Origin of the sequence: Acinetobacter sp. YH12100, assembly GCF_013419135.1 — a bacterium.
Lineage (GTDB): Bacteria > Pseudomonadota > Gammaproteobacteria > Pseudomonadales > Moraxellaceae > Acinetobacter > Acinetobacter pseudolwoffii.
The window spans coordinates 1-57671 of record NZ_VPAQ01000016.1; the positions used below are offsets into that span (position 1 = coordinate 1).

60 protein-coding genes and 3 pseudogenes are annotated in these 57671 nt (G+C 43.8%); 15 read left to right on the forward strand and 48 right to left on the reverse strand.

Annotated elements, in window-relative coordinates:
* The 31 genes and pseudogenes from FTU40_RS11670 to FTU40_RS11820 form a co-directional block, all read right to left on the reverse strand.
* Positions 1 to 154, reverse strand: a pseudogene (locus tag FTU40_RS11670) (IS5/IS1182 family transposase); the annotation flags it as partial.
* A gap of 7 nt (positions 155 to 161) precedes the next feature.
* Positions 162 to 365: a hypothetical protein gene (locus FTU40_RS11675; RefSeq protein WP_180040953.1), complete on the reverse strand. Its 204-nt coding sequence runs from the start codon at positions 363 to 365 to the stop codon at positions 162 to 164.
* A gap of 75 nt (positions 366 to 440) precedes the next feature.
* Positions 441 to 1750: pseudogene (locus FTU40_RS11680) on the reverse strand (IS4 family transposase).
* A 106-nt stretch (positions 1751 to 1856) separates the two neighbouring features.
* Complete coding sequence (pyrF, locus tag FTU40_RS11685; protein WP_005097309.1) at positions 1857 to 2537, reverse strand: orotidine-5'-phosphate decarboxylase; 681 nt, start codon at positions 2535 to 2537, stop codon at positions 1857 to 1859.
* A gap of 36 nt (positions 2538 to 2573) precedes the next feature.
* Complete coding sequence (locus FTU40_RS11690) at positions 2574 to 2933, reverse strand: lipopolysaccharide assembly protein LapA domain-containing protein (protein WP_074383247.1); 360 nt, start codon at positions 2931 to 2933, stop codon at positions 2574 to 2576.
* A 23-nt stretch (positions 2934 to 2956) separates the two neighbouring features.
* On the reverse strand, positions 2957 to 3262 hold the full coding sequence (locus FTU40_RS11695; RefSeq protein ID WP_005097312.1) for an integration host factor subunit beta: 306 nt from the start codon (positions 3260 to 3262) through the stop codon (positions 2957 to 2959).
* A gap of 163 nt (positions 3263 to 3425) precedes the next feature.
* Positions 3426 to 5105: a 30S ribosomal protein S1 gene (gene rpsA, locus FTU40_RS11700; protein WP_005097313.1), complete on the reverse strand. Its 1680-nt coding sequence runs from the start codon at positions 5103 to 5105 to the stop codon at positions 3426 to 3428.
* A gap of 110 nt (positions 5106 to 5215) precedes the next feature.
* Complete coding sequence (cmk, locus tag FTU40_RS11705) at positions 5216 to 5899, reverse strand: (d)CMP kinase (protein ID WP_180040955.1); 684 nt, start codon at positions 5897 to 5899, stop codon at positions 5216 to 5218.
* A gap of 17 nt (positions 5900 to 5916) precedes the next feature.
* Positions 5917 to 6348, reverse strand: a complete 432-nt coding sequence (locus FTU40_RS11710) for an SRPBCC family protein (protein ID WP_180040957.1) — start codon at positions 6346 to 6348, stop codon at positions 5917 to 5919.
* 55 nt (positions 6349 to 6403) lie between these two features.
* Positions 6404 to 6919 carry a tRNA adenosine(34) deaminase TadA gene (tadA, locus tag FTU40_RS11715; RefSeq protein WP_180040959.1) on the reverse strand — a complete coding sequence of 172 codons (516 nt, stop codon included), beginning with the start codon at positions 6917 to 6919 and terminating at the stop codon, positions 6404 to 6406.
* A gap of 7 nt (positions 6920 to 6926) precedes the next feature.
* A complete protein-coding gene (locus FTU40_RS11720) occupies positions 6927 to 8048 on the reverse strand; it encodes an enoyl-CoA hydratase/isomerase family protein (RefSeq protein ID WP_074383249.1) in 1122 nt (373 codons plus the stop codon).
* The gene (gene ung, locus FTU40_RS11725) at positions 8045 to 8758 is read right to left on the reverse strand and encodes a uracil-DNA glycosylase (protein WP_180040961.1); all 714 of its coding nucleotides are present in this window, start codon (positions 8756 to 8758) and stop codon (positions 8045 to 8047) included. The genes FTU40_RS11720 and ung overlap by 4 nt, the downstream gene beginning before the upstream one ends.
* 46 nt (positions 8759 to 8804) lie before the next feature.
* On the reverse strand, positions 8805 to 9401 hold the full coding sequence (locus FTU40_RS11730) for a 6-carboxytetrahydropterin synthase (protein ID WP_005097321.1): 597 nt from the start codon (positions 9399 to 9401) through the stop codon (positions 8805 to 8807).
* 153 nt (positions 9402 to 9554) lie between these two features.
* Positions 9555 to 10523, reverse strand: coding sequence for a type II secretion system minor pseudopilin GspK (gspK, locus tag FTU40_RS11735; protein WP_005097322.1), 969 nt, complete (start codon positions 10521 to 10523; stop codon positions 9555 to 9557).
* Between the two features lie 12 nt (positions 10524 to 10535).
* The gene (gene gspJ / locus FTU40_RS11740; RefSeq protein ID WP_005170411.1) at positions 10536 to 11171 is read right to left on the reverse strand and encodes a type II secretion system minor pseudopilin GspJ; all 636 of its coding nucleotides are present in this window, start codon (positions 11169 to 11171) and stop codon (positions 10536 to 10538) included.
* Positions 11168 to 11569 (reverse strand): type II secretion system minor pseudopilin GspI, encoded by a 402-nt coding sequence (gene gspI / locus FTU40_RS11745; protein ID WP_252721253.1) that lies wholly within the window; start codon positions 11567 to 11569, stop codon positions 11168 to 11170. Before gspI ends, gspJ begins: the two co-directional genes overlap by 4 nt.
* A gap of 106 nt (positions 11570 to 11675) precedes the next feature.
* Positions 11676 to 12227: a type II secretion system protein gene (locus FTU40_RS11750; protein WP_180040963.1), complete on the reverse strand. Its 552-nt coding sequence runs from the start codon at positions 12225 to 12227 to the stop codon at positions 11676 to 11678.
* Positions 12228 to 12241: 14 nt separating this feature from the next.
* Positions 12242 to 12856, reverse strand: coding sequence for a TetR/AcrR family transcriptional regulator (locus FTU40_RS11755; RefSeq protein WP_004645466.1), 615 nt, complete (start codon positions 12854 to 12856; stop codon positions 12242 to 12244).
* 40 nt (positions 12857 to 12896) lie between these two features.
* On the reverse strand, positions 12897 to 13670 hold the full coding sequence (locus FTU40_RS11760) for a TatD family hydrolase (RefSeq protein WP_100535277.1): 774 nt from the start codon (positions 13668 to 13670) through the stop codon (positions 12897 to 12899).
* A 27-nt stretch (positions 13671 to 13697) separates the two neighbouring features.
* Positions 13698 to 14039 (reverse strand): PilZ domain-containing protein, encoded by a 342-nt coding sequence (locus tag FTU40_RS11765; protein WP_005170399.1) that lies wholly within the window; start codon positions 14037 to 14039, stop codon positions 13698 to 13700.
* A 15-nt stretch (positions 14040 to 14054) separates the two neighbouring features.
* A complete protein-coding gene (locus tag FTU40_RS11770; protein ID WP_180040965.1) occupies positions 14055 to 15035 on the reverse strand; it encodes a DNA polymerase III subunit delta' C-terminal domain-containing protein in 981 nt (326 codons plus the stop codon).
* Positions 15036 to 15049: 14 nt separating this feature from the next.
* A complete protein-coding gene (gene kdsB / locus FTU40_RS11775) occupies positions 15050 to 15811 on the reverse strand; it encodes a 3-deoxy-manno-octulosonate cytidylyltransferase (RefSeq protein WP_180040967.1) in 762 nt (253 codons plus the stop codon).
* A gap of 12 nt (positions 15812 to 15823) precedes the next feature.
* On the reverse strand, positions 15824 to 16828 hold the full coding sequence (lpxK, locus tag FTU40_RS11780) for a tetraacyldisaccharide 4'-kinase (protein WP_180040969.1): 1005 nt from the start codon (positions 16826 to 16828) through the stop codon (positions 15824 to 15826).
* A 3-nt stretch (positions 16829 to 16831) separates the two neighbouring features.
* Positions 16832 to 18559: a lipid A export permease/ATP-binding protein MsbA gene (gene msbA / locus FTU40_RS11785; protein WP_180040971.1), complete on the reverse strand. Its 1728-nt coding sequence runs from the start codon at positions 18557 to 18559 to the stop codon at positions 16832 to 16834.
* A complete protein-coding gene (locus FTU40_RS11790; protein ID WP_004278885.1) occupies positions 18559 to 18981 on the reverse strand; it encodes a biopolymer transporter ExbD in 423 nt (140 codons plus the stop codon). The genes msbA and FTU40_RS11790 overlap by 1 nt, the downstream gene beginning before the upstream one ends.
* A 10-nt stretch (positions 18982 to 18991) precedes the next feature.
* Positions 18992 to 19630, reverse strand: a complete 639-nt coding sequence (locus FTU40_RS11795; protein WP_005097334.1) for a MotA/TolQ/ExbB proton channel family protein — start codon at positions 19628 to 19630, stop codon at positions 18992 to 18994.
* Positions 19631 to 19663: 33 nt separating this feature from the next.
* Positions 19664 to 20551, reverse strand: coding sequence for a ParB/RepB/Spo0J family partition protein (locus tag FTU40_RS11800; protein ID WP_005097335.1), 888 nt, complete (start codon positions 20549 to 20551; stop codon positions 19664 to 19666).
* On the reverse strand, positions 20548 to 21330 hold the full coding sequence (locus FTU40_RS11805) for a ParA family protein (protein WP_005170377.1): 783 nt from the start codon (positions 21328 to 21330) through the stop codon (positions 20548 to 20550). The genes FTU40_RS11800 and FTU40_RS11805 overlap by 4 nt, the downstream gene beginning before the upstream one ends.
* 25 nt (positions 21331 to 21355) lie before the next feature.
* Positions 21356 to 21988, reverse strand: coding sequence for a 16S rRNA (guanine(527)-N(7))-methyltransferase RsmG (rsmG, locus tag FTU40_RS11810; RefSeq protein WP_005097338.1), 633 nt, complete (start codon positions 21986 to 21988; stop codon positions 21356 to 21358).
* An 85-nt stretch (positions 21989 to 22073) separates the two neighbouring features.
* Positions 22074 to 22763, reverse strand: a complete 690-nt coding sequence (gene murU, locus FTU40_RS11815; protein WP_180040973.1) for an N-acetylmuramate alpha-1-phosphate uridylyltransferase MurU — start codon at positions 22761 to 22763, stop codon at positions 22074 to 22076.
* Positions 22764 to 23777 (reverse strand): aminoglycoside phosphotransferase family protein, encoded by a 1014-nt coding sequence (locus tag FTU40_RS11820; protein ID WP_100329626.1) that lies wholly within the window; start codon positions 23775 to 23777, stop codon positions 22764 to 22766.
* A gap of 121 nt (positions 23778 to 23898) precedes the next feature.
* Here FTU40_RS11820 and FTU40_RS11825 point away from each other — a divergent pair, with 121 nt between their 5' ends.
* Both FTU40_RS11825 and FTU40_RS11830 read left to right on the forward strand, forming a co-directional pair.
* Positions 23899 to 26352: an LPS-assembly protein LptD gene (locus FTU40_RS11825; protein ID WP_180040976.1), complete on the forward strand. Its 2454-nt coding sequence runs from the start codon at positions 23899 to 23901 to the stop codon at positions 26350 to 26352.
* The gene (locus FTU40_RS11830) at positions 26352 to 27659 is read left to right on the forward strand and encodes a peptidylprolyl isomerase (RefSeq protein ID WP_005170365.1); all 1308 of its coding nucleotides are present in this window, start codon (positions 26352 to 26354) and stop codon (positions 27657 to 27659) included. The genes FTU40_RS11825 and FTU40_RS11830 overlap by 1 nt, the downstream gene beginning before the upstream one ends.
* A 119-nt stretch (positions 27660 to 27778) precedes the next feature.
* Here FTU40_RS11830 and hfq read toward each other — a convergent pair whose 3' ends face one another.
* The 4 genes from hfq to tsaE all read right to left on the reverse strand — a co-directional run bounded on the left by hfq (position 27779) and on the right by tsaE (position 31802).
* Entirely contained in the window at positions 27779 to 28312 is a 534-nt protein-coding gene (gene hfq / locus FTU40_RS11835) for an RNA chaperone Hfq (protein WP_180040978.1), read from the reverse strand.
* A gap of 93 nt (positions 28313 to 28405) precedes the next feature.
* A complete protein-coding gene (gene miaA / locus FTU40_RS11840) occupies positions 28406 to 29350 on the reverse strand; it encodes a tRNA (adenosine(37)-N6)-dimethylallyltransferase MiaA (protein WP_005097348.1) in 945 nt (314 codons plus the stop codon).
* 6 nt (positions 29351 to 29356) lie between these two features.
* Positions 29357 to 31333 carry a DNA mismatch repair endonuclease MutL gene (gene mutL, locus FTU40_RS11845; RefSeq protein WP_180040980.1) on the reverse strand — a complete coding sequence of 659 codons (1977 nt, stop codon included), beginning with the start codon at positions 31331 to 31333 and terminating at the stop codon, positions 29357 to 29359.
* Positions 31323 to 31802 carry a tRNA (adenosine(37)-N6)-threonylcarbamoyltransferase complex ATPase subunit type 1 TsaE gene (gene tsaE / locus FTU40_RS11850; protein ID WP_005097351.1) on the reverse strand — a complete coding sequence of 160 codons (480 nt, stop codon included), beginning with the start codon at positions 31800 to 31802 and terminating at the stop codon, positions 31323 to 31325. Before tsaE ends, mutL begins: the two co-directional genes overlap by 11 nt.
* A gap of 125 nt (positions 31803 to 31927) precedes the next feature.
* Here tsaE and FTU40_RS11855 point away from each other — a divergent pair, with 125 nt between their 5' ends.
* The 3 genes from FTU40_RS11855 to FTU40_RS11865 all read left to right on the forward strand — a co-directional run bounded on the left by FTU40_RS11855 (position 31928) and on the right by FTU40_RS11865 (position 33839).
* Entirely contained in the window at positions 31928 to 32836 is a 909-nt protein-coding gene (locus tag FTU40_RS11855; RefSeq protein ID WP_180040982.1) for a pseudouridine synthase, read from the forward strand.
* 114 nt (positions 32837 to 32950) lie between these two features.
* Positions 32951 to 33298, forward strand: coding sequence for a type II toxin-antitoxin system RelB/DinJ family antitoxin (locus FTU40_RS11860; RefSeq protein ID WP_005097354.1), 348 nt, complete (start codon positions 32951 to 32953; stop codon positions 33296 to 33298).
* Between the two features lie 97 nt (positions 33299 to 33395).
* Positions 33396 to 33839 carry an N-acetyltransferase gene (locus FTU40_RS11865; RefSeq protein WP_005097355.1) on the forward strand — a complete coding sequence of 148 codons (444 nt, stop codon included), beginning with the start codon at positions 33396 to 33398 and terminating at the stop codon, positions 33837 to 33839.
* 39 nt (positions 33840 to 33878) lie between these two features.
* On the opposite strand, the gene FTU40_RS11870 is transcribed toward FTU40_RS11865, so the two are convergent.
* Entirely contained in the window at positions 33879 to 34589 is a 711-nt protein-coding gene (locus FTU40_RS11870; protein ID WP_005097357.1) for a pseudouridine synthase, read from the reverse strand.
* Between the two features lie 139 nt (positions 34590 to 34728).
* Between FTU40_RS11870 and FTU40_RS11875 the strand changes: the two genes are divergently transcribed.
* Positions 34729 to 35181 carry a DUF441 domain-containing protein gene (locus FTU40_RS11875; protein ID WP_005097358.1) on the forward strand — a complete coding sequence of 151 codons (453 nt, stop codon included), beginning with the start codon at positions 34729 to 34731 and terminating at the stop codon, positions 35179 to 35181.
* 272 nt (positions 35182 to 35453) lie between these two features.
* Here FTU40_RS11875 and FTU40_RS11880 read toward each other — a convergent pair whose 3' ends face one another.
* The 6 genes from FTU40_RS11880 to hrpA form a co-directional block, all read right to left on the reverse strand.
* Complete coding sequence (locus FTU40_RS11880) at positions 35454 to 35780, reverse strand: gamma-glutamylcyclotransferase family protein (protein WP_180040984.1); 327 nt, start codon at positions 35778 to 35780, stop codon at positions 35454 to 35456.
* 30 nt (positions 35781 to 35810) lie between these two features.
* Complete coding sequence (locus FTU40_RS11885) at positions 35811 to 37526, reverse strand: AAA family ATPase (protein ID WP_180040986.1); 1716 nt, start codon at positions 37524 to 37526, stop codon at positions 35811 to 35813.
* Between the two features lie 89 nt (positions 37527 to 37615).
* Positions 37616 to 39622 carry a hypothetical protein gene (locus FTU40_RS11890; protein ID WP_180040988.1) on the reverse strand — a complete coding sequence of 669 codons (2007 nt, stop codon included), beginning with the start codon at positions 39620 to 39622 and terminating at the stop codon, positions 37616 to 37618.
* 160 nt (positions 39623 to 39782) lie between these two features.
* A complete protein-coding gene (locus FTU40_RS11895) occupies positions 39783 to 40559 on the reverse strand; it encodes a 1-acyl-sn-glycerol-3-phosphate acyltransferase (protein WP_180040990.1) in 777 nt (258 codons plus the stop codon).
* Between the two features lie 14 nt (positions 40560 to 40573).
* Positions 40574 to 41683 (reverse strand): beta-ketoacyl-ACP synthase III, encoded by a 1110-nt coding sequence (locus tag FTU40_RS11900; RefSeq protein ID WP_180040992.1) that lies wholly within the window; start codon positions 41681 to 41683, stop codon positions 40574 to 40576.
* 30 nt (positions 41684 to 41713) lie between these two features.
* Positions 41714 to 45637: an ATP-dependent RNA helicase HrpA gene (gene hrpA, locus FTU40_RS11905; RefSeq protein WP_180040994.1), complete on the reverse strand. Its 3924-nt coding sequence runs from the start codon at positions 45635 to 45637 to the stop codon at positions 41714 to 41716.
* Positions 45638 to 46126: 489 nt separating this feature from the next.
* On the opposite strand from hrpA, the gene ahpC reads away from it, so the two are divergent.
* Both ahpC and FTU40_RS11915 read left to right on the forward strand, forming a co-directional pair.
* Positions 46127 to 46690 (forward strand): alkyl hydroperoxide reductase subunit C, encoded by a 564-nt coding sequence (gene ahpC, locus FTU40_RS11910; protein WP_005097370.1) that lies wholly within the window; start codon positions 46127 to 46129, stop codon positions 46688 to 46690.
* A gap of 305 nt (positions 46691 to 46995) precedes the next feature.
* A complete protein-coding gene (locus FTU40_RS11915; protein WP_100329913.1) occupies positions 46996 to 47202 on the forward strand; it encodes a KTSC domain-containing protein in 207 nt (68 codons plus the stop codon).
* On the opposite strand, the pseudogene FTU40_RS11920 reads toward FTU40_RS11915, so the two are convergent.
* A pseudogene (locus FTU40_RS11920) lies at positions 47199 to 47804 on the reverse strand (O-methyltransferase). The gene FTU40_RS11915 and the pseudogene FTU40_RS11920 sit on opposite strands and share 4 nt — an antisense overlap.
* 24 nt (positions 47805 to 47828) lie before the next feature.
* Positions 47829 to 48047 (reverse strand): DUF1653 domain-containing protein, encoded by a 219-nt coding sequence (locus tag FTU40_RS11925; RefSeq protein ID WP_005097373.1) that lies wholly within the window; start codon positions 48045 to 48047, stop codon positions 47829 to 47831.
* A 235-nt stretch (positions 48048 to 48282) separates the two neighbouring features.
* Between FTU40_RS11925 and ahpF the strand changes: the two genes are divergently transcribed.
* The 3 genes from ahpF to FTU40_RS11940 all read left to right on the forward strand — a co-directional run bounded on the left by ahpF (position 48283) and on the right by FTU40_RS11940 (position 50715).
* Positions 48283 to 49848 (forward strand): alkyl hydroperoxide reductase subunit F, encoded by a 1566-nt coding sequence (gene ahpF / locus FTU40_RS11930; protein WP_180040996.1) that lies wholly within the window; start codon positions 48283 to 48285, stop codon positions 49846 to 49848.
* A 271-nt stretch (positions 49849 to 50119) separates the two neighbouring features.
* On the forward strand, positions 50120 to 50368 hold the full coding sequence (locus FTU40_RS11935; RefSeq protein ID WP_005097376.1) for a hypothetical protein: 249 nt from the start codon (positions 50120 to 50122) through the stop codon (positions 50366 to 50368).
* 146 nt (positions 50369 to 50514) lie between these two features.
* Positions 50515 to 50715, forward strand: a complete 201-nt coding sequence (locus tag FTU40_RS11940) for a hypothetical protein (RefSeq protein ID WP_005170312.1) — start codon at positions 50515 to 50517, stop codon at positions 50713 to 50715.
* On the opposite strand, the gene FTU40_RS11945 is transcribed toward FTU40_RS11940, so the two are convergent.
* A complete protein-coding gene (locus FTU40_RS11945) occupies positions 50699 to 51337 on the reverse strand; it encodes a LysE family transporter (RefSeq protein WP_159138587.1) in 639 nt (212 codons plus the stop codon). The two genes, FTU40_RS11940 and FTU40_RS11945, sit on opposite strands and share 17 nt — an antisense overlap.
* Before the next feature lie 126 nt (positions 51338 to 51463).
* Positions 51464 to 52030 carry an FxsA family protein gene (locus FTU40_RS11950; RefSeq protein ID WP_005170309.1) on the reverse strand — a complete coding sequence of 189 codons (567 nt, stop codon included), beginning with the start codon at positions 52028 to 52030 and terminating at the stop codon, positions 51464 to 51466.
* Between the two features lie 125 nt (positions 52031 to 52155).
* Between FTU40_RS11950 and ruvC the strand changes: the two genes are divergently transcribed.
* Complete coding sequence (ruvC, locus tag FTU40_RS11955; protein ID WP_004278925.1) at positions 52156 to 52701, forward strand: crossover junction endodeoxyribonuclease RuvC; 546 nt, start codon at positions 52156 to 52158, stop codon at positions 52699 to 52701.
* A gap of 277 nt (positions 52702 to 52978) precedes the next feature.
* On the opposite strand, the gene FTU40_RS11960 is transcribed toward ruvC, so the two are convergent.
* The gene (locus tag FTU40_RS11960; protein WP_180040998.1) at positions 52979 to 54460 is read right to left on the reverse strand and encodes an NAD(P)H-hydrate dehydratase; all 1482 of its coding nucleotides are present in this window, start codon (positions 54458 to 54460) and stop codon (positions 52979 to 52981) included.
* 23 nt (positions 54461 to 54483) lie between these two features.
* Between FTU40_RS11960 and queG the strand changes: the two genes are divergently transcribed.
* From queG to bioB, 3 genes are all read left to right on the forward strand, one after another.
* Positions 54484 to 55578, forward strand: coding sequence for a tRNA epoxyqueuosine(34) reductase QueG (gene queG, locus FTU40_RS11965; protein ID WP_005170301.1), 1095 nt, complete (start codon positions 54484 to 54486; stop codon positions 55576 to 55578).
* A gap of 109 nt (positions 55579 to 55687) precedes the next feature.
* Positions 55688 to 55888, forward strand: coding sequence for a hypothetical protein (locus tag FTU40_RS11970; protein ID WP_100355385.1), 201 nt, complete (start codon positions 55688 to 55690; stop codon positions 55886 to 55888).
* A gap of 144 nt (positions 55889 to 56032) precedes the next feature.
* Positions 56033 to 57034: a biotin synthase BioB gene (gene bioB, locus FTU40_RS11975; protein ID WP_074383276.1), complete on the forward strand. Its 1002-nt coding sequence runs from the start codon at positions 56033 to 56035 to the stop codon at positions 57032 to 57034.
* A 16-nt stretch (positions 57035 to 57050) separates the two neighbouring features.
* Here the strand turns inward: bioB and FTU40_RS11980 are convergent, their stop codons facing one another.
* Entirely contained in the window at positions 57051 to 57278 is a 228-nt protein-coding gene (locus tag FTU40_RS11980; protein WP_074383544.1) for a hypothetical protein, read from the reverse strand.
* Positions 57279 to 57671 lie beyond the last annotated feature (393 nt).

Consider the following 57671-nt stretch of genomic DNA (forward strand, 5'->3'; position numbering starts at 1 on the left):
AGTAGGTTTGATTTCGACCTTGCTTGCCTTGTGATTGTGCATACCACTGAGTCTTTGGATCAAACCAAATGGAAATATTACCTCGGTTAATTAAGGCTCGGTTATAGGATGACCAATTGGTTGTACGATAGATTTTAGAGGCAGACTTATTCATTTTGAAATTATATTGCTGAATAAGCTTTTGATGCTAGGTTTGTGCAACAAAGCCCATCAGATGCCAAACTGACCACATCGATCCCCGCTGTCCAATCTGCTGAGCTTGCCTGCTGTTGTTGCTGTTCTTGTTGCTTAAGCTGTTCCGCCTGTTGAACATTTTGAATCACGTCATTCTGTTCTTTTTCTAATTGTGGTTCAGATGAAGTCATCATTTTTCCTTTTTATTTTATAACCATTTTTTCAATATATAAAAAAAGCCTTTCGACTGAAATAATGCCAGTCAGTTAAGAAATTGACTGGCATTTTCTTGGATATTTTTGTGCTTTAATTTTCACTACTCGCGGACATTGCCTTTGCCTTTGCCTTTTTTCAGGTAATACAAATATTTTAGATTGTTCAAATAATTGTGCTAAATGTTTGGGTAGGTTTCCTGCTGATTCCAAAGGTGTGTGCCTTAAGATATTGATAATACTCATGGATGCAATATGGAAACTGATCCTTAAAGGACTCACCTTTGCATGTTCAGCGATAAACCTCATCTGTCTTCTTAAGATATTATAAGCAATAAATACCCCCACAATTCTTGATAGACTAAATCAGGTTGTTTGCTTCTTAAAATCCTTGCATCCTGTAAATCACTTTTAATTTCCCGATAACACATTTCTATTTCCCAACGCTGGATATAAAGCATTGCAAGGTCTTTGAATGGATAAACTTTAGAATCTGTTAATGATGTAATGTAACGTCTTATTTTTCCTGCGTATTCAACTTCAATTAAACGTGCTTCCCAATAGTCACCCAATGACGGATTTATCTTTTTTGCTCTTGCTGAAACAGGCATTTTGATCTGAAAGTCATTGGCCGCATTATGATGAATCACTTCATAACGCAGATTGTCCTTTGCTCGCATCAACCAATGACTCTCTTCTGCCTGAGATTGCCAGCTCACTAAAAAATCAGCAGAGAAGTAAGCACGATCAAATAGGGTAATACTGCGAACTGGTGCTTTTAATTAACTGGCTAAGGTTAATTCACATTGATCCATACTGCCCATTTTGGCATCAATCATTTCATGCGTATTGGTATTCACCAGGCAAGTCGCTCTGACTTGTGGGTAAGGTGCAGCTGCTGTTTTGCCTTTGGATGAACCAAAGTACTTAAAGTTTTCTTCTGTATGAGGCATAGACCAAACCACACCATCTACAGCACAAACGCATAGACCGTGAAAGTTGCTATATTGTTGTTGTGAGTCTTTAAACCATGCTTGACTTAATGTCGAAAATAAAGCACTCATGGGTTCTAATCCTAAGCGCTGTCTTGCTTGTACGGATGCACTCGGTACACAGTATTCTGCCGTACCGAAAACAAGTTGCAATTGTTGAACCACATACCAAATCGGCTGATTTCGAAATAGAGCAAGTCCGATTACCAGCCAAACAACATGTTCAGCAGGCAGTTTTCTTTTTCAAATTGATGCTTTACCTGTTTGGTTTAAGCAATCTTCAATCCAGTTTAAATCAATCAATTCACTGAATTGTGAAAGGGAAGGTAGGGTTTGTTTTAATGTTAAATCTAGATTCTGAGATAAATTCATAAAAAAAGAGCGTATTTACATACGCTCTTTTTACAGCATTTTAACTTTTTTTGCTTAACTGACTGGCATTATTTCGACTGAAAGGCTTTTTGTCATTCAAACCATATTAAAGCGTTGCCAAAATATCTTTTAAAGTCTGACGCATATTCTTAGACTGGGTAATAGGACGGCCAATCACCAAATGAGTCGAGCCGTCCAGCATCGCCTGTTTCGGTGTCACAATACGCTTCTGATCATCGGCATTTGAGCCTTCAGGACGAATACCGGGTGTTACCAAAGCAAAGTCTTGGCCTAATGTTTCACGTAACATTTTTGCTTCTTGAGCTGAACACACCACCCCGTCCAGGCCACTGTTTTTGGTCAGTTGAGCCAGACGCTTGACATGCTCATTTGGCTCAATATCCAGACCAATATCTTTGAGGTCTTCACGACCCATTGAAGTCAGCACTGTCACAGCAATGAGTTGAGTTTTATAGTTGCCTGCTTGTAAACGCTCCACACAGGTTTCCATCATTTTTCGGCCACCAGATGCATGTACATTCACCATCCATACACCCAAATCAGCTGCCGCGCAGACTGCCTGTGCAGTCGTATTTGGAATATCATGAAATTTCAGATCCAGAAATACATCAAAACCTTTGTCTTGAAGTGCTCTGACAATGATTGGACCTTCATGGGTAAATAACTCTTTGCCCACTTTTAGTCGACACAAGGCAGGATCTAGCTGTTCTGCAATGGCTAAGGCATCAAATTGGCTTTTGGCATCTAGTGCAACAATGATACTCAAGAGATTATCCCTTCAAATAGGCAAAAAATAAGCCCATTATAATGGGCTTTGATTTTCATTGGTAATATCTAATACAGTTTTTTCATGCCGGGTATGGGCTGCTGCTTCAGCGGCCATTAACTTGGCTGTATTCAACTGTTCCTTACGCAGATGTTCAATGTCTTTACGTAATCGCTTGATTTCCCAATTGGTCTGGAAAACCCGGAAGATTTGAACGCCCAATAACAGGCCTAACACGACGCCTAGAGATAGGGTAAGGAGCAGCAATAATCCTAGACGCATTGCAGGAACTTGAGTAAATAACAAGTCCACGGACAATTCGGTACCATTTTGCAAAACCAAAGCCAATGAATAGCCAAACAGCACCAATAAAAGAACGACCAGAACGTAACGCATGAACACCCCGTAAATATTTACAATTATTTATTTGCAGATTCGTTTACAGCATCACGAAGGGCCTTACCTGGCTTAAAGTGCGGAACTGCTTTTGCAGCCACTTCTACAGATTTACCAGTTTTAGGGTTACGACCCACGCGTGGCTCACGATGATGCAATGCAAAACTACCAAATCCGCGAATCTCGATACGATTGTCAGATGATAAAGCTTCTATCATTTGATCAATCATAATTTTAACCGCTTCTTCCACTAAAGGCTCGGCCAAATGCGGATTTTTTAATGCAATGCGCTCTATTAAGTCAGACTTATTAAGTGCTTCAGTAGTCATCTGCGACCTCTTTAATTATCAAGCTACTTGGGATCTATTTCCCGATAATAACCTGTTTAAATACAAAACGGTAGCGCAATAATTAAATACTACGCTACCGTTTACAGTATTTGTATAAAAAGTATTAGTTAACTTACATTAACAATACAATTCAAACGTCTACTTAGTTGCCCATTTGAGCTTTGATCAGGTCACCAATCGTCTTAGGACCATTGTCTTGACCAGCAGCTGGCGCTGTTTTCAAGTTAGCAACTGCTTCTTTCTCTTCAGCTTCGTCTTTCGCTTTGATAGACAAGTTGATTGCGCGAGATTTACGATCAACGTTGATGATCTTCGCTTCTACTTCTTGACCAACTTCAAGGAACTTAGTTGCATCTTCAACGCGATCGCGGTTGATTTCAGATGCTTTCAGAGTCGCTTCAACTTCGTCAGCTAACTTAACAGTCGCGCCTTTCGCATCAACTGCAGTTACAGTACCTTTAACCAACGCACCGCGTTCGTTAGCAGCAAGGAAGTCATTGAACGGATCGTTGTTCATTTGCTTGATGCCAAGGCTGATACGGTTGCCTTCAGCGTCTACAGAAAGGATAACCGCTTCAACAGTGTCGCCTTTCTTGTAACGACGAATCGCTTCTTCGCCTTGTTCGTTCCAAGAAATATCAGACAAGTGAACTAGACCGTCGATACCGCCTGGTAAACCGATGAAGATACCAAAGTCAGTGATAGATTTGATCGTACCAGAAACTTTTTCGCCTTTGTCGTGGTCTTTAGCAAACTCTTCCCATGGGTTAGCACGAGTTTGTTTGATACCAAGAGAAATACGACGACGCTCTTCATCAACTTCAAGAACCATAACATCAACTTCATCACCGATCTGAACAACTTTAGATGGGTGGATGTTTTTGTTCGTGTGATCCATTTCTGAAACGTGTACTAAACCTTCAACGCCTTCAGCGATTTCAGCGAAACAACCGTAGTCAGTCAGGTTAGTTACGCGCGCTTTAACGATTGAACCTTTAGGGTAACGGTTCATGATCGCTAACCATGGATCTTCGCCAAGTTGTTTAAGACCTAGAGAAACACGGTTACGCTCGCGGTCGAACTTAAGTACTTTAACAGTAACTTCTTGACCCACTTCAACAACTTCTGAAGGATGCTTGATGCGTTTCCAAGCCATATCAGTGATGTGAAGAAGACCGTCAATACCGCCAAGGTCAACGAATGCGCCGTAGTCAGTAAGGTTTTTGATTGTACCAGTAACAGTTTGACCTTCTTCAAGCTGAGCAAGAAGAGCTTCACGGTCAGCTGAAGATTCAGCTTCCATAACAGCACGACGTGAAACAACAACGTTGTTACGTTTAGCGTCAAGTTTGATTACTTTAAATTCTAACTCTTTGCCTTCTAGGTGAGTCGTATCACGAATAGGACGAGTATCAACTAAAGAACCTGGAAGGAACGCACGTACTGGACCGATGTCAACAGTGAAACCGCCTTTAACTTTACCAGAGATAACACCAGTAACGATTTCGCCGTCTTCAAAGATTTTTTCAAGTTTAGTCCAAGTCTCAGCGCGTTTAGCTTTTTCGCGAGAAAGAACAGTTTGACCCATACCGTTGTCAAGCGCTTCAACAACTACGTCTACAGTGTCGCCAACTTGAACTTCAAGTTCGCGCTGTTCATTTAAGAACTCAGCACGGTCAACAACGCCTTCAGATTTAAGGCCAGTGTCAACAGTTACCCAATCAGAGTCAATGCTTACTACAACGCCCTGGATAACTGCACCCTTTTCAACGTTGAGGTTTAATTCACTTGCTTCAAAGAGGGCTGCAAAAGATTCGGTCATGATATTTCCGATAAAGTCAGCGGTCTTGGATCAGACAAGGCCGGTTTAATTAAGCATCTACATAGTCCATATAAAACTGATCAAGCTATGCGTTTGCTGATAAAATCAGGTTAATTGGCTAACTGCTGGTCCACATAAGTGGTCATCAACTGGAATACCTCATCAATGTTCAAATTTGAACTATCGATAATGTAAGCATCATCGGCAGGCTTGAGTGGAGCGACAGTGCGTTCCATATCTCGTTTATCACGCGCGATGATATTAGCTAAAATATCGTTTATTTTAACATCCAGCCCCATACCCTGCAACTGCTTTACACGTCTTTGCGCGCGCGATTCAGCCGATGCAGTCAAATATATTTTAGCCTGAGCTTGCGGGAAGATACTTGTGGCCATATCGCGGCCATCTGCCACCAAACCAGGTGCCTGTGCAAAAGCATGTTGACGTGAAACCATTGCCGTTCTAAGCTCAGGAATTGCAGCAACTTTTGAAGCAAATTCTCCGACGCGTTCAGTTCGAATAGTCTGGGAAACATCTTCGCCATCCAAGTACACCTGCACCCCGGTTTCGCTACTGACAAACTGGATATCCAGATTTGTTGCGATTTGTACGCATTCTGGCAACTTAATGTCCATTGAATCCAGTAAATCATGGTGATGCAATGACAAACCCAAAAGCCGGTAGAGCGCGCCAGAATCCAATAAGTGAAACTGATAATGTGCAGCCAGTTTTGCTGCCAACGTACCTTTGCCAGACCCACTTGGACCATCAATGGTAATAATTTGAACTGTCATTGCTTTCCCGTTGTTGTTTAAACAGATTTTGCGAGTTTCATCAGGCCTAGTTTAATCGCTGCCTGTAACTGTGCAAGAATTAATTTACTCACAAAAGGCGCACGCGCCTGTAATTCAATCGTATAGGTGACCAGGGTTTTATCATCGGCCAGCGCTTCAAATTCGATAATCCCCAGATGATGCTTGATCAATGGATTTTTAATAATCTGATATTCAATACGAGCATTCGGCTCAAACAATGTAATCTGTTCTTTCAGCGGCTTGAGCGGCCCCACCCCCATAGCACGCACCGAACCTAGTCCATCCGGATGTTCAGCATCTGCAGAATCCTTGATTCGTTCAACCTGCATCGGCGCAAAGGCAATATTATAGGTGGCATGCTTAGACATTAAATCAAAGACTTCATCAATCGATGCCGGAAATTCTTTTTTTACTTGAATGCTATGCATTATTTTTCCTGAAATTATAGATTCGAAACTAAGGAATTTTAACGATAAAGTAGATTTATTTCTGCGTATTTAATAATTTTTCTTGTAACCTGAGTTGCCGCTTCTGCTCACGACGCAACTTGAAAAATGCACTAAGCTGTTCGGAGCATTGCTGCTGCATGCAGCCTGCTTCAAAGGAAAATACATGATTATAATAGCCCGTTTCAAATAATTGACGTGCACTGACCAGTGAACCCGCTTTCGCTTCAAATGCGCCAAATACTACCCGTGAAACCCGTGAATGCACCAAAGCACCGACACACATGGTGCACGGCTCAAGGGTTACATACAGCACTGCATCGTCAGGTAGTCGATAATTCTGGATATTTTGACAGGCATCACGCAGCGCCACAATCTCGGCATGCGCGGTCGGATCATTTAAGGAAATCGGCGCATTAAAGCCCTGACCAATGATCTGATGCTGACTAACAATAATCGCACCCACCGGAATTTCGCCCTGTGCGGCAGCAAGTGCAGCCTGCGCATAGGCAAGCTGCATCCAGTATTCATCGCTCAGTTGTGTTTCGGACATGTAAGACTTAAATCACACCATACTGTTTTAGCAAGGCATCCCAGCTTTCAATATTGGTCACCGGAGGGTTTGCAGACAAAATACCTTTTAAGCTCATATCTGCACCCTTTTTCCATGCAGGAGAAAGGTCTTTATCCACCAGACGCGCGCGTACCCCCTCAACGAAATCATGATGACGGATTTTCCAGTCAGAAATCTGGGTTTCCAGTTCAAAAATTTCATTCCAGGAATGTACCTGTTTACCCCATTGCCAGAGCAACCAGGTCAATGCAGCTGTAGTTGGTGAACCTTTTTGCAGATTTTCACTGGCTTGACGCAACCAGTCACTGCGCGCATCACTGAGACCGATAATCGATTCATAATCATGCTCGAAGTTGACACCACGACAAACACTATGAATCACATCCAGAGAGTTTTGCAGTGGTCCTGGCCCTACCGGACGATGCATACTATTTAAAGTGTCATCAATGGCACGGAAGTCACCTGCAGGATAATGATCCCAGTCGATATTAATCACTTTATCTAAAACTGAATCACGCTGTGCATCACAAATATGTGTTGCCCAGCCAATCCCATAAGCGCCTGCAGCGGTCATGATTGAACCGGTCAAGCCGGTAAATAAACCAATCGCGCCCCGATCGGCCAGGAAACGGGTTGCACCCACATCGGGATATAAACCGATATTGATTTCAGGCATCGCCAAACGCGAATACGGCGTCACTAAACGGAAAGGTGCCGCCATAAACAGACCAAGGCCCCCACCCATCACATAACCTTCACCCCAGACCAAAACCGGTTTGGCATAATTATGCAATAACAGATCCAGCGCATATTCCTGTTCAAAAAACTTATTGGCAGCCGCCACTTCATCGTTAATGACCAGTTGACGTAATTTACGCACATCGCCGCCGGCACAGAATGCTTTCGGTGTGGTTGAATCTAACCAGATCGCTTTTACGCTGTCATCCGTATGAAAATCCTGAAATACTTCCAAAAGTGCAGAAGCAATCGATTCATCCAGAGCATGCAAAGACTTTGGACGATTTAAACGAACGATACGCCAGCCATTATGCGCTTCTTCAACGATCAAATCCGGATGATAAGTTTTATTAAGGGGAGAATATGTCATGCGTCCAGCTGCCAATCTATAGGCTCAATGCCATGTTGTTTGAGATAGTTATTCGATTTTGAAAATACTTTACAACCAAAAAAACCACCACGGTTTGCGGCCAAAGGCGATGGATGTGCGGCCTTTAACACAAGATGCTTGTCCTGATTGATGCGCTGTCCTTTACGCTGTGCGTATGCGCCCCAAAGAATAAAGACAATATGTTCACGCTGCTCATTTAAAATATCAATGACGTGATCGGTGAATTCTTCCCAACCGCGCTTTTGATGCGAGGTCGGCTGACCTGCTTCTACGGTCAGTACTGCATTTAACAGAAGCACACCCTGTTCTGCCCAATGCGTCAAGTCACCATGCTTTGGTCGTTCAACCCCGACATCCGCATGTAACTCGTGGAAAATATTACGCAAAGATGGCGGCAATGCAACCCCTTTTTGCACCGAAAAGCTTAATCCATGCGCCTGATTCGGGCCATGATAAGGATCTTGCCCTAAAATGACTACTTTAACCCGATCGAGCGGCGTGGTATTCAAGGCATTAAAAATCAGATGATTGGGAGGATAAATTGTTTTATCTGCTTTTTTTTCTTCAACCAGAAAAGCTTTTAATTCGTCCATTTTCGGACTGAGTAAAAACTCACTCAATCCATATTTCCAGCTTTCATCCAACTGAACCTTATTCAGTTTGGCCAGTTGCTGTTCATTTAAAGACATTCTTCAATCCTAAATCTATGTCAATGGATTTCAAGTCACGCAGACTTTAAATCTGTACCTGTAAATCTACAGTCGGGTTATGAAATGCTGTGCCCTGTTTCAGCTTGTTCAACATGTCCGGATCGGTCCATTCAGCTTGCACCTGTTCAGAAAACTCAATTTGATCCAGACTCAGAATGCCCATCTGTTCATTTTGAATATCTTCTAAAAAGCTTTGTGCATAACCGGTATCGGTTTCATGCATAATCACAGAATAGACTTCGACATCACCTTCGCCATTTTGAGTCACGGTCGATGCCAGCACTTGTTGCGCCAGAAAGAAAAAGATACGTGAAAACTGCTCTGCCGATGGTGATACCGGTAACGACACCCACCGCGCACTGAAAGTTTTGCAAGCCTGAATATATTCCGGGTCGTCATTTTGCCAGAAACAGATCGCATGATCGAAAGAATCAAAGAAATCCTTAATCACACCTTTAAGCAGACCAAAGTCATAGACCATTTGCCCATGATCTAACTTCGAGGCTTTTAACAGTAGCTCGACTTTATAACTATGGCCATGGATTGAACGCTTACAGCGATCTGACGTGCAGTTACGCACAATATGAGCATTCTCAAACTTAAATAACTTACGAATTAACATATGCCGTAATGTCGTCAAAAAATAGGTGAATTGATTTTGATTATAAAGCAAAACTACAGCTTTGAGGATTAATTTTGCTGTTCAGCCTGATAGGGAAAAGGGATCAAGCTGCTGTTCAGATTTAGACTAACGGTATAACTGAATAAGCCCTGACTAAAAGGGTTCCATACTGCGATAAGCCACATATACCTGTTTGTCCTGACGAACCAGATCACTACTGAACTGGCGCTTGCGTTCACTCAAGACCACTTCGATCTGAGCTTTAAAATAATTGGATTGCACTCCGAGCAGGCTATTAAACAGATTACGCTTGGCAGCATCGACTTGCGCAAACGGTTCGAGTGACCATAACTCAGACACATTAGAAAAGTGTTCCAAATTGGCCTGTCGCTGATCCAGCAATTGCTGTACCGCATTCACATCCAGTTTTTCATCCATACTGGCTAAAAGAAAAGCAGATGCTGTATTAATATTGACCGGACTTTCCTGCATCGGTGCAGCACTCAGATAAGGTGCTATCAGTTTGTACTTATTTTCTTCAAAACCACGTACCAGCTTTAATTCCTCTACGCTATGAAATTTTGCATTCGGTGGTAAAGCGGCATTCGGTAAGCCTTGATAATAATTAGATTCGGCACCCATACCTCCACTCACCAGCTCGTTTTCATCCTGCCAGTCAATTACGGCTTCACTGAGCTGCGCTGGCAAACCTGCACGTTTTAAAATCAGCTCGAACCATGCTTTGGCATTTTCATTGACGCTATCTTCAGCAGTGATCAGGCTATTTAAATTAAACTTGCCCGATTCATCCTGGATGATTCCGGAAACATAGCCGTCATCGACCGGAAAAGCCGGCATCGGCTGCGCCCAGGTTTCCTGTAGATGATCAACCTCTGCGGCATTTTCAGCATCATCCACCAGTAATTCAGAAAAAAAGGCTTCGGCACTTTTGGCATACATCAGCGACTGATTTTGCCGCATCAGATAGGCGGTACTTTCAGCAGTAGCAGCCTGACGCTGGGCAATCGTGGCTGCCAGAATAGTCGCCAATGCCACCATCACCAGAATGGTAATCAGTGCAATGCCCTGCTGCTGCTTCAGCCTCTGTTTATTCATTTTCATTTTTTATGATTCTTAGCCGGGTTGACCTGTATTCTGATTATCAAGCAAAAAGTCCGTATTTAATAAACTAAACAGCCACTCATAGCTGACGCCATTCACGGTTAAATTGATTTTAATGCCTTTGGGCAAGCGCTGTTTCTGCTCTAGCTGATTTAAATCCATAGAAGAATCAGGCCACTGTGTGAGTTCATTTGGATTCAGCACCACAACCTGAAATTGCTCAACGTCCGATAATAAAATACTGGATTCAGGTTGATCACGACCGGTCTGATTCAGGTTGCGATATTTCAGTCGATACAGTTTTTGTTCATCGGCCCGATACTGATATTCAATGCGTTCATCTGGCGAAATACCCTCCTCCAGAGGATCAGTCACGCCAGTTTTACTAAAATTAAAACGGCCATTTTGCAAAACCAGAGCCGGTTGAATATCACTATTGATATTGGCCGTTAAAGGGACTGCCTGTACCGTATCCCGTAAAATTTGCTGATAGGTTTCCTGTAGCTGACCTAGACGCTGTTCATGTACTGCATTTTGATCTTTGGTTTTGACAATATAATCAAAAACTTTCCAGCCCAAAGCAGACAGTACCGCAAAGATTGCAATGGCAACCAATAATTCGACCAGGGTAAATCCTTTAGGCTTCATGGCGTATTGTTCATGCGATGATTAAAGAACATCAAGCTGCTGATCCCGGATGCAACTTGACCAGTCTCCTGATTGACCAGACTGACCTGTAGTTCAATACGCTGCACATTGGGACTGATCGTCGGTTCACTGCGCTTGTCAATTTGCCAGGTTTCGCCTTGCTGGGTCAGCTGTTTGGAGGCCGTACCATCCATCCATTGCTGATTGATTTCCATTTGAGCCACTTCGTTCAGGGCAACAAACTGTGCTTTGGTGCGCAGAATAGCATTCGAGGTTGACTGGGTATATTGCATCGCGACTTTGGTCAGCGTCATGGCTGCGGTGGCGAAAATTGCCAGTGCAACCATAACTTCCAGCAAGGTAAAGCCTGAGCTGCGATGAGTGAAATGCTGTTTCACCGCTGCGCAAGACCAAGAGCTCTGCTCGAAGTGCCCACAATGCAATCGATCAACACTCGATTTAAATGGTTTGATCAGCCTGGAGCACACACTTTGCTTGAAAGATCTAGATTTCATTGATTTTACCCAGATGATCCACCTCAATCGCAGAGCCGACTTCACGATCTTCTAAAAAGAACTGAATCCGTACCGGCTTGACCTCACCATTCCCCAGCCAGATCAATTGCGGAGAATTCACCTGCGTCAGATCACGATTTTGCGCACGGGCATAACGCTGTTGTTCTAGCCCCTGAATCCGAAAAGACACATGATCCGGCAGCTTACGTAATTTAAATTCTGTATAACTCTGCCATTTTTCATTTTGCAGGTTCTGTTCAGTCTGCGCTGCTGAACGATATTCTACAATCCCATAGCGAAATGGCGAGACATCGGTCGCGGGTTGCATATCAAGCGCCAGTATTCTGGACTGGTCATTCGCCTCACGCATGACCCGCTGCAAGTCTAATAACAAAATCTCGCGTGCCTGCATGGCCTTACGCTGATCGACACCATTGGTATTCAGCAATACCAGTGAGGCCATGATTCCCATAATCACAATCACCACCATCAATTCGATGAGGGTAAAGCCACGAACTGCGCTGTGAGATGATCTGATCATACTAAGCTCTAACCTTAGGCAAACTGCTCGGCAGAATGCACCTGCTTTGGCAAAGCCAGTGCTTGATCGATATAGGCCACGCGCAAGGTATCGCGTGAACCCAGATAACGCTGATAAAAACTGGAATTGAGAATTGCAGCGGCGCCATGGGTCAGTGACCAGATCGACGCCAGATAGTCACGCACCGACATGCGGCTATGAATTGAAACCAGATAACTTTCTGTCATGCGGATGATCAGGCGTAAACGCTGTTTGCGTACCTGATACAGTTCACTGAATAGATGCTGAATTCCCACGCCAGTCGTCGACAGACGTTCTTCAATCTGATGGAACAGCACCGTACGTTCCGGATGATGTAAATGGTGCAACATAAAGAAGGCCAGATGTTCAGGAAAAGCTTTATCACTATCCTGAATCATTTCCAGCAACATGCGCTCATTACGGATAATCAGCAACATATACAGTTCATCTTTACTCTGAAAATGTTTATAGAGTGTCCCTTTGGCCAGATCAAGTTCAGCAGCAAGCGCATCTAGCGTCATTCCTGCTTCACCATTTTCCAGCAGGAGCTGCTCTGCGACTTGAAAAATCAAGGTTTCTCTTGCTCGAAACTGAGCCTGACGATCCATCTTCACCCTATAAACTCTCTTGTACTTTATATAACTTTATTTACTTTAAATTTAGAAGATTTTCAAAGTTCTGCTTTGTGATAGAAGCCATTTCTTCTAGCGACTTATCATATACATCACAAAGCGCTTTGGCTACATAAGGAACGTATTTAGGTTCGTTAGATTTGCCACGATATGGCATCGGCGCAAGATAAGGACTATCGGTTTCAATCAGTACACGATCCAGCGGAACCTGTTTGGCCACATCACGCAGATCCTGGGCATTTTTAAACGAGATAATCCCGGAAAATGAGACATAATAACCGCAGTCTAAAACCGCTTTGGCAGTTTCCCAATCTTCAGTAAAGCAATGCAAGATGCCATGCGTGGATTTTTCCGCACGGATAATATCCACGGTATCATGCTTGGCAGCACGGGTATGTACCACCACCGGTTTCTTAGTGATTTGCGAAGCATGGATATGACGGGCAAAGCAGGCTTTTTGTTCTTCGACAAAATCTGTACTGTGATAATAATCCAGACCGGTTTCACCGAGCGCCCAGACTTTTTCTGGTTGTGCCAGCTCGACCAGATATTCAGTCGTGGCACGCGCCATAGTTGCAGCATCTTCGCAAGGATGTACCCCGACGGTATAACCGACATCCGGGTGACGCGCGGCAATTTTCGCCAGCGCGATATGATCATCCAGATCGACCGAGATACTCATGAATCTGGATACACCCGCTTCACGGGCCTGTGCGAGTGCCTGATCCAGATCACCGTTATACGGCGTTAAATCCAGCATCGTTAAATGACAATGGGTATCTACAAACACAATGCGTTCCTACCACAGCTAAATGAACTACATAGTGTAACTTTTACGCCCTTCAGATTTAAGACCTGCAACCAGACGATCTGCTTCATTTTTGAAATAAACACCCTTTTCACCGCTTAACTGGATGCCAAAGCCTTGTGGCTTGATGCCATTCTGCTTTTGCGAGACCCAGATCACTTTACCGGTTAAAGGAATTTTCTGGGTCTGTTCAGGCAAAGTGGTCAATACAAAAACTTCTTCACCCAGCTTGACCGGCTGCTTGGACGGAATAAACAGTCCACCACCCCATACATAAGGCATATAGCTGGCAAACAGTGTTTCAATATCAGGAATATTGGCCTGAATAATACCGCCCATACGTGGTTGCATATGATTTCCCCTTAATTAAAGATTCATCAGCTTGATAAACAGCTCATCGATCACCAGATTGCTTTGAACATTCTGCTCGAGATATTGCTTGGAACGCTGAAAATCTTCATAAATTTTAAAAAGTACTGCTAATGAATATTGTTCGGCAAGCACATTAAACTCAAGATCAATGTTTTTCACCGTTTGATTGAGCTTGACACAAATTAAATCGGACAACAAGTATTCAAACATGGGAGCAAATTCACCAAAGCTCAGGCTTTTGTTCCATTTGGTCGCAATTGCAAGCGGCATATTTTTTTGCATCACCAGTTTTTGCCAGTCTTGCAGGAATTCCTGACGCAGTGGCAGCCATGAACTTTGTGCAACCTCGAGTGCTTGTAAGGGCATCTGATTGGACAGGTTCATCAATAACTGTTGCTGGCTAGTACCCGCATCTGGCAACTGTGCCTGAACATAATCACTAAATTGTTCTGCGGAAATCCGGTCTAAGGCAAAATGCTGCAAGCGACTCCGTATCGTTGCAGGCAATTTTAAATAATGATCTGCCAGCAAAATAATGACCGTATTGTCACCGGGTTCTTCCAGCGTTTTCAATAAAGCATTGGCAGAGGAGATATTTAAGGCTTCCGCAGGCTCAATTACAATCACTCGCCAGCCATCGACGGTCTGCTGCACAAAAGGCAACAGATCACGAATCTTTTCAATCTTGATTTTGGCATTCTGTTTTTTATTGTCTTCGTCGGTGCTGATATGCACATAATTGGGATGCGTGTCGGCCTTGAGCCATTGGCAACTGCCACATTCACCACATGCACCAGAAGACTGCCGATTCAGACACAAGACCCAAGCCAGAAACTGCTGGCTAAATGCTTCCTTGCCACAGCCTTTTTTGCCATAAAACAATAAACCATGCCCAAGCTTGGGAAAACGTCCGGTCAGCGTTTCCCAAACCTGCTGCTGCCATGGATAAATCTGTGCATTGACATCAAAAGGCATGTATTCAACTCTTCTTAAGCAAAATGAGAAAGATCCATTTGATTCAATCGATCCAGATCTTCTTGAGTATCCACACCCGGTGGCAAATTGGCTTCAGCCACGGCAATCGCAATACGGTGACCATTTTCCAGTACCCGCAATTGCTCTAGGGATTCCAGTTTTTCCAGACCCCCCATCTCCCAAGTGACATATTCTTGAAGCAGTTTTACACGGTAAGCATATAAACCTAAATGACGATAGGCCTGATTATGCAGTTTTGCTTCAGCCAGTTTCGCGCCATCACGGTCATAAGGAATGGTGGCACGGCTAAAATACAAAGCTTGATTATGTTTGGACATCACCACTTTAACAATGCTGTCACGCTTAAATTCGTCTAGTTGATGAATCGGCTCACATAGCGTCGACATCGAAGAATCCGGTTGATCTTCTAGAAGTTGTGCCACCTGTTTCACCAGTTGTGCCGGCAATAAAGGCTCATCACCCTGCACATTGACAATAATATCGTGACTGTCCCAGCCTTTGATCCGCGCTACTTCACTGAGGCGGTCTGTCCCAGAAGGATGATCCACCGAAGTCATCACCACATCAACACCTTCGGCACGACAAACCTCAGCAATACGCTGATCATCGGTCGCCACACACAAATCATCAAAACCTTGTACTTTTTTGGCTTGATCCACCACACGCAGAATCATGGGACGACCATGAATGTCCAGCAAGGGTTTACCCGGCAAACGTGAACTGGCAAAACGTGCAGGAATAACAATGTGTTTCATACTGAATAAGCCTTAAGAAATTTGAATACCGTATTGTTGTAACTGTTGCTGCAAGACCGTATAGCAGGCTGGCGATAATACTGCATCGACTGGCACCACCCAGATATCCTGCTTAAAATCGGGATATTGTTTCAGTAATGCCATAATCTTGACTGCGTCTTTTTCCGTGGTAATGATCGGATTGGCATCATCAAACTGTAGATCCTCAATGTCATAATCATGATGATCGGGAAATTCATGACATTGGAATTGTTCTATGCCCAGATTTTTCAGGGTCTGATAAAAGCGTTGCGGAAAACCGATTCCCACCACGGCATAAAAAGCCGACTGAGAATCGAAGATTTTATTGTTGTCTTGATTGAGTAGATAAGGCTGTGATGCAGCCAGATGCATATGCAGCTCAGAACTTGGGCTTGCCGAATGTTCAATTACCGTTCCTGTTTCCAAGCGTGTCACCGGTTCACGCAGATAGCCTTCCGGAAGCAGTTTTTGGTTGCCCAGACCGCGATTATTGTCCAGTACAATCCATTCAATCTGACGATTTAAAGCCCAGTGCTGCAAACCATCATCACAAATAATCAGATCCAGCTGATGTCTTTGCAGTAACAGTTCAATACTTTTTTGCCGGTTTGGCCCTACGGCCATCGGCACGCCCGTCGCCTGTACAATCAAGGTAGGCTCATCACCGACGACCTCAGGCAAGGTATTAAAATCCACATAAGCCGGAAATGGACCTTTGCCGCCATAACCACGACTAATCACCCCAACTTTTACACCTTGTTGAGTTAAATAATCAACCAGATGAATCAGTAAAGGGGTTTTACCACTACCACCGACAGTGATATTGCCAATCACCATGACCGGAATCGGAGCACTATAGCTTGTCTTAATCCCTTTCTGGTACAGCCAGCGATTGCTGACAAAACCTAAACGATACAAGCATGACAAAGGACGCAGCACCATCAGCCACTTTGCCTGTGCATTCCAAGCATCCTGAATGATTTGCGCCAATGCCATAACTTATTGTTCCTCAAAATTACGTTGATGCAGCTGATAATAAGCCCCATGCAATGCAATCAGTTCTGCATGAGTCCCTTGCTCGACAATACACCCCTGATCCATGACCACAATACGATCCGCATTTTCAATCGTCGATAAACGGTGTGCAATCACAATGGTTGTACGATCTTGCATGGCCTGATCAAAGGCACGCTGAATAAAGTATTCGGATTCATTATCCAGGGCACTGGTTGCTTCATCCAGAATCAGAATAGAGGCATTTTTCAAAATCGCACGTGCAATCGCGATGCGCTGACGCTGACCACCAGACAGATTTAAACCTTGAGCACCCAGTTGGGTATCATAACCTTTTGGCAGAGCCATAATAAAATCATGTGCATAAGCGGCTTTTGCTGCTGCAATAATGTCTTCATCAGTCGCACCTTCGAGCTGACCATAGGCAATATTTTCTCGCACAGTCCGATTAAACAGCACCACTTGCTGATTCACCATCGCAATCTGGGTACGCAAAGCAGTCAGCTCAAAGTCTTCAATCGGTTTCTGATCCAGTAGAAGCTGACCTGACGTTGTATCCTGATAACGTACCAGCAAATTCACCAGTGAGCTTTTACCGGCACCGGAACGCCCAACCAGAGCAACCGTTTCACCAGCTTTTACCTCTAAATTAAAATCACGAATGGCATGATGACCATCATCATAAAACAGATTGACATCTTTAAACTGAATATTACCTTTTAAGCTATCGCTTAAAGTCCCGGTATTTTTTTCTTCGGGCATGTCCAGCAATTCAAATACCGAATGCGCTGCGGCCATACCCCGTTGAATTTTTTCATTGATATCTGTTAAAGCCTTGATTGGTCTTGCCAACATGCCTGCAGCCGTAATATAAGCCACAAATTCACCGGCAGAGGTATCGCCAAGGATCTGTGGACGCAAGGCAATAAACATGACAATACTGAGTGAAATAGACATGATCAGCTGAACCACAGGACTGTTCAACTGCTGCACAGCGACCATTTTCAAGCCACGACGCAAGTTTTCCAGCGAGTTCTGCTTAAAGCGTTCCTGCTCGTAACTTTGGCCACCAAAACCCTTGACGATCAGGTTGGCATTGACCGTTTCCTGAACCACATGGTTAACATCCCCCATGGTGTCTTGCACTTGCTGTGACAGTTTACGCATCCGTCTAGCCGCCTTACTGATCACAAAGCCAATAACGGGTGCAAAAATCAGGATACACATGGTCAGACGCCAGTTGCTATATAGCAGATAGCCTAATAGCGCAATCGTAATCAAACCTTGTTGCAACAGGGTTCTTAACGCTTCTGTTGAGGCAGCGGTCAGCTGTTCCACGTTATACATGATCTTGGCAGTAATATGCCCGCTGGTATTGTCCAGATAGTACTGCGATGGTAACCGCAGCAATTTTGCAAACACTTCCTGACGGATATTAAACACCAGATTACGGGAAATCACCGCAGTAAAATATCCACCCATGAACAAACCCAGTCCCCGGAAGAACATCAGTATGACCACTAAAAACGGGAAAAGTGAAGTAGAACTCTGGTCTTTGTTTTGAATTGCCTCAATGATATATTCCAGTAATTTAGCCACAGAAACCTCTGTGGCTGCATTAATAGAAAAACCCAGCAGGACAAGCAATGCAATGCCCCAAAATGGTTTTAAATAACTTAAAAGGCGAAGATAGACCTTAAAATCGTGCTTCACTAATAACCTCGGGTAGGTACTTTGGTACTGATATTAATATTGACAAAGCCGAGCTGCCCGGCCACATCCATAACGCGAATCACGTCCTGATGGCTGGCTTTCGCGTCAGCGGCAATGACGAACATTAAATCACGGCGTTCATTAGAAATCTGTTTAATTGCAGTATTTAAATCTGCGACTTCTTTACTGGCCAAGGATTGACCATTGACTGCATAATGACCATTGGCATCTACAATCACTTCAACTTTCTGATCATAACTTTTAGGCGGAACACCCTGCGCATCTGGTAAGGTCAAGTTCATACGGCTCATTTGGCTAAATGTTGTCGATAACAGTAAAAAGACCAGAATAAACAGCAGACAATCAATCATAGGGGTCAGATTAATATGCACATCTTCAACCTGGTTGCGTTTGAATTTCATCATCCGCCTCCTAGCTGGCTTTTTGCATATCTTGGTCTATATCTGCAATATTGCGATAAAAAAGATCCGCATGAAACAAGGTCGCCTGCTGTTCAAGCTCCGCCACATATTCCTGAACCAGTCGCTGGAAGTAACGATGGGCAAAAAGTGCCGGAATCGCAATCAGCATCCCGGCTGCTGTGGTAATCAAGGCTTTGGAAATACCTGGCATCATCAATACCGGATCACTCCCAGTCCCCACATCGATCATCAGAAAAGATTCGATAATCCCAAGCACAGTCCCCAACAAACCCAGCAATGGCGCCACAGCACTTAAGGTTCCCAGAAAGTTAATATTCTTTTCCAGATAACCAATTTCCTGCGATGCCATCACTTCCATTTGTGCACGGGCATACTGTTCGCCCTGCGGCTTGCTGGCATAGCCTGCTGCAAATACCCGGCCTAAAGTACTGTGCTTCAATTCTGTACTTTGTTGAATTTTTTGCATGACTTGTGATGCATTTTGCACTGGACTCATCAGAAGTGTAGACGGAAGTACCGCTTTCCTCTTCAGGCGAATCAGGCGCTCGATCGAAATCGCCAACATAAAGATAGAACACAAGACCAGTGGCAGCATGAGCCAGCCACCCGCTTTAACCAATTCCCACATCTAATTTATTCCCCAATAAAAAAAATATATAAATTATTCATCTTCTAAAATAGAAAGAATGCCATCCAGCTCTTCTAAAGAATGATAACTAATGACTAATTTTCCTTTACCTTGTTTGTTATAGTCAATTTTCACATCAGCACTGAAACGCTCTGAAAGGCGCTGGGTCAATTGCTGAATATCCGGTGCAAGCGCTTGTTTTACTTTTTCTTGTTTAGGTGCATTAAAATCACGGACTAACTGCTCGGTTTGACGAACAGACAAGCTTTTTTCAATCACGATATCAGCGACTTTGAGCTGGTCTTTTGCCTTCAGTGTTAGAATCGCACGCGCATGCCCCATATCCAGCAGGCCTTGCTGCATAAAGTCTTTCACTTCTTCAGCCAGACTGAGCAGGCGAAGTAAATTACTGACCGTAGTACGTGCCTTGCCGACTGTGTCTGCAATTTCCTGATGGCTTAGACCAAATTCCTCATGGAAACGTTGCAGAGCCATGGCCTGATCAATCGGATTCAGATCCTGACGTTGGATGTTTTCAATCAGAGCCAATGCAATCGCGACCTGATCCTGAAGTTCGCGCACAATCGCAGGAATTTCAGTCAGACCTGCCAACTGCGCTGCACGCCAACGACGTTCACCGGCAATAATTTCATAAGGATAGCGTTCGTCATCGACCGGACGAATCACAATCGGCTGCATAATGCCGTGTTTTTCAATCGATGCCGCCAGCTCTTGCAAGTCTTGCTCGTTGATATAACGGCGCGGCTGGTATTCACCACGCTTGAGCAGGTTCACATCAATCTGTTTGAGCTGACCATGATCAAGACCTTGGGCTTCCATCTGTAATTTTTCTTTTTGAATTGAGCCTAGCAAGGCATCCAAGCCACGACCTTTGGCGAGTCCACGTTTCTTGACGGTCATGCTTTACTTCCTTTTTTCACTTTGCTTTTCTTTAATACTTCAGCTGCCAGATTTAAGTAAGCAACTGCACCCTTTGAGCTTTTTTCAAAATAAATCACCGGCAAACCGTGTGCTGGTGCTTCAGCCAGACGAATATTGCGTGGAATCACGGTGTCATACAGTTTTTTACCGAAATATTGTTCTAATTCTTCAGAGACATCACGGGTCAAGGCATTACGCGCATCATACATGGTACGTAATACACCGACTATTTGCAGGTCTGGATTCAATGCTTGCTGAATCCGATCGATGGTCTGGGTCAAATCAGCCAGACCTTCCAGTGCATAATATTCACACTGCATCGGAATCAGCACACCATCAACCGCTGCCAAAGCATTCACTGTAATCAGGCTCAGACTTGGCGCACAATCAACAATAATATAATCAAATGACTTTTCGACTTCTTGCAATGCATCACGCAGGATGAATTCACGTCCTTCTTGATCTGCAATTGCCAGCTCAACCCCAGCCAGATCACGGTTGGCACCCAGAACCTTATAACCGACCTCTGCCTTGGCGATCGCCGTTTCAATCGGCACTTCACCCAGCAATACATCGGTGACCGAATAGAGCAAGTCATTCTTTTGAATGCCCGACCCCATGGTTGCATTGCCTTGCGAATCCATATCGACCAGCAAAACGCGCTTTTTTAACACAGCTAAAGATGCTGCCAAATTTACTGCGGTTGTGGTTTTACCAACACCACCTTTTTGGTTTGCAATCGCAATAATTTGTGCCATGTTGCCCCCAATCCCTTTAAAATTCTTAAATACGTTTTAATAGCAGTAAATGACGCTGTTCGTCTAAGCGCGGAACTTTAAGTTCAATAATCTCACAACTAAATTCATTTTTTAAAGCAGTGACTTCATCTTCAGGAATTAAGCCTTTCATTGAGGCAATAATGGTCTGTTCATGCATATACGGTTTAGAGGCATCCACAAAGTCAGTCAGAGATGCAAACGCACGACTGGTAATCACATCAAATTGACCCAGCTCGTTAATGCTGTCTTCATTTTCTACACGCGTTTGCACCGCAATGACATTTTTAAGTTTCAGATCGGCAATAAACTGCTTCAGGAAACGAATTTTTTTACCGTTTGAATCGAGTAATACACATTCACGCTCGGGCTGACATAAAGCAATGATCATGCCCGGCATACCGCCACCCGTACCGATATCGAGCAGACGGCCCGCTGGCAGATCTTTTAGAATGCTGAGACTGTCCAGCAGATGCTTGACCAGCATTTCTTTCGGATCACGGATCGCAGTTAAATTATATGCTTTGTTCCACAGCACCAAAGCGTCCTGATACTTGAGTAATAAATTCAAAGCTTCTTCAGATAGCTCTAAACCCAAAGCCTGGCTACCCTGCTTTAGTTCTTGAAAAAACATGTGCATAAACAATCTACGCTCGAAAAAGTTAGGTGGAAGTATACCGTTTTCTATATCTTGTCATAGTAGGCAGTGCTTAGTGAATATTCACTTAAACAGACTTAGCTTCACGGATTGCCAAATCTAGTGCCGTTAAACGTTCAGGCGTACCGACATCTACCCAAATACCCACCAGTTTAGAGGCAACCACTTGATGATTCAGCATCACTGCCTTTAATAAAGGTGCCAAAGGACGCTTTCCAGCCTCTAAGCCTTCAAACATTTTTGGACTGATGACGGATACACCGCTAAAAGTCAGGTTTTCACCCTCGACCTGTTGATCGAAGGTATAAGCCTTCCCTTCTGCAAGGGTGAAATCACCCTCTGGATGTTGCTCCGGATTTTCGACCAACACCAGATGTGCCAAATTATCGTTCAGATCAACATCTAATAAAGGTGCAAAATCCATTGTGGTCCAGACATCACCATTTAATAGGATAAAAGGCTGATTACCCAAAAGCGGCAAGGCATGAATGATCCCGCCTGCCGTTTCCAGACCTTCACCTTCATGTGACCACAGAATCTTGACACCAAACTGTGAGCCATCACCCAGGGCTTGTGCCAGTTTTTCACCGAGCCATGCAGTATTGATCACGATTTCAGTGACGCCAATCGCAGCCAGTTTCTCGATATGCCAGACAATCAGCGGCTTGCCACCGACTTCAAGCAAAGGCTTTGGGGTATGCAGCGTTAAAGGCCGCATACGATTACCAAGGCCTGCGGCTAAAATCATCGCTTTCATTTAGGCAGCCACCTCATATGAACCATATTTTGCTTCAAATGCCGGCATCACTTTTTCATGCATAAACTGCATAAAAGGTTGTAATTCTGGATAAGGTTTAGATTCTTCTAATAAATACCACATCACCCGTGGTAAATCCTTTAAATAACCAGACTTACCATCACGTTCAAACAGACGCACAAAAATACCCAGAATTTTGATATGACGTTGAATCGCCATCATATCGGCATCTTTCTTGAACTGCTCAAAATCACGGTCTTCTTTGGCTGAGGCTGGCAATAAATCATAGAAAGTCTTGAACCAGTGATACACGCGATCTGCATTCCACTGTACATAAGCATCACGGGTAATCGAAATCAGATCGTAGGTATCCGCACCAATCACCGCATCCTGAAAATCAATCACCCCGAGTTCGGTTTCATTGTCAATTTTCATCAGATTACGGCTATGAAAATCACGATGCACAATCACTTGTGGCTGCGCCAGCGCTGCATTGGCCAGAATCGCAAAGCTACGTTTGATCAAGGCACTTTCTGATTCAGTCGGCTGGATTTTTAAGGCTGGCAACATCCAGTCAGTCAGCAGCTGCAATTCCGAGATCAGTTTTTCATAAGAGTATTCCGGAAAATGTCCTTCTCCAGCAATTGATTGCAGTTGAATCAGCTGCTTAAAGCTTTGCTCATAATAAGCATCCACCGTCTCTTCATTCAGCAGATTGGAAAGCAGGACATCGCCAAAATCTTCGAGCAGCAAAAAACCATTTTCCAGATCTTTGGCGACAATATGCGGAACACGCACGCCATGCGCATCAAAAAATTCATCAATCGTCACAAAAGGCACACAATCTTCTTTTTCTGGTGGTGCATCCATCAGCATAAATGTTTTATTATTCAGTTTGATTCGTGCATAACGACGGAAGCTGGCATCACCTGCTAAAAAATGAGTTTCAAATTGATCTGAACCGAGTACAGAGGCAATCCAAGATTGTATCAATTGTTCGCGTTGTGTATTCATTTGCAATTAATTCTAATACAGGCTGAGTTTTTAAAGTGCTAAGTGTAGCTACTTATCAACTTTTTCTCTATGATGCGACAATAATTAATTGCGATAAAAGCATGATTGGTTAATGAGACAAATGAAGCATCACTTTAAAATCAACCCTCTAGCGACTGCGATCTTAACCCTTTTATGTGGCAGCTCAGCCTCAAGCTATGCTGCATCAACTGTCTCATCCGATGTAAATGCAGAACAACTCAAACAGCGCATTAATGAGACCTATCCAGGTGAAGCCTTCTTTTCACAATACTATGTCGATAAATCCTCGGCTGAAGCGCAGCAACGTCAGGGACAGTATTTAAGTTCGGCTTATTGTGAAGGTGCCTGGGTCACCCCGATCGCTCCAGATGCAGCGACTATTGCGCCAGACCAAGCCACCTCGACCATTACCGCCGATTATGGACATTACAATCCGGCAGGCGACTCCTATCTGGAAGGCAATGTGGTTATTGATCAGCAAGGTCGTCAAATCCGTGCCGAACGAGTGACCATTGATCAGACCCAGACCTATGCCAAAGCAGCAGGTCAGGTACAGTTAGCACAAGGCGGTCTGATCTCACAAAGTGATGATATTAATTATAATTTAAAAACCCAACAGGGCGATTTAAACAACAGTTTCTATATTGCAGAGCAGCAACATGCCCACGGTCGTGCAGAAAAGATTGCCAAAACATCGACTGATACGATAGAACTGGAAAATGCCACTTACTCTACCTGCCCGCCTGAGCAAAAGCCGACCTGGAAAATACAGGCAGAAAAGATCAAGCTGAATCAGGAAACCGGACGTGGTGAAACCCGCAATACCAAACTGTATGTCAAAGACGTTCCGGTATTGGCAATACCTTATTTCAACTTCCCGATTGATGACCGCCGTACTACCGGCATTCTAACGCCAACTTTTGGTTTTACCAATGATGGCGGACTTGAACTCGGTGTTCCTGTTTATCTGAATTTGGCCCCACAGTATGATGCTACCCTCACGCCGCGCTATATTGGTGATCGTGGTGCCATGCTAGATGGCGAGTTCCGTTATCTGACAGAAAATTATGGTGAAGGTCGCATCTGGGGTGGCTATCTACCTTCGGATGAAAGTTATGATAATGAGGATCGTAAAAGCTTACATTACTTGCATAATTGGCAAATCAACGATCAGTTCTCGACCAATCTGGAATATAATTACGCCTCAGACAAAGATTACTTTGCCGACTTGGACAATAACCCGAACTCAAAAACTGACTTAAACCTGCGCCGCGCCTGGGAAGTCAATTATAAAAATGGTATTCCCGGCTTAAAGGCACAATTCAAAGTCGAAGATTTCCAGACACTCGATCCAACTGTACTGGATGAAGATCGTCCTTATGCACGTTTGCCACAGCTTTTAGTCAATTATAAAACTGGCAATCCACTCGGATTACAGCTTGAGTTTAATAACGATACTGCTTATTTCCAGAAAGACCTGAGAAATTTTGCTGATATCCCTCAAAATGATGACAAGATTTATCAACCAAGTGGCACCCGCATCTATAACGACTTTTCGGTGCGTTATAATCACTATAACCCGTGGTCGTTTTTTATTCCGGAAGCATCTGTACGCAACATCAATACCTTCTATGATGAGAAAACCCGAGACCGTGGTGGTTCTAGTGAAAGCCAGTCCATTGTGGTGCCACAATTCACGCTGGACACCGGCTTAATTTTCGAAAAAGAAGGCACCTATTTACAGACCTTAACGCCTCGTCTGTTCTATGCCTATTCACCTTATGAAAACCAGCAGAATCAACCTAACTTTGATTCAGTCGTTGCTTCGATTAATTATGATCAGCTTTTCAGTGCGCGTCGCTTCTATGGCAACGACCGCTTGGAAGACAATAACTTTGCCTCTTTAGGCCTGAGTTATAGCCTGTTTAATGAAGAAGGTCTGGAACGCCTACGCGCGAGTGTCGGTCAAAGTTTCTTCTTTGAAGATCGCCGTGTCACACTGGAAAATGATGCAGATGAATTCGACCGTGAAAGTCATACTGGCCCTGTAATTCAACTGACCAGCCAGCTATCGAATAATGTCCATGTCAATTTAAACTCCAGCTGGATGTCGAATGGCCAAAATGCTGAGCGTGATGTGCAGGTTTATTATACTGGCGATCAGGGCAATCTATACAACGTCGGCTATTTCTATCGTAAAGACATTCCGAACCGTCAAGACCGTTATGATCATATCGTCGGCTCCTTTATTCAGCCGCTTGCCAACAACTGGCGTCTGGTAGGACATGCGCAGTTTGACCTCGACAATAGTGTCGCACGAGAATATTTACTTGGGGTCAACTATGAGTCATGCTGTTGGGGAGTTTCTGTATATGGTCGTTCATATTACAATGACTTAGACGACGTTAATGATTCAAACGTCAAAGCCAAACGCGCAATTATGGCCGAGGTCAGCCTGAAAGGCTTAGGTGGGTTAAGCAGCAAACTCACCTCATTACTAGAAAATCGCATTCTAGGTTTTAACAATATCAATCAAACTTGGACAGAACGTTAATGAAGACAAAACAGTTAAAACAAATTTTTAAAGCGACTGCACTTGCGCTATGCCTTTCTTCAGCGATGACGACGTTTGCTGTTGCCCAACCTAAAGATGAAGTTGTAGCTGTGGTCGACAATAGTATCATTCTGCGTAGTGATCTGGCTCAAGGTGTGGCCGAGATTTCTCATCAGCTGCAAAAGCAAAATCAGACAGTTCCACCCCAACAATTTCTTGAGCAACAAGCCTTAGAGCAGCTCATTATTCGTCAGGCACAACTTGAACAAGTTAAACGCTACAATATTCGTCCCGATGAAAAATCCCTGAATGACGCAGTACTGAAAGTTGCACGCGATTCGGGCTCAACCAGTCTGGAAGCTTTTCAGCAAAAACTGGATGCCATGGCGCCCAATACCTATGCTTCTTTACGCAACCGTATTGCGGAAGATTTAGCGCTGAATCGTTTACGTCAACAAGTCGTGACTTCACGGATTCAAATCACAGACCAGGATGTTAAAAACTTCCTAAATACCCCGCAAGGTCAGGCTTTACTCGGCAGTCAGGTACATGTGCTGCATTTACGTGTAAGCGGCGAAAATGCTGAACAGATTGCTACACAGGTAAAGCAAGAGCTGAATAACAGCAATGATATTCAGGCGATCAGCAAAAAATACAGCACTAGCGGCATTAAAGTCGAAGCTGCTGACATGGGCGTGAGAAGCCTGTCAGAAATTCCGGCAGAACTGGCTGCACGTGTCACGACCCTACAGCCAGGTCAAACCTCTGAACTCATTCCGGTTGCTGATGGGGTACATGTACTCAAGCTACTAGAACGTAAAGGTGGCGAACAAAAAGCCCTGGTTCCTCAATACTTGACCCGTCACATCCTGATTCAACCCTCTGAAGTAGTCAGTCCGGAAAATGCCAAACAGATGATTGACAGTTTATATAGCCGCCTGCAACAAGGCGAAGATTTTACTGTTTTAGCTTCAACCTTCTCCAATGATACCGGTTCAGCACGTGATGGTGGCAGTCTTGGCTGGGTAAGCCCTGGGGTAATGGTGCCTGAGTTTGAACAGCAAATGAAAAGCACCCCAGTGGGGCAGTTCAGTAAACCGTTTCAATCCCAGTTTGGCTGGCATATCCTGCAAGTCAGCGAAACACGTCAACAGGATATGACAGAGGAATATCAAGAACGTATGGCCCGTCAATTACTTGGTGAACGTCAGTTTGATGCCGAGCTGGACAGCTGGTTACGTGAAACACGTAGCAATGCCTATGTAGAAATCAAAGATCCACAACTGGATCCTAAACGTAATCGTTAAGCCCAGATCCATTTTAAAAAGCCAGCGCTAGATTGCTGGCTTTTTAATTTTTATCCATGCAAAACTTACAGGCATAAAAAAACCTCTCGATGAGAGGTTTTTTTAATTTTCAGACTCGATTAACGATTATTTTCGTCGTCTTGAGTATCTTCAAATTTAGTATCGTTGTCAAAGCCAGCGCCTTGACCACCAAAGCCACCTTGACCACCGAAGCCAGCACCTTGACCGCCACCGAAGCCGCCTTGACCACCAAAGCCACCACCTTGACCACCAAAGCCAGCGCCTTGACCGCCACCGAAGCCACCTTGACCACCAAAGCCAGCGCCTTGAACGCCACCGAAGCCACCTTGACCACCAAAGCCAGTGCCTTGACCGCCACCGAAACCACCAGCAGCACCTTGACCGCCAAAGCCAGCACCTTGTGGACCAGCAGGCGCACCAGCAGGACGAGGATTACGTGCAGGCACTACAGTTGAAATTGCATGCTTATAAACCATTTGGCTTACTGTATTTTTTAATAAAACCACGTATTGGTCGAAAGACTCGATATGACCTTGTAATTTAATACCGTTTACCAGGAAGATAGATACTGGGATACGTTCCTTACGGAGAGAATTCAAGAATGGATCTTGTAAAGTTTGACCTTTAGACATGTTATAACTCCAAAAAAAAATTAAAAATCAGCGCAAAAACTATCTCTATTTTTCAATTAAAAATTATAAAAAAGATAGTCCCTAAATTTTGCTTTATCCGTGACAGTTTCGCAAGTCTTGTTGAGCCTGCTGTAGCGTAAAATATGTTGTAAATTTATGCTTTTCTTGCAAAGACCTCAGCCACGTATATTGACGTTTTGCAAGTTGTCGTGTCGCAAATAAAGCTTTATCCTCCATTTCCTGTTGCTTCTCCTTGGTTTTGTCAGCATTTTTTAAGAATTCTATAGCTTGACGGTAACCTACCGAACGCATAGAAGGTAGATTTTCATTAAAATCGTATTTTTCAATTAAACTAACAACTTCATTTAAAAAACCGTTTTTCCACATCATTTGCAGACGTTGTTCAATACGCCCGTGTAATTCTAACCGATCTGGCATAAGTGCATAGTTATAAAAACTGTAACGATATGGTAAGTTTTTAGGTTGCTCTGCCTGTAGTTTTGTAATCGGCTCACCGGTCAGTTTAAACACTTCTAAGGCACGAATAATACGCTGCTTGTCACTAACCTTGAATTTCTCCGCAGCAACGGGATCTACGGCACTTAATTCTGCATAAACAGTCTCCCAACCTTCTCGCTCGCCTTTGGCTTCAATTTCAGCACGAATCGTATAGTCGGCACTGGGCAGATTATCTGACAACCCCTCAAGTAAGGCTTTAAAATACAGCATGGTTCCGCCCACCAATATCGGTGTTTTACCACGTGCATGAATATCATCAATTAACCGGCAAGCATCTTCAACAAAGTTTGCCGCAGAATAGACTTCAAGCGGACTGATAATATCGATCAGATGGTGCGGATAGCGCGCCAGTTCCTCTTTAGAAGGCTTGGCTGTTCCAATATCCATTTCCCGATAAACCAGCGCAGAATCGACTGAAATCAGCTCGAATTTTCCCTGCTCATACAGTTCACATGCCAAAGCGGTTTTGCCACTTGCAGTTGGCCCCATTAAATTGATGACCGGCAATTGATTGGACATGTAAAACTACTCTCCTCGAGCAAAAAGTTTGTCTAGTTTATTCAATGGAAAAGCGCGCCAAGTCGGACGGCCATGATTACATTGACTGGCAAATTCAGTGTGTTCCATCTGACGCAGCAAAGCATTCATTTCAGACAGGCTTAAAATGCGATGCGCACGTACTGCACCATGACAGGCCATACCTGCCAGAATCTGGTCACGTTTCTGCAATAGACCCTGTACCTGATCATTCGGATCCAGATCATTTAACAGCTCGGGAATCAGTGCATCAAAATCTGCTTTGTGCAAAATGGCAGGTACGCCACGCACAATCACCTGTTCATCACCATACTGGTCAATTTCAAGCCCCAAACGCATTAACTGCTCTTTGAGTTCTTCGACCCGCATCGCCTGCATTCGAGTGATGTTGACCACTTTGGGAATCAGCAATTGCTGTGATGTCCAGAATTCAGGTTTATCCCAAGCCGATTTCATTTGCTGCAAGACAATCCGCTCATGTGCTGCATGCATATCCACAATGATCAGCCCTTCGGTATTTTGTGCCAGAATATAAATCCCATGTAACTGGGCAATCGCAATCCCGAGTGGATGTTCATCGACTTTGGCCTGTATATGACTTTGCAAGGCTTGCTCTGCAACTTGTGGCTCATAGGCAGACGCTTGATCACGCAGCGGTGCCAGATAGCTTTGCAGGGCATTATTCAGCTGCTGCGAGCCTGCATAAGACGCATTATAGTCTCGCGCATAATGTACCGTTTGCGGCCGCGAAGATTCAAAGTCGGTCAGGACATCCGATGCCTCATTTTCATCTTTAGCAGCTACAGGTAGGTTAGAGGATAATTGCTGCTGCGCATGCGCAGTCTGGTGCAGGCTAAACTGTTCCTGATAACGCGGTTGCGGTACAAGTGCAACAGGTTCATCATCAACTTTCATCGCAGTTGCTAAATCAGCAGTTGCCGTCTGGAATTGTGCCAGAGTTTCTTTGGCATAATGCCGTACAAACTCATGTACTTCACGCTGATTCAGAAAGCGAATTTCATGCTTAGTGGGATGGACATTGACATCAACATTTTCAGGATCAACTTCTAAAAACAGCAAATAAGCCGCATGTTGATGGCCATGCAAAATGCCATCATAAGCCATCCGCAAGGCATGAGAAATGGTTTTGTCTTTGACAATCCGGCCATTGACATAGACATATTGCAAGTCGGCCTGTGCACGCGCACCTGAGGGATGACCAAGCCAGCCTGATAAACGCATGTTTATACTGTCAGCATCGATCCAATAAGCATTTTCAGTGAACTGACGACCCAATAACTGCTGTACCCGCTGGAAACGTAAAGCACCGCTGTCCGCCACGGGTAAATTCAGCTTGATGCTTTCATTATGTTCCAGCACAAACCGGATATCAAAATGCGTCAGTGCCATACGGCGTACAATTTCTTCAATGTGGCCAAATTCAGTGCCCGGTTTCTTTAAGAATTTACGCCGCGCAGGCACATTAAAAAATAAATCCTGAACCCGGATATGCGTCCCTTTCGAAGCCGCGACCGCTTGAATCTGCTGATGATCAAAAGCCGTACCGTTTACTTCTACCTGATAACCAATGCCATCCTCATTTTGACTGCTGATCATGGTCAGGCGTGAGACTGCTGCAATCGATGCCAGCGCTTCTCCACGAAAGCCTAAACTGCTGATCGCATACAGCTCATCGGCACTCTGGATTTTGCTGGTGGCATGACGCATGACGGCCAATGCCAGATCTTCAGCATGAATACCACGGCCGTTATCCATAATTTCAATTAAGGTACTGCCACCCTGTTCCACCCGGATGATCAGCTCGGTCGCACCCGCATCAATCGAGTTTTCCAGTAATTCCTTGACCACGGATGCCGGACGTTCAATCACCTCACCTGCAGCAATCTGGTTGGCCAGCGCAGGATCAAGGGCACGGATACGGCGTAGGCTTAAATCATTCGACATGTGAAAATTGACGCTCCAAAGCCTCTCGCAAAGCAAGATTAGAGGAAATCAGGCTTGCAGTACGGGTCAGTTCATCTTCAGATTTTAAAATTTCAATAATCAGGTCAGCTTGCGGAATTTCATCGCCACCTTTGGAGGGCCATTCAAATAAAAATAGCGCATTCGGAGTTTCCAGATAATCCCGGATTCCCATCAATTCGAGTTCATAGGGGTCATTCAGACGGTACAGGTCAAAGTGAAAAATATCCTGCCCATTGATCTGATACGGTTCGACCAGCGTATAAGTCGGACTTTTCACCGAACCTTGATGACCCAGCTGTTGCAAATAATAGCGCGTTAAGGTCGTTTTTCCTGCCCCCAAATCACCGATCAGATATACGACTCCCGCAGGGAAATTTTCGGCCAGAACCTTGGCCAGTTTCTGGGTATCGTCTTCATGATTTAAAGTGACATTAAATGAATAAGGCATATTACTCACGACATGATGCAAAAGAATAAATATGATAGCATCGCCACGCTTTAAAAGCCTATTCACCTGTGTGAGAAACTGTATTTTTTCACCATTTCTGTTTCTGAGAGGTTGATCTGCCTGCCATGCATCCGACTGTTGAGTTTAATCCGCCCATGTTAAATGGGGTCAGTGCCAGTAAAGTGTTCTTGCAGGATAGTCTAGATGCACCCCCGACAGTTTTTGCTTATTTATGCACGCAATTTGCGCATATCGCAGCAGATGAATGGCAAGCCCGTTTCGCCAAAGGTCTGGTCTATGATGCGCAGGGCCATCAATTAAGCACAGAAAGTCTATTTCAGGCCAATAGTCATTGTTTTTATTATCGATTTTTGGCACATGAAGTGCATGTTCCTTTTCAACATCAGATTTTATTTGAAAATGAGCATTTCATGGTGATCGATAAACCGCACTTTTTGACCATGAGTCCGACCGGTCAGTATGTACAGGAAACCTTGCTGGTTCGTCTCAAAAAACAAACAGGCAATGAACATTTAACACCGATTCACCGGCTAGACCGTGAAACGGCCGGCGTGGTTCTCATTTCAAAATATGTAGAATCTCGTGGCCTGTATCAACAGATGTTTGCCACACGGCAAGTGCAGAAGACCTACCATGCGATTGCAGCATACAAGGCTGATTTAGAATTTCCATTGATCACACGATTAAGAATGGAAAAAGGTCAGCCCTTCTATACCATGCAGGTGGTCAACGGCGAAGCCAATAGCGAAACGGCAATCCAGCTGTTAGAACATAATAAAGAATGGGCCAAATATGAACTGAAACCACACACTGGAAAACAGCACCAATTACGCGTGCACTTGAATCATCTCGGTATTCCAATTCAGAATGATCCGTTTTATCCACGGATAGCGCACAAAGCCGAAGATGATTTTTCTGCCCCTTTAAGCTTATTGGCCCAACATATTCAATTCATCGATCCGATCACGCAGAAAAGCATGAATTTCAGCTCCAGACTTGAATTGACACTGTAAATCGCTTGTCATTACAGATTATTTTCTAAAATCGGTCGCTTTAAGATTGAATTTCAAACGTAATTGATTAGAATAAAGGCGAAAAGTTAAGTAATTTAAAGCTTTAAAAATATTATGAGAAAAACTGAAGTTTATCAAATTCGCTTGGACTCGCAAGAGAAGAAACAAGCCTTTGCGGTATTTAAGCAATTGGGGATTACGCCAGCTCAGGCCGTGCGTCTTTTTTTCAAACAGGTGGTGATTACCAAATCGATCCCCTTCTCGATTGAAAACCAGAATATTAATCTGGAACAACTGATCCGGCTGCGCAAACTGAAGCAAAATGAGATCCAGAATGGGCAAAGCAGCTTGCCAAATTCAACACTCAATTCTCTGGATGATCAGGAAATCCAGCTCGATGATGATCATCTGGATTTATTTGAAGAACTGAATGCCATTTTAGGTGAAAGCGACAAAATTTAACATTGTTGCATTTCCGAACAATTTCTAAAGCCTGCCACTCATAAACTTCGCTATGCTTGATGCTGATAATCAATAAAAAATTAGCATGGAGGATGCAATGCTCGTACGACGCGCTCAATCAGCAGACCTGAATCAGCTTGCGATATTATTCGATGAATATCGACAATTTTATGGCACCTCCTCTAACCCCGAACTCTCCTACCAATTTTTAAAACAACGTTTTGAAGATGGACAGACCGTCATTTTCATTAATACCAAAGATGATACTTTTACCGGCTTTATTATCCTGTATCTGGGTTTTTCTTCGGTGGCCTGCTCGACCTATTATATTCTGGATGATGTCTATATCACCCCGATATTTCGGCGTCAGGGTGCAGCCAGACAACTGATTGATACCGCAATTTTATTTGCCAAACATGAACAGGCCTTAAGAATTACCCTGGAAACCCAAAAGAACAATTACCAATCGCATGAATTGTATGAATCTATGGGATTTATTAAGGATAATGAGTTTCAGACCTATCATTGTTTCCTGAGATAAAATCTGATCGTTCAAATAAACTTGAGAAGAATAACTCAATTATTCTTCTGAACGGAATTTTGCCAAAGCCACCTGTTCTGCATTTAAATAGATCCATTCTCCTTCAGCCAGCTCAGGCAGAGCCAAAGCACCAATTTGAGCACGATGCAATTGCTCGACTTTATTTCCGACGGCTGCCAGCATGCGTTTCACCTGATGATATACCCCTTGATGAATGCTCATTTGCAGACGGCTTTCAGACAGACGTATCACTTCAGTGGCTGCAAAAATACCTTTTTCATTGCGTAGCTCAACGCCTTGTTCCAGTTGCTGTAGCTGAGCATCAGTGACTGGATCTGCCGTTTGCATTTGATAAACTTTGGCCACATGTTTTTTCGGATGTGTTAACGCTTGCAGAAACTGGCCATCATCAGTCAACAATAACAGTCCGGTGGTGTCCTGATCCAGACGACCCACGCATTGAATGCCACGATTCAGCAGCATCTCATCAAACAGATCAAACACACTAAAATGATGCGTGGCCTGATGCGAACACTCATAGTCCTGCGGTTTGTTTAAAGCGATATAGACTTTCTCTCGATAGCGATGGGCCTTGCCATAGACCTCGAAGTCTAAATCATTCAAATCCAGTTTATGTTTAGGATGATCAATCACTTCATTCTGGATAGAAACAGCACCATTTTTAATCAATTGCTGACAATGCTTGCGGGAACCGAAACCTTGTGACTGCAACATTTTTTCCAATAGCATCTGCTTAAACCTGTATCGCGTGAAGAGTTGTGCATTCTATCCTGAAACACACCTAAATTGATTGCTTCGCTTATTTTCTTCGTATCACCAGCTGAAACGCTCTACAATGGTGGCATTTTCCATGTTTCCTCTCCCGCCCATGTCACAACTCGATTTAAATTTGATGGTTCTTTTGGTATTACTGGCCTGTGGTATATTCAGTCACAATAGTGCTGTCACCATCGCTGCAGCGGTACTGATTGTTCTTAAAATTACCCCGCTACACGACCTGTTGCCTTATGTACAACAACATGGTTTGAATATTGGAATTATTATTTTAACCATCGGGGTATTGGCACCGATTGCGAGTGGCAAAATTGCCGGAGAAAGTATTCTCAAGTCATTTCTCAGCTGGAAATCTTTACTGGCCATTGCCATTGGTGTTTTTGTGGCTTGGCTCGGTGGCCGCGGTGTGAAACTGATGTCGAATCAACCGGATATTGTCGCGGGCTTATTGATTGGTACTGTAGCAGGTGTGGCGGTGTTACGCGGCGTACCTGTTGGGCCGCTGATTGCAGCCGGGATTTTATCTTTATTGATTGGTACACAATAGATTCAAATCATCAGCACGCATCACCAGTATGCAAAGATTTCTCAAAAATACATCACATGACCTATAATATGCAGGTCATCTATTGATTACCTTGCACCAAGCTTTAAAGCAGTGTTTCAAGCTTGCTCAGGATATGTCATCAGATCAACGGAAGATTCATCTTGGTTGTAAGCTTTCCAAGCTAAAATAAAAGCGATACAAAAAAATAGAATGATCTTTAACAAGCTGTGACCTGATAAAAATTTGAAATTTACTGCATGACAAATCCGAGCCTAATCTTTTAAGGCATAAACCAAACTTTCTATCATCTCGCCGTTTTCCAAATATACTTTAACCGGAATCCGTTGATATTCATCACCTTCAAACGCATCCAGCTCTTCCCAATATTGGGGAAGATGCTCAGATATAAATACATAACCCTGAACAGTCTCGCCCGAATCACTGAGCTGAATGCCCGGGCTACCCAGTTCAGCCCCCCAGCCACGCTGTTGCAAATGCCCACGGATATAAGCGGCTTTCCAGCTTCCCCCAATCCGCTCCATGACATGGGCATTGGGTTGCTGCGGACGAAGCGTGCCGTATACGAATAAACTATGCATCTTAAAAGTTCTGAAGGATCATTTCGGGGATTACTCTACAAATAACAGTGCCAGACGGACTTGGTCATAGGCCATTTTAGGCGTGGTGAGTTCTACAATCGGGCGCAACTTAATCGAGCCATCATCATTAAAATGCTCAGCACTTTGACGTTTGGTTAAGCGTTTATAAATTTTACGCACCTGCTCCACCACTTCCTCACCCGGATGAGCCACCGAAATATCCAGTCCCTGCTCTTTGTTTAAACGGCCTAGATGATTAATGATTGTCGCTGGCGTCAGACCACGTTCAGTCGCGATATCCGCAACTTCATAGCCTTCTTCAAACAGTGCTCGGGTTTCATCCAGTGTGGCAGTGGCATAACTCTGCTTCGTGCCACTCTTGGAAATTTTCTTTTCATTGCGCTGGATTTCTGCTTCATTCAATGTGCCACCGCAGTGACGAATAAAGGCTTTATGCTGCGCAGTCAAATCGACATTTTCAAAATTCGCTTCGGCTTCATCAGAAAGTTCCTGAAAACGACGATCAGCTTTAATCGCTAAACTGTCAAGTTCCAAAGCCTGCTCATTAAAGCCTTTTAAACGTAAGCCATTTAAGCTTTTCAACCGTGACAGCGCCACATAACCTTGACCTTTCTCGAAAGTATGACTCAGATCAATTTCTGCTGCTTCCAAGGTCATCCCTTGAGATTTATGAATGGTAATCGCCCAGGCCAAGCGTAAAGGAATTTGCTGGAAACTGGCAATAGTCTTACCAGCTTCATTGTCTACCGACCAGGTTTCCGGCTCCACCACCAAGGTCGTGCCATCGGTCAGTTTTACTTTGGGCAGCACACCATATTCATCGTCTTCTTCAAAACTGATCACTTCACCCAGACTGCCGTTGATATAGCCCATATCAAAGTTATTTTTTACAAACATGACTTTGGCATGCTTTTTCAAGGTTAAGGCTTCTGGTGCACGTACTGAAGATTTTAAAGTTTCAATCAGCTTTTCATTGCCATCACACTGGGCATCAAACTGGCGCGGATCATTGTCAATTTCATTCAGATGTTTAAAGTTAAGACTATCCACATCCATATTATGGGTATACAGACGCGTATAGGTATCGCCGATTTCTTGATGTCGGGTTGCCTGTAAAGCCGTGCGATGTTCATGGCTAATCGCCTGCGCACGGATCGCATTCAGGATGTCATTCAGATAATCATTGCCCTGACGATGCTGCTCGGTCAGATAACAGACCCGAAACTTGGCTTCTACCCAGGCTTCCGACATAAAGCAGAATTTATCGCGATTACGCTCGTCATTCTTACCGACTGGCGGCAACTGGAAAAAATCCCCGGCCACAATTACCTGAATACCGCCAAAGGCTTCATCACTGTCCTTAAAATATTTCAGCACCTGATTGACCAGATTCAGCTGCTTGGCATGCAGCATGGAAATTTCATCAATAATCAGAACTTGGGCATTTTCCAGATGTTCTTTTAAGTATTTACGCTCTTTCATGCGCTTTAAGTCATCTTCGGACAAAAAGTCTTTAATCCCAATGCCGGCCCAGGTGTGAATGGTCATACCATTCATATGCGTGGCTGCAATACCGGTCGATGCCGTAATCGCGACGGCGACTTTACGCGCTTTTAAATAATTAATATATTGATTCAGCGTATAGGTTTTTCCTGCACCCGCAGAACCGGTTAAAAAGACATTTTCTCCTGCTTTGAGTAACTTAAGGGCAGTTTCCTGTTTCATAAGAGCAATACCGTGAAAGAACGGCTATAGCCTAACGATTTTTGGCAGAAAAGTTAAGCGTCATGGCGGAAAACCACTTAATCTTGCACTTAAGCCTGCAAGTTGAGCCAGTTGATAAAATGCATCGCGATATTGCTATATTCAGCTTCTGCCTTTTGATTGTTCGGATATTCCAACTGATCGAAGATCACTTGCCCATTGACGATTCGACAGCCCAGAATTAAAGGTAAACGCACATCCGGATGCGACATGCGAAAGGCCACATATTGCCCTTCAATAATCTGCTGGGCATAACTGGCAGCCAGACAGTTCCTGAAAACCTTGGATTCTTCCAGAATACGATCCAGATTTTTAAGCTCCTCAAAACGCCAGTTGAAATATAATAAAAATGAGGCCTGCGTCAAAGGTGACCAAGTTACGAGCGCAAACTCTTTTTTCAGCTTGGCCATCATTTCCTGCTTCTGAATCTGATCATGCCAGATCACGGCCTGAGCGAATAATCCACTCCAGCTGAGGTTTTTCGGAATCTCGTTATGACTGGAAAAATATTCCACCAGATAGTCACGCACATAACTGTCAAATACAGACTCACGCACATGTCCACTGTGTAAATAAAACAGCTGTCTAAATTCGACAAAAGGAATCCGATAGCGCTGCAACACATGATAGAAATCCCGATTCTGCTGGCTTTGAGGCTGAATATAGGTCAAGACTTCTTCTGGAAGATGTGTGGTAATTTTATATAGATGCTGCATATATGCCTGCATCACCCGGCTCAGTTGCAAATAGACTTTCTTGGTGATCTGATCATCCATTTTGACCACGTTACGCAGCAGTTCTATCCATTCGTCCAGATACAGAATCGAGGGAGTGATGGCAATCCGCTGATCATCCATCGATTGGCGTGTGCCTTTTAAGACCACCGCCTGATTATGCTGATGTTGAAACCAGTCATGCTGGATTGCATATTCATGCATGCTATGAATAAACAGTCGCGCTGAGACATATTGAAAATATTGTAAGGTCGCCAGAATAATCTGCGGATGAATATGATGGCTGTCTACAAAACTTAAGGCCGTCACTGCCACCCGCACGCTGCTGTGCTGAATATTGCTACTGATCCAGTCCAGTACTTCGGCTGGTTGCCTGAAAATCCAGTTCACTGCACGATGACAGTCAAATAGGGGCAATCGGGCCACCTTTTTTTGCCATAAATAGGGATGATTTTCCAGAAAATTTCGTTTGGCTAATAAATCATCCCGATGCCAGACCTCACGGTTCATCAAACGGACAAAACCGAGCAGGTGGCTCTGCTCCTCGGCATGTCGATACAATAGCCGAATATCATCGCTGTGATCATTCAGTTCATGTAAATTAAAACGCTCTTCAAAAGACAAGGACATAATCCGAAACGTCGCCGGATGCAAAAACTGTGCGGCACTAAAACAGAATTCATCCAGAGTGTCCATTAAGGACTGGATGGACAGGAACTCATCCTGCTGTAGAAATGCCAAAGAAAAAGCCTGTTGCAAGCTTTCAAGAATTTGCGGGGGAATATCCTGTTCGTCCAGAACAACGTTTTGCATGACTGGTGTTGTATACAACCCGGCCTCTATTAAATGATGATCAATAATCTCAGCCTGAACCACCGACATCTGTCGCAGGAATGCCAATACCCGTGCTGGGCCATTTACCGCTTCATAGACCTGGTTCAGAATCAGTTTGCGTAATTGCTTGGCTTTGTCACGTAAATACAGCGAATGCTGCGGTTTCAAGTCCCCAGTCAGGAAATAGATATCCTGTAAAAAAAATTCTTCTAGCGCTTCTGCTTTGTATTGCTGAAAATAAAAATGACTCTCGACCAAAACGGGTGTAGTTCCGGAGTCCAGTGCATATGCAGTATAAAACTGGATATAGAACAACCCGTCCAGCAATTCAATCCGGTATTGACCCTGCTGAATTTTTAATAGATTTTGTGCAGTCAGATGACCAATCATCGCCATCTGATCCAGATAAAGCTGGTTCAACTCCGGAGAAATCCGCAAACATTGTTGTGCCAGCAATTTTAACGGCGCTACCCAACCACCCTGTTCCATATACGCACCTATTTATTTTATTTTTATATTGAATCATGTTGAGCCCTCGATCATCGATCAGTGACTATTTGACCATACATTATGGCAGTACTCGCACAATAAAACAGCACTGCAGGATGACTTCTAAATATAGCGCATCTCAATATGTCACAACTTGGATTTACAACGAGGATTCGGTTGCCTGCTGGTCTTGCTGACGCTGCACAGTGAGCGCTGCCAACCCCGTATAAATATGCTGTTGCAAGCTATGCCGAAACTCAACCAGCTCTTCTTGCGTCTGCACCTGAGCAATCGATAGTCGTGGCATAAACTGAAAATAAAAGGGCAAGCGTTTTGGCAACAGGTGTTTGGGCAGAGAAGGAATCACATCGCCCTGACGTAGTAATTTATTGAGTTGTGGTATTTTAAGTAGTGTTTGAAAATACTTATGCTGGATAATCTTATTGGCATTAAAGCCAATCTCATAGACCTCATCCGCACCGAGAGCGGCAAAAGGGACAAGATCATAGTTGAATTCTTGCGCCAGCTTTAAAAAGCCGTAACGCTGCTTCCAGATCAGCTGATACTGCTCACCCTGACGTTTGAGCACTTCACGACCGCCACCCGGAAAGACCAGAATGGAATAGCCTTGCTGCATTGCAGCACGCACATAGGCTTGTGTTCCATCAATGGCACCAAACTTTTTCACGGCTTCACGCCACAGCGGCACATAAAAATGGCTATGATCTGCAATACTGACCACAGCCACCTTATGTTCGTTGTAGAGGTAATCAATCAGCATCGGCGCATCAAAGATGCCATACATGGAATGATTACCGACATACATTGCAGGTCGACTGGCATCCATATACTCAGCCCCTAAAAAAGTAGGGGTAAAATAAAGTTTGGATAAGGCACTTAAGCGTCTAATCCACTGCCCGTCATGTTTGACCTGCAAAATATGCTCCTGGCTTATGCAACGTGTTTTTGTACCAGAATTGAGCCGACTGAATAGCCTGCACCAAATGAACAAAGTACGCCATATTCGCCATCTTCAACTTCATTTGCAGTACGGTGCAAGGCAATGATTACACCTGCTGAAGAGGTATTCGCGAACTCGTTCAGAATAATCGGTACCAGACCAGGTCTGGCATTCTCCTTACCCACCACCAGCTTCAGAATCAGTTCATTCATGCTGGCATTGGCCTGGTGCAACCAGAAACGTTTCACCTCTGTTGGCGCAATATGATTTTTCTCAAGCTGAGTAGTAATCATTTTTGCAACCAGTGGGCAGACTTCTTTAAATACCTTGCGACCATCCTGACGGAAACGCTTGTCATCAATATCGGCATTTTCAGACGTATTCAGAAAACCGAAGTTATTGCGGATATTATTGGAGAACTGGGTAAATAATGAAATATCCAGAATTTCAAAACCGGTCTTGGTTTCGGTATCTTCAATAATGGAGGCAGTTGCCACATCACCAAAAATAAAGTGACAGTCACGTGAACGAAAATCGGTATGTGCAGAGGTAATTTCCACATTAACCAATAACACACGACGCGCACCAGCCTTAATCGCATCATAGGCCTGTTTCAGACCAAATGTTGCTGCCGAGCAGGCCACATTCATGTCATAGGCATAGCCTTTAATTCCTAAAGCGGTTTGAATCTCGATGGCAACGGCAGGATAAGCACGTTGCAAATTCGAGCATGACAAAATCACGATATCAATATCTTCAGCAGTTACGCCTGCATTTTCCATCGCCTGCTTGGCTGCGATTACACCCCATTCTGCTTGCAGTGAAATTTCATCATCTGCACGTTCAGGTAAATTCGGACGTAAACGTTTCGGATCTAGAATACCGCTTTTTTCCGCAACATAACGGCGTTGGACACCAGATGCCTTTTCAATAAATTCTGCACTAGAACCACGACGCGCTTCAATTTCGCCTGCAGCGATTTTGTCCGCATTTTCGTGATTAAACAGTTCCACATAAGCATTTAAACTTTCAACTAATTCTTCATTGGTGATGACATTTTCCGGATGGAACAAGCCAGTACCCGTAATGCGGATGCCCATGTAAAACTCCTTCTCTGAATTACCTATATCTTAACTGATTCCAAGACGATCCCATACTTTTTGCAAGCGAGTTGGAGACACGGGTGCTTTTGTTTTCATCGGTTGTGAAAACAATGAGATTCTTAACTCCTCGACCATGAAGTACAATTCTTTCAGACGAGGGTCATCTTTAAACTTGAACAATTTTTCCATCCATTGATCAATTTGGTCAATGGCGGAATTGTCCCTTTGTAGATTATTGGGCAAGCGGTCTAAACGCAAGATCAAGGCTTTCAAATAACGTGGAAATTCGATCCATACATCGGATGGTTTACGATATACAAAGTCAGAAAGACTCATTAAATCAAGTTGATCTTCAATATCATTGATATTTTTCTCAAACACAGAATGGTCTAAAACCAATAATTTCCGGCGGATTTCCTGCCACTGGATATAAATATCTGTAATCTCTTTCAGGGTAACTTGCCCATGACTTAAGAAAGATTTTTTTACATCTTCAACCAGTTTTTGGAACTCTTGCGCATTGACAGGTAGCTCATTCATGGACACTTGCAGTGTGGCATAAACTAACATTTGTTCTAGTTGGGCCTTGTCACCGAGTGGCGAATAAGCCAGTGCCAAAGGTTTGGAGATCTGTTTTTTTAACTGGCGAATCAGGTCTCCCAGTTGCATATGCACCAGTCGGATCACCCCTTCACGATGTTTTTTGATCGCTTCCGCCTGATCGTTAAAGGTCTGAATCACCACGCCCGACTCATCTTTTTGCTCCAGTGCAGCAAAGGCTTTGGTCGGCACCAGCGCCTGATACTGCTTGACCACGACACCCGTGACTTTTTGTGAGGCTTCAAACACAAAACTTTCCGGGAAGGTTTTAAATTCACCTTTCAGCTGCTTGACCGGACTATGGGTTTCAGCCCGGCAACGTGCTTTCAGCTCTGACAAATCACGACCCTGTTCAATGACACGACCTTTTTCATCAGTGACTTTAATAAACGGTAACAGATACTGTTCGACCCGGTCAAAGCTGAAATCTTTCTCAGTGATTTGATCGCCACGTAACTGGAACGCCAGGAAACCAAAGATATGTTTCTGCAGATCCTGTACATCGACTTTTGCCATGAGTTTTCGTGCAGTATCTGGAATTGGCACCAGATTACGGCGCTTGTCCTTCGGCAAGCCTTTTAGCAATGCTTCAATCAGGTCCAGACGCCAGCCTGGAATTCCCCAGGACCAGATTGATTCATCTACCTGAGCCAAGGCTTGCAGTGGAATTTTAACTGTCGCGCCATCTTCATCATGACTCGGGTCAAAGCGATAGGTCGCTGCCAGACGAAGTTCACCATTACGTAAATAGTCAGGAAATTGCTGTGTGGTTGGACGATCATTCAGCCATAATGCATCATCATCAACAAATAAATAACGTGGCTGCTGAGGCTCAACCGTAGCCCGCCAATCTTCAAAAGTACGGCGGCTGGCCACTTCAGCTGGCACTTTAGATGCATAGAACTGGTAAATGGTTTCTTCGTCTACCACCAGATCACGACGACGCAATTTATCCTCAACCCGTTCGACTTCTTCCAGTTTAAGCAAGTTATGCTTTAAAAATGGCGGACTAATACCGAGATGACCCGTAGTTAAAGCATCGCGTAAGAAAATTTCATGCGCCGCAGCCTGATCGACTTTTTCATAATTGATTGCTCGTTTTGGCTCAATGATCAGACCAAATAATGAAATCTGGTCATAAGCGTTCACCACACCGGCTTTTTTCGACCAGTGCGGTTCAAAATAATGATGCTTGAGCAGATCGCGGGCGGCTAGCAGTATCCATTCCGGTTCAATCTTGGCCAGAGTGCGTAAATACACTTGCGAGGTTTCCACCATCTCAAAAGCCATGACCCACGGCGTATTGCTCTTATGCAAAGTCGATGCCGGGAAAATCCGGGCTTTCTGCTGACGTACCGCCATAAACACATTACGTTCATCGGTCTTGTTGGCAATAAACGACAATAAGCCGGTGAGTAATGCACGATGCAGATTTTCATAACTGGCAGCTTTGTCATTAAATGACAGTTTTAGACCTTGAGCCAAGTCCACCAGTTGTTCATGGGTTTTTTTCCATTCACGTAAACGCAGCCAGCTCAAGAAATGATTCCGCGCAAATGTACGGCGTTTATTCTCACTCATACTTTCGCGATTGCCGTGCAATGTTTCCCAGAGTTTTATATAGAACAAAAAGTCAGAATCAGCTTCACGGAACAAGGCATGTTTCTGGTCGGCCTGCATTTGTTTGTCTGCAGGACGTTCACGCGGATCTTGCACCGCGAGCGCCGCAACAATAATCAAGACTTCATTTAAAACACCAAAATGTGCGCCACCCAAAATCATACGGGCCAGACGTGGGTCAATCGGCATTTTTGCCATTTGCTGACCGATTTTGGTTAATCCACTGCTTTGAAGTCTCCCTTTCTCAAAGGGAGATTTAGAGGGATTTGCTTGATCATCTTCAGTTTTAGGAGAATTTTTCTCGGCCATTGCCCCCAACTCAATCAGCAACTTACGGCCATCATTCACCAGACGGTGATCCGGTGGTTCGATAAAATCAAAGTCCTCCAGCGAGCCTAAACCCAGACTCTGCATCTGCAAAATCACCGATGCCAGATTGGTACGCTTGATTTCAGGTTCAGTAAATTCCGGACGGCTCAGAAAGTCGTCTTCTGAATACAGGCGGATACAAACACCGGGCGCAATACGACCACAACGGCCTTTACGCTGATTGGCTGCAGCCTGAGAAACGGCTTCAATCGGCAGGCGCTGCACCCGTGAACGATAGTTATAACGTGAAATACGCGCAAAACCACTATCAATTACATAACGAATATTCGGTACAGTCAACGCTGTTTCCGCGACGTTGGTGGCAATAATAATACGTCGCCCACCACCGGAAGGATTAAAGATTTTTTGCTGCTCTGCCAAGGCTAAACGGGCAAATAAGGTTAAGACTTCAGTATGCCGTGGCCCGTGTTTAATCAGGGTTTCCTGTAGCTCGCGAATTTCCTGTTCTGTACTGGCAAAAATCAGGATATCGGCATGTTCGGGATGGCCTTTTTCTTGTGCATCCTGAAAACATTCTTCTACCGCTTTAACCACAGCACGCGGCAAGTTTTCTTCGAAGTCATCAAATTCATCATCATCGCTGCCGCCAATGCTCATTTCCGAGATCGGGCGATAACGCAGTTCAACCGGGAAACTACGGCCTTCTACTTCAAAAATGGGTGCACCATTAAAGTAATTACTAAAACGGTTTACATCCAGTGTGGCAGACGTAATGATGACTTTCAGGTCTGGACGACGCGGCAGTAACTGCTTCAGATAGCCCATAATGAAGTCGATATTCAGCGAACGTTCATGTGCTTCATCAATAATAATGGTGTCATATTTGCTTAGGTAGCGGTCATGCGTCAGTTCGGCAAGCAGAATACCGTCAGTCATCAAGCGTACAATTGAATCTTGGGAACCCTGTTCAGTAAAACGCACTTTAAAGGAAATTGATTCCCCGAGTTTTTCGCCAACTTCTTCAGCAATACGCTGTGATACGCTTCGAGCCGCCAGTCGGCGTGGCTGGGTATGTCCAATCAGACCAGTCAGGCCGCGTCCAGCCAGCATGGCAATTTGCGGTAATTGTGTGGTTTTACCAGAACCGGTTTCGCCAGCCACAATAATGACCTGATGCTTTTGAATCGCGGCTATCAGCTTGTCAGCGTATTGGGTAACGGGCAAATCTTGATTCAGCTTGATGTCTGGAAGACGTTCCAGCCGCTGCCGCACTTTCAGATTGGATTTTTCAAATAGTTCCTGATACTGCTTGACATTGGCATCTTTCCCCTTCTTCAGTCGATTTAAACGGTGACGGTCACGCGCCATTATCCATTGATCTACATTTAAATGACTCTGCACAGAGAAAACACCCACATCAAAAAACCGGAAAAGTTTATTTTACTTGGTTCATTAGCTTTCAGATAGTCGTAGTTCTGTTAAGTGCCGGACAAATTGGCTTTACTCGTCTCATTTCCCTTAATTCGGCGTAGTAAATCGAGCAAATTACCCCGCTACTCTCACCTGTCCACATGATTAAGTTTAAGCATAAACCTAATTTTTAAATTGATATCGAGAGTATTTTGAGAAAAACAGGATTTTTTTCCTGATTTGCCCTTGAATTTTTCAGTTTCAGCATCATGTTTGTTAGCACGAGGAAAAAGAGATAATTTTGTCATGAAGCCATCATCTTGATGCTGCTCAATGAACAAAGCTATTTTGTGAAAATGGAGAATTTTTACATGATTCGGTTTTTCCGATTTTTGTAATGTAAAAATACCATTTCACCAATAAAGTAAATTTCTATAAGCTAATTGAAATTCAAAACAAACCTCAATCATGGAGACAATGATGAGCTTAATTAATACTGAAGTTAAACCATTTAAAGCAACTGCATTCCAAAATGGCCAATTTATTGAAGTAACTGAAGCTGACCTTAAAGGCAAATGGTCTGTAGTATTCTTCTACCCAGCTGACTTCACTTTCGTTTGCCCAACTGAACTGGGTGACCTTGCTGACAACTACGCTGAATTCCAAAAATTAGGCGTTGAAATCTACTCAGTTTCTACTGATACACATTTCACACACAAAGCTTGGCACGATTCTTCAGAAGAAATCAAAAAAATCCAGTATGTAATGGTTGGTGATGCAAACTGGACGCTTGCTAAAAACTTTGACGTATTAATCGAAGCTGACGGCCTTGCTGATCGTGGTACTTTCGTCATCGATCCAGAAGGTAAAATCCAAATCGTTGAAATCAACGCCGGTGGTATCGGTCGTGATGCTCAAGAACTTCTTCGTAAAGTTAAAGCAGCTCAGTATGTACATGCTCACCCAGGCGAAGTTTGCCCAGCTAAATGGAAAGAAGGCGATGCAACTCTTGCTCCTTCAATCGACCTAGTGGGTAAAATCTAATTTTAATTAGATTAAACTGACTCAAAAAAACCACGCTCTTTAGCGTGGTTTTTTTATAACTTTTGATTTGATTTATTTTAGAAGTAATGTTTACACGCAGATTGAGTGTGTGTATTTATCCCGAAATTGCTTGAATCGTCTATTTCTTTGCGATCTATCAAACTGCGCTGAATAAGTTTTAATTTCTCGCTGCAGCTATTTTCTTACAATCCTCTGCCCATTCTTACAATATAGCTATACATCTACAGCACGGCATGGCATAAGTTCAAATGATAAGAAAATAAATATTCAGTGGAGGAACGCATATGCAAAAACTGCTTACAGTGATTTCATGGAAATATAATCCCTCAAGCCGCCACCTGAAAATCGTTTATAGTAATGGCCATACGGAACTCTATCATCCTGTACCCGAATTTATTTATGACAACCTGCTCAGACGTGAAGATAAAGCTGCTTTCGTACATAAATATCTTGAATATAATTTACATTTCAATAAAGTCTGCATGGATTAAAACTCATGCGATTCACGACATCCGACCATCAGCAGACCCGCACCGATCGGTACAGTGCTGATGATAAAACGCTGATCTTGCTGAATCAGATGAATAAACTCTTCCACTTCTGCTGCATGTGAAATGACATTATCCACCACAAGCATCCCACATTTTGGCTTGAGTAATCGAGCCAAATGCTTCCAATAGCCTAGATAGGCATCGCGCTCTGCATCCAGTAAAATAAAATCAAACTATTGCTGTGAAGCTTCTAGATATTGCTGCGCATCCATCACTTTAAAATCAATAAGATGCTCAAAACCCAATGTATTTGCATAGTGTTTCGCTTGAGTGACACGTGCTTTATCTATTTCCAGTGTGGTTATCACTGCTTGGGTATGCTGAGCAGCTTCAGCTAGCCATAAAGTCGAATAGCCTGTGGATGTACCAATTTCCAAAATATCTTTGGCTTGCTGGGCACAAATCAACATGGATAAAAATCGACCTGATTCTGGTTCTATATTGCGATATCGTTGCAGTCGATCTGTCTGCTTGAGATCATGCATATGAAATTTTTCATATAATTCATGCATGAATTTTTCAAATTCATCTGGATTTAGCATAGCCCCTCCCTGAGCTTTTTTAGCTTAAAGCGCCTGAATTAATTTAAAGCGTTCCACTTCACGATCATCGTTGGTGGTAATGGTTTCAGTGAACATTGTTAAAGGGCGCACCCAAATCGAATAATCCCCATAGAGACATTGATAAACCACCAGCTTTTCTTCAGTTTCACTGTGCGTGGCGACATGTAATACCTGATAAAGCTGCCCTTTATAATGCTGATAAATTCCGCGCTGTAATTCCATGATTCAGCCCTCCTGTTATAGATGCCTAATACTAACTGAATTAAGCAAATATCAAGTTAAATTACTTGAAAATTCTTATTCTAACGCCATATAAAAATCTGAAATTAATGATGCATTTTTCAATAAATCAGTAATTCCGATCGATACTATAAAAACAAACTGTTTTACCTATTTTGATTTATGCACTAATATCGCTTATATCAAATAAATATTTATTCCTTTGGAGACGTTAGCCATGTTAGACCAAAATACTTCAGCTCAATTAAAAACACTACTCGAACGTCTGGAAAGCCCGATTGAACTGGTTGCGACTTTAAATGATTCCGACAAATCTGCAAAAATCAAAGAACTGGTAGAGGAAATCGCTGCATTATCTGATTTAGTCACTGCGCGTTTTGATGGCCAGAACCAACGTGCACCAAGCTTTGGTATTGCCAAAGCAGGTGAAGAACCACGTGTCTACTTCGCAGGTCTGCCAATGGGGCATGAATTCACCTCACTGATTCTGGCTTTACTACAAAGCTCTGGTTATGCACCGAAAGTATCTGCTGAAGTTTTAGAGTCGATTAAAGGCTTAGGGATCAAATCTGATTTTGATGTATTTGTATCACTCAGCTGCCATAACTGTCCGGATGTGGTTCAAGCCTTAAACCTGATTGCAATTTACAACCCGGGCACAACAGCCACCATGATTGATGGGGCATTCTTTCAGGATGAAGTGGAAGAACGCAAAATCATGGCGGTGCCGATGGTGTTCCAGGACAACCAGCATATCGGTCAGGGTCGTATGACGTTGGAAGAAATCGTGGCAAAACTGGATACCAACTCTGCAGCAAAAGAGGCTGAAAAGCTCAATGCCAAAGACGCCTTTGATGTACTGGTGATTGGTGGTGGTCCTGCAGGTAATACATCTGCAATCTATGCAGCGCGTAAAGGTATCCGTACAGGTATCGTGGCTGAGCGCATGGGCGGTCAGGTCATGGACACCATGGACATCGAAAACTTTACCTCGATTCAAAAAACCCAAGGTCCCAAGTTTGCTGCTGAAATGGAAGCACATGTACGTGAATACGGTGTTGACATCATGAACCTGCAACGTGTCTCTAACATCAAAGGTACAGATGAAACAACGAATGGTCTGGTAGAAGTGACTTTAGAGAATGGTGCCAAACTGGAATCAAAAACCGTCATCCTGTCTACAGGTGCACGCTGGAGAGAAATGAACGTTCCGGGTGAGCAGGAATACAAAACCCGTGGTGTGGCCTACTGCCCACACTGTGATGGTCCATTGTTCAAAGGCAAACGTGTTGCGGTAATCGGTGGGGGTAACTCTGGTGTTGAAGCTGCGATTGATCTTGCAGGGATTGTAGAGCATGTGACTTTGGTTGAGTTTGATAGCAAGCTTCGTGCGGATCAGGTATTGCAAGACAAATTAACAAGCTTGCCAAACACCACGGTGATTAAAAATGCCTTGTCGACTGAAGTGGTGGGTGACGGTTCACAAGTGACTGCACTGAAATACAAAGACCGTACGACTAACCAAGAGCACACTGTTGAATTGGCGGGGATCTTCGTACAGATTGGTTTGTTGCCGAATACCGATTTCTTAAAAGCAACAGCGGTAGAACTTTCAAATCGTGGTGAGATCCTGATTAACGAACGCAACGAAACCAATGTGAAAGGTGTATTTGCGGCGGGTGACTGTACTACTGTTCCGTATAAGCAGATCATCATTGCCACAGGTGAAGGCGCGAAAGCATCACTGTCTGCATTTGATTATATCATCCGTTCAGGTCAGTAATCCTTAACAAAACCCTAATAAAGCCCGCTTGAAGCGGGCTTTATTTTTCAATAACTACCGGTTTAGATTCAGTATATTTTATAAGCACTGCGTCCATTCATCTTCTTGCTAATCTTGTCATAAGCATGTCATTAATTTTGATTCTGTATAGATGGTCTGTAACTGTCGATAATCTCGTATTGCAAGCCTGTGAAAGCTCTCATATGATAGGGTGATAAATCATCTTTCATGATCGAAGAATAAAAAAGGATAACATCCTGGGAGAAGAACAATGCACTACCAATATCAATGTGCCTGCTGCGAAAAAGTAGTGGAATCTACAGAAAAATCATGTCCAGATTGCGGTTCGCATCATATTCGCAGTCCTTTTGGCTTCTGGATTTTGTGTCTAGTGGCCTGTCTTGCTACAGCGATCGTATTTAAAGTGGTACACGTCTATGTGCAATCACAACAACAAGAAGTTCCCGTACAACACTCTATACTCGATGTTTTACAAGAAGAAAATAAAGGCCTTCGTTAATTTTATTCAGCTCTGATTGAGAGACCTGTTCCGAAAAACAGGTCTTTTTTTATGGTGCTTTAATACCAGTATCGCTATGCAGAAAAACAGCTTCATAGCTGCCAGATTTGATTTACAATAGCAATTCTTGGAATGAGAGATATGCAATGGTTCAGTTAATTAAAAAAGGTGGATTACGCGAGCGTGCCAACCGTAGCCTTAGCTATCAGGGTTCTGAAAATACCGAAACCAGCTTAAGACCCAACCGCTATCAAACAGCGATTAAAACACAAGAAAACTTAGTGTCTTCTTCACTTAAACCCACCGAATCCACTTTGGATGATCATCCAGTTAATTCATCAAAATAAGCGCGTCATACCATAACCATAACGCAAAGAGTAAAAATAGCCCGCCTGAAACGATATCAATATAACTCCCTGAACGCTGATACAGAGCTTTAATTTTCGGCTGTGAAATCAGCAACATGAGTAAAGCGAAAGTTATAAAAGTCTGCAAGGGAATAATCACCGCGAGTTGTGCTTTCAGATATTCCGAGGCTGATGAACTCAGTGCCAGTGAAAATACGCTGCTAAAATAGATCAGCGTTTTAGGATTAGAGAGGTTGGTCCATAGACCCAACATAAAGTAATTTTCGGGTTGTGCCAGTTCATTGGAATCATCTTCGGGCTGATGTTTATTCCTAAAACTGCGCACACCACCCTTGAGCATTGTCCAGCCCATTTTTGCCAGAAATATTCCACCGAGCAGCATCAAGACCTGCTGGACCCATGGAAACTGCTCGATTAAAACGGTAAATCCGGCCAGTGTCAGTACCACCCACACGATAATACCGGCCGAAATACCTGCAATAATTTTCAGGGCATTTTGGCGTGTGGTAGATGCAGCACTTTTGGCGATCAGTAGAATATCAGGGCCAGGACTTAGTTGAGCAACAAAATGTAGAAGGCAGATGGTAAAAAGCAGAGACATTAAAATAGCGTTAAATTATAAAAAATGATTATAACGTTTGTTCAAACTAATGAGAATATTCCAATAAAAAACCGAATCATCAGATTCGGTTTAAATACAACCTTTTGAACTTTTCAGATGGATATCTTATTTTGGATTGATATCTTTCATTTCAATTTTTTTCGCTTCAGGCTTCACTTCACGCGCTTCACCATCAATGATGGTTGAATCACCACGACCTGCTTGCTGGTTTTGCATATCCTGCATTTGACGCATCATCTCGGCAAAGGGGTTCTGGCCTTGCGCGCCCCCCATATCGCCCATCATGCCACCCATCATTTTTTCCATCATGGCCTGCTGACGTTTCATCATCGCCTTCATCATGGCAGCTTTAAATACCTGCTGCACGGCTGGAATCAGCATTAATACCGCCAGTACATCGCTAATTAAGCCAGGAAGAAGCAGGAAGAAGCCTGCTAAAATTTTAGGTAAATTTCCTGTTAATGCAGGATCTGCATTCATCTGCCCCATTTGCATTTGCTGCATCTGTGGCATCACACCGGCCGAATATTTACGGATCAGGTTCATACCAATAAAAAATGCAGCCACAAACCAGAAAAATACGTACCACATGCTCCCGACGAGGTCACCCACGCCAATCCAGACAAATACTTCTAGGATTAAGCCTGCAAGGATAATAAGAAATAATTTCATGAAAATTAATCTAATCTCAGTAAAATAAATAATAGGATGATGTAATCAACTGCTTCATCAGGATCAAGCTTTTTTGATACGCTTATGTAACAATATGGGCATTATTCTATTTTTAAAGTGCAGGCATGTCATTAATTATTGGGATTGACCCCGGTTCTCGTTTAACCGGTTACGGAATTATCGAAAAAGACGGCTCCAAACTGACTTTTGTCGATGCCGGTACGATCCGCACCGAAACCACGGAAATGCCTGAACGTTTAAAACGAATTTTTGCCGGTGTAGAGCGGATTGTAAAATTTTATGGCCCAACAGAAGCCGCAGTAGAACAGGTCTTTATGGCACAAAATCCGGATTCTGCCTTGAAACTGGGTCAGGCCCGTGGTGCTGCTGTTGCCGCGCTGGTCAATCTGGATTTAAAAGTTGCTGAATATACGGCGCGCCAGATCAAGCAGTCTGTAGTGGGTTATGGCGCTGCTGATAAAGAGCAGGTACAGATGATGGTGATGAATATTTTAAAACTCAGCATCAAACCGCAACAGGATGCTGCCGATGCACTGGCGGCTGCCATTTGTCATGCACATGCCTCGGGCAGTATGAGTAAAATGGCGGTACTCAATGCTTTGGGCGGCATGGCACGTGGCCGCAGTCGGGTCAGCAGCCGTCGTCGTTAATGTTTAGCGCCGTATTTTAAAGCCTTGAATACCTAAATCGGATTGCAGAGGCTCTGGAATAATTGCTTGTCCGATTGCACAAGCAGGCCCTTGTCAACTTTGTGCAATGATTTCCTGAAGCGGTGAATCTGCGCCAACAATAACAGCCTCCACTTCGCCACTACTTAAATTTTTCACCTAGCCTTTTAAATCGAGTGCCACAGCCTGCTCAGCAAACCAGTAGCGCTAACCCACACCTCGCACTTGGCCTGAAATTTTCAGCTTGATTGCAGACAGATTAGCCGCCTTCACGATTAACCACCTGATAAATTGCATGTTTCATGTCCTGCGCCTGCAAACCACGTTCGCCGTTTTTGGCCAGTTCATCCCCTGCCAGTGCATGCAGCGTCACAATTTCATGCAAATGAATGGATTGAGCAAATTGTGCCTTTAGACTGGCAATCATCCCGGCCAGCACATCCCCCATGCCGCCTGTTCCCATGCCCGCATTCCCGGCAGTGCAAATATACAGCTGTTGTTCCAGAATCAGACTGCCTGAACCTTTCAGCACCCATTGCCCACCATACTTCTGCCTTAAGGCATGAATCGCTTGAATCCGATCTGTTTCAATGTCCAAGGTTTTACAATCAAGCAAAGTTGCCGCTTCACCCGGATGCGGTGTACTGTAAGTTTTAGAATTTAATTGTTGCGGCTGTTTGGCTAAAAACCACAATGCATCTGCATCTAAAACAATGTCTAAGTCTGAATTTCGAATTAAATCAAACCATGCCTGATATTGCTCTTTTGCCCATTGATCACGTCCCATGCCCATACCAAAACAGACTGCATCGACCTGCTGAATTAAGGCTGTGCGCTGCTCTATGTTGAGAGCATTAATATCACGCAGCATAATATTCGGCGCACGAGACAAAATGGCGGTATGGTGTTTCGCATCACAGACAATGGTGACCTTACCTGCTCCGGCAGCAAATGCCGCTTCTGCTGCCATAATCACTGCTCCGCCCATTTCAGCATGCCCCCCCACCACCAGCACATGACCATAACTGCCTTTATGACCAAAGGCTTCACGTTTCGGTAATTTAATCTGCTGTGAGGAAAGTTTGGCAACTGGTTGCAGTTCGGCATCAACTGGAATGGCAGAAATCAGTTCAACCTTAGCGGCATATTCCTTAGCTTGTCCGGTAAACAGTCCTGCCTTTAAGCCCAAAACCGTATACGTAAAATCCGCTTTAACCGCAATAGGCAAAGGCTGACCGGTATTGGCATGCAGTCCACTCGGTATATCAACCGCGATTTTGAGACCTTTCTGGTCATTGATCAATTGGATGATGGATTGCCAGTTCGCATCCAGCTCACGATTTAAACCAATGCCAAATAAGGCATCGATATAAGCGTCATATTCATGCTTAAACTGAAAATGCGGCCCTACTTTCAATCCAGCATCCAGCACTTCTTGCCAAGCTTTGGCCAAGTCCACTGATTGACCTTTTTCAGCCGCATAAATATCTACATCGAAACCGGCCTGTTTTAAATATTTTGCAATCAGATAACCATCGCCAGCATTATTGCCCTGACCACAACACACCGCTATTTTCTGTATATTTTTTTCTTTAAATAGCACACTCAGACGCTGTGTGACTGACCAAGCCACCTGCTGCATCAAACCATAGGAACTATTTTGCTGCTGAAACCAACGCTGCTCCCATGCTTGAATACTTTGGCTATGATAAACAGGGCTATGGTAAACTTGTTGCTGCATTTTTTATTCCCTGTCTTTGGTTTATGACAATTCCCGATTCTTACGCACAAATTCAAGTCTATCAACAAGATCCAGCCGAGCTAAAAGCCTGGATTAAAGCGCAGGCGCTAGAATTGGGGTTTTCTGATTGTGTCATTGCCAAACCAGATGCTCAAGCAGAATTAGCGCGCTTACAGGAATATCTGGATCGTGGCTATCATGGCGACATGAAATTTCTGGAAGATAATCTGGAAAAACGTGCCAATCCTGCCTTACTTGTCCCCGGCACGCGCAGCATTATCTGCGTGCGTATGGATTATCTGGTCGAGACTCCAAAGCCACGTTACGTTCCGTATGCACCCAATTCCGCGATTATTGCGCGTTATGCCCGTGGCCGGGATTATCACAAGATCATGCGCGGTCGGCTCAAAACCTTGGCGACAAAAATCCGAGAAAAAGTTGGCGATTTTGAATCACGCCCTTTTGCCGATTCTGCACCCATTTTTGAAAAATCACTGGCTGAAAGTGCTGGCATGGGCTGGACAGGTAAACATACCCTGCTGATTCATAAAAAGTCTGGTTCTTTCTTTGTGCTTGGAGAGCTATTTACTTCTCTGGACCTCCCTTTTGATGCGCCTGCCAGTAAACATTGTGGTTCCTGTACGGCCTGTATCGACATCTGTCCAACTCAGGCCATTGTCGAGCCCTATATGCTGGATGCACGGCGATGTATTGCTTACTTAACCATCGAGTATAAAGGCATTATTCCAGAAGATTTGCGCCGCGGAATTGGTAACCGGGTTTTTGGTTGTGACGATTGCCAGCTAATTTGTCCTTGGAACAGTTTTGCCCAAATCACCCCGGTAGAAGATTTTCATCCACGACATGGTCTGGATCAGGTCAGCTTGCTAGATTTATGGCAATGGGATGAAACCACCTTCTTAAGTGCGACCGAAGGCAGTCCAATGCGTCGTACAGGTTATCAAAGCTTCATGCGCAATATCGCCATTGGTCTGGGCAATGCACCTTTTGATGAAAAGATTGTTTACGCTTTACAACATCAACGGGCATTACATGACGAAATTGTGCAGGTGCATATTGATTGGGCGATTCAGGAACAGTTGACCAAAACAGCATAAATTTTCAATTTATTACTTCGGCTCACTCGATCTCTTATAAGGCTTACACAATATTTGATCACTTTATGTCATAAAGAAAGAGATGAAAAAATGACGAGAGGGACTGAAGATGCAAGAGCAAGATAAAAAACAGCAACAGCACGAACAGCTAGATCAGCTTAAACAGCAGAAGCAACAACAGCAGCAGCCCCAACATGGGCCAATCGATTCTCCTAAGAACAATCAGTATGAGCAGGATGAACGAGTGCTGAACAAGCAGCATCGTGACGATCTGCAAAATCAGAATATTCATGGGGGTCATCGTGAATAAAAAATTTCAGGATTAAATATAATGACAAAGTCCACCCCGTGTGGGCTTTGTTCGTTATAGAAGGTCATATTTTGCTAGTGAGGCAGACACACATTTTTATTAAGATGAGGTGAATGATAAATAAGCACAAACAAGGACAGATATATGAACACGAGTAATGCAGTACGCAATGATTGGTCACGTGAAGAAATACAGGCACTGTATCAGCAGCCTTTAATGGATTTATTGTTTCAGGCGCAACAGGTTCATCGTGAGCACTTCAATGCCAATACAGTTCAGGTCAGCACCCTCCTCTCGATCAAAACAGGCAAATGCCCTGAAGACTGCAAATACTGTTCACAATCTGCGCATTATGATTCCAAGCTAGAAGCTGAAAAACGTATCGCGGTCGATAAAGTCATTCAGGAGGCTAAACAGGCACTGGCTTCTGGAAGCTCTCGTTTCTGTATGGGCGCTGCATGGCGTAACCCGCATGAGCGCGATATGCCTTATGTTCTGGAAATGGTGCAGGAAGTTAAAGCACTCGGTCTGGAAACCTGTATGACACTGGGCATGTTGAATGCATCCCAAGCAGAACGTTTGAAAGATGCCGGTCTGGATTACTACAACCACAATCTGGATACTTCTCGTGAATATTATTCACATATTATCAGTACCCGAAGCTTTGATGACCGTCTCGATACTTTGGATTATGTGCGTCAAGCCGGTTTAAAAGTATGTAGTGGCGGTATTGTCGGACTGGGCGAAAGCCGTAATGACCGGATTGGTTTATTATATGAACTTGCCACGCTGGTCATTCACCCTGAATCTGTCCCGATCAATATGCTGGTTCCAATTGAAGGCACACCAATGGCAGATGTAGAAAAACTGGATGTTATTGAATGGATTCGTACCATTGCAGTGGCGCGCCTCTTGATGCCAAAAAGCTACATCCGCCTCTCTGCGGGCCGTGAATCGTTAACCGATTCAGATCAGGCTCTGGCATTTATGGCCGGTGCCAATTCCATTTTCTCGGGTGAAAAACTTTTGACCACCCCAAATACTGCCCAAGGTCGTGACCAAAAGCTATTTGAGAAATTAGGTCTGGTTGCAGAGCAGCCTAAACCAAGTGTACGTGCATTGGCGACCGATGCGATGGCAGGCTAAGCAATATAGGAGTGAATTAAGTCGCTGAAAAGTTATGTGCAGTAATCAGTATGCCATAGCGGGCATTCAGATAATCTCCAACTCTGATTTGATCCATTCCATTGGCATGATGCACCACCAACTCCTGAGTGATTGCATCATAGCTAAAAGACTCATAACTGTCTTGATGCAGACTAAGCCAATGCAGCGTATCTGCCAGATTGCTGTCTACGATATAGGTATCTGCATGAAAATTTTTGCTCATATGCCCGATCATCAGCTTGGAATTTCACTCTAATTTTAACGGAAATTAGCCAAGTATAAGCATAAAAAAAGTGAGCCCTCGCTCACTTTTTTTTGTAAAACATCAGTCCTTATTGATCCCACACTTACGACACTCCCTGTGTTCCCCGATTTCCTGCATTTGCTCGTACTCATAGATATGCAAGCAAAATAATTTTCTTAATAGCTGAAGCATCTTGAAACTCCTGTTTAATCATTTTTTTAATACGCTTCTTAAGATATTCCTTCCTGAAACATCATGATTTCTGACTAAAAAATCATCTCTTATTTATTAGCATAATTTTCTCAGTTGTAAAATGCATTTCATCTACTTTTAATCTTATTTCCTGATATTTTTTGAAGTGCATCACAGTCC

Bases quoted from the DNA above. Each gene is read 5' to 3' on its own strand.
- FTU40_RS11675 (WP_180040953.1), bottom strand. From the start codon at position 365: ATGACTTCATCTGAACCACAATTAGAAAAAGAACAGAATGACGTGATT.
- FTU40_RS11690 (WP_074383247.1), bottom strand. From the start codon at position 2,933: ATGCGTTACGTTCTGGTCGTTCTTTTATTGGTGCTGTTTGGCTATTCA.
- FTU40_RS11695 (WP_005097312.1), bottom strand. From the start codon at position 3,262: ATGACTACTGAAGCACTTAATAAGTCTGACTTAATAGAGCGCATTGCA.
- rpsA (WP_005097313.1), bottom strand. From the start codon at position 5,105: ATGACCGAATCTTTTGCAGCCCTCTTTGAAGCAAGTGAATTAAACCTC.
- cmk (WP_180040955.1), bottom strand. From the start codon at position 5,899: ATGACAGTTCAAATTATTACCATTGATGGTCCAAGTGGGTCTGGCAAA.
- FTU40_RS11710 (WP_180040957.1), bottom strand. From the start codon at position 6,348: ATGCATAGCATTCAAGTAAAAAAAGAATTTCCGGCATCGATTGATGAA.
- tadA (WP_180040959.1), bottom strand. From the start codon at position 6,919: ATGTCCGAAACACAACTGAGCGATGAATACTGGATGCAGCTTGCCTAT.
- FTU40_RS11720 (WP_074383249.1), bottom strand. From the start codon at position 8,048: ATGACATATTCTCCCCTTAATAAAACTTATCATCCGGATTTGATCGTT.
- ung (WP_180040961.1), bottom strand. From the start codon at position 8,758: ATGTCTTTAAATGAACAGCAACTGGCCAAACTGAATAAGGTTCAGTTG.
- FTU40_RS11730 (WP_005097321.1), bottom strand. From the start codon at position 9,401: ATGTTAATTCGTAAGTTATTTAAGTTTGAGAATGCTCATATTGTGCGT.
- gspK (WP_005097322.1), bottom strand. From the start codon at position 10,523: ATGAAAATGAATAAACAGAGGCTGAAGCAGCAGCAGGGCATTGCACTG.
- gspJ (WP_005170411.1), bottom strand. From the start codon at position 11,171: ATGAAGCCTAAAGGATTTACCCTGGTCGAATTATTGGTTGCCATTGCA.
- FTU40_RS11750 (WP_180040963.1), bottom strand. From the start codon at position 12,227: ATGATCAGATCATCTCACAGCGCAGTTCGTGGCTTTACCCTCATCGAA.
- FTU40_RS11755 (WP_004645466.1), bottom strand. From the start codon at position 12,856: ATGGATCGTCAGGCTCAGTTTCGAGCAAGAGAAACCTTGATTTTTCAA.
- FTU40_RS11765 (WP_005170399.1), bottom strand. From the start codon at position 14,039: ATGCAACCACGTATGGGCGGTATTATTCAGGCCAATATTCCTGATATT.
- FTU40_RS11770 (WP_180040965.1), bottom strand. From the start codon at position 15,035: ATGCCTTTTGATGTCAATGCACAGATTTATCCATGGCAGCAGCAGGTT.
- kdsB (WP_180040967.1), bottom strand. From the start codon at position 15,811: ATGAAACACATTGTTATTCCTGCACGTTTTGCCAGTTCACGTTTGCCG.
- lpxK (WP_180040969.1), bottom strand. From the start codon at position 16,828: ATGGCATTGGCGCAAATCATTCAGGATGCTTGGAATGCACAGGCAAAG.
- FTU40_RS11790 (WP_004278885.1), bottom strand. From the start codon at position 18,981: ATGAAATTCAAACGCAACCAGGTTGAAGATGTGCATATTAATCTGACC.
- FTU40_RS11795 (WP_005097334.1), bottom strand. From the start codon at position 19,630: ATGTGGGAATTGGTTAAAGCGGGTGGCTGGCTCATGCTGCCACTGGTC.
- FTU40_RS11800 (WP_005097335.1), bottom strand. From the start codon at position 20,551: ATGACCGTCAAGAAACGTGGACTCGCCAAAGGTCGTGGCTTGGATGCC.
- FTU40_RS11805 (WP_005170377.1), bottom strand. From the start codon at position 21,330: ATGGCACAAATTATTGCGATTGCAAACCAAAAAGGTGGTGTTGGTAAA.
- rsmG (WP_005097338.1), bottom strand. From the start codon at position 21,988: ATGCACATGTTTTTTCAAGAACTAAAGCAGGGTAGCCAGGCTTTGGGT.
- murU (WP_180040973.1), bottom strand. From the start codon at position 22,763: ATGAAAGCGATGATTTTAGCCGCAGGCCTTGGTAATCGTATGCGGCCT.
- FTU40_RS11820 (WP_100329626.1), bottom strand. From the start codon at position 23,777: ATGAATACACAACGCGAACAATTGATACAATCTTGGATTGCCTCTGTA.
- FTU40_RS11825 (WP_180040976.1), top strand. From the start codon at position 23,899: ATGAAGCATCACTTTAAAATCAACCCTCTAGCGACTGCGATCTTAACC.
- FTU40_RS11830 (WP_005170365.1), top strand. From the start codon at position 26,352: ATGAAGACAAAACAGTTAAAACAAATTTTTAAAGCGACTGCACTTGCG.
- hfq (WP_180040978.1), bottom strand. From the start codon at position 28,312: ATGTCTAAAGGTCAAACTTTACAAGATCCATTCTTGAATTCTCTCCGT.
- miaA (WP_005097348.1), bottom strand. From the start codon at position 29,350: ATGTCCAATCAATTGCCGGTCATCAATTTAATGGGGCCAACTGCAAGT.
- mutL (WP_180040980.1), bottom strand. From the start codon at position 31,333: ATGTCGAATGATTTAAGCCTACGCCGTATCCGTGCCCTTGATCCTGCG.
- tsaE (WP_005097351.1), bottom strand. From the start codon at position 31,802: ATGCCTTATTCATTTAATGTCACTTTAAATCATGAAGACGATACCCAG.
- FTU40_RS11855 (WP_180040982.1), top strand. From the start codon at position 31,928: ATGCATCCGACTGTTGAGTTTAATCCGCCCATGTTAAATGGGGTCAGT.
- FTU40_RS11860 (WP_005097354.1), top strand. From the start codon at position 32,951: ATGAGAAAAACTGAAGTTTATCAAATTCGCTTGGACTCGCAAGAGAAG.
- FTU40_RS11865 (WP_005097355.1), top strand. From the start codon at position 33,396: ATGCTCGTACGACGCGCTCAATCAGCAGACCTGAATCAGCTTGCGATA.
- FTU40_RS11870 (WP_005097357.1), bottom strand. From the start codon at position 34,589: ATGCTATTGGAAAAAATGTTGCAGTCACAAGGTTTCGGTTCCCGCAAG.
- FTU40_RS11875 (WP_005097358.1), top strand. From the start codon at position 34,729: ATGTCACAACTCGATTTAAATTTGATGGTTCTTTTGGTATTACTGGCC.
- FTU40_RS11880 (WP_180040984.1), bottom strand. From the start codon at position 35,780: ATGCATAGTTTATTCGTATACGGCACGCTTCGTCCGCAGCAACCCAAT.
- FTU40_RS11885 (WP_180040986.1), bottom strand. From the start codon at position 37,526: ATGAAACAGGAAACTGCCCTTAAGTTACTCAAAGCAGGAGAAAATGTC.
- FTU40_RS11890 (WP_180040988.1), bottom strand. From the start codon at position 39,622: ATGGAACAGGGTGGTTGGGTAGCGCCGTTAAAATTGCTGGCACAACAA.
- FTU40_RS11900 (WP_180040992.1), bottom strand. From the start codon at position 41,683: ATGGGCATCCGCATTACGGGTACTGGCTTGTTCCATCCGGAAAATGTC.
- ahpC (WP_005097370.1), top strand. From the start codon at position 46,127: ATGAGCTTAATTAATACTGAAGTTAAACCATTTAAAGCAACTGCATTC.
- FTU40_RS11915 (WP_100329913.1), top strand. From the start codon at position 46,996: ATGCAAAAACTGCTTACAGTGATTTCATGGAAATATAATCCCTCAAGC.
- FTU40_RS11925 (WP_005097373.1), bottom strand. From the start codon at position 48,047: ATGGAATTACAGCGCGGAATTTATCAGCATTATAAAGGGCAGCTTTAT.
- ahpF (WP_180040996.1), top strand. From the start codon at position 48,283: ATGTTAGACCAAAATACTTCAGCTCAATTAAAAACACTACTCGAACGT.
- FTU40_RS11935 (WP_005097376.1), top strand. From the start codon at position 50,120: ATGCACTACCAATATCAATGTGCCTGCTGCGAAAAAGTAGTGGAATCT.
- FTU40_RS11940 (WP_005170312.1), top strand. From the start codon at position 50,515: ATGGTTCAGTTAATTAAAAAAGGTGGATTACGCGAGCGTGCCAACCGT.
- FTU40_RS11945 (WP_159138587.1), bottom strand. From the start codon at position 51,337: ATGTCTCTGCTTTTTACCATCTGCCTTCTACATTTTGTTGCTCAACTA.
- FTU40_RS11950 (WP_005170309.1), bottom strand. From the start codon at position 52,030: ATGAAATTATTTCTTATTATCCTTGCAGGCTTAATCCTAGAAGTATTT.
- ruvC (WP_004278925.1), top strand. From the start codon at position 52,156: ATGTCATTAATTATTGGGATTGACCCCGGTTCTCGTTTAACCGGTTAC.
- FTU40_RS11960 (WP_180040998.1), bottom strand. From the start codon at position 54,460: ATGCAGCAACAAGTTTACCATAGCCCTGTTTATCATAGCCAAAGTATT.
- queG (WP_005170301.1), top strand. From the start codon at position 54,484: ATGACAATTCCCGATTCTTACGCACAAATTCAAGTCTATCAACAAGAT.
- FTU40_RS11970 (WP_100355385.1), top strand. From the start codon at position 55,688: ATGCAAGAGCAAGATAAAAAACAGCAACAGCACGAACAGCTAGATCAG.
- bioB (WP_074383276.1), top strand. From the start codon at position 56,033: ATGAACACGAGTAATGCAGTACGCAATGATTGGTCACGTGAAGAAATA.
- FTU40_RS11980 (WP_074383544.1), bottom strand. From the start codon at position 57,278: ATGAGCAAAAATTTTCATGCAGATACCTATATCGTAGACAGCAATCTG.